Origin of the sequence: Acetoanaerobium noterae (genome assembly GCF_900168025.1) — a bacterium.
GTDB classification, from domain to species: domain Bacteria; phylum Bacillota; class Clostridia; order Peptostreptococcales; family Filifactoraceae; genus Acetoanaerobium; species Acetoanaerobium noterae.
In genome coordinates, this window is the sequence record NZ_FUYN01000006.1 from 1 (window position 1) to 57671 (window position 57671).

The 57671-nt window shown below is 34.8% G+C and carries 55 protein-coding genes, 1 rRNA gene and 1 other annotated feature (1 of these 57 running past the window's edge); of the genes, 25 read left to right on the forward strand and 31 right to left on the reverse strand.

Annotated features, from left to right (window positions below):
* Positions 1-111 (reverse strand): 16S ribosomal RNA (locus B5X47_RS13890); the annotation flags it as partial.
* Positions 112-552: 441 nt separating this feature from the next.
* On the opposite strand from B5X47_RS13890, the gene B5X47_RS10715 reads away from it, so the two are divergent.
* The 5 genes from B5X47_RS10715 (at position 553) to B5X47_RS10735 (ending at position 4965) form a co-directional block, all read left to right on the forward strand.
* On the forward strand, positions 553-915 hold the full coding sequence (locus B5X47_RS10715; RefSeq protein ID WP_079590144.1) for a response regulator: 363 nt from the start codon (positions 553-555) through the stop codon (positions 913-915).
* A gap of 3 nt (positions 916-918) precedes the next feature.
* Positions 919-1539 (forward strand): chemotaxis protein CheX, encoded by a 621-nt coding sequence (locus B5X47_RS10720; RefSeq protein WP_079590145.1) that lies wholly within the window; start codon positions 919-921, stop codon positions 1537-1539.
* Between the two features lie 93 nt (positions 1540-1632).
* Positions 1633-2508 (forward strand): GGDEF domain-containing protein, encoded by an 876-nt coding sequence (locus tag B5X47_RS10725; protein WP_159446468.1) that lies wholly within the window; start codon positions 1633-1635, stop codon positions 2506-2508.
* A gap of 264 nt (positions 2509-2772) precedes the next feature.
* Positions 2773-4203 carry a Na+/H+ antiporter NhaC gene (gene nhaC, locus B5X47_RS10730; RefSeq protein ID WP_079590147.1) on the forward strand — a complete coding sequence of 477 codons (1431 nt, stop codon included), beginning with the start codon at positions 2773-2775 and terminating at the stop codon, positions 4201-4203.
* A 90-nt stretch (positions 4204-4293) separates the two neighbouring features.
* Positions 4294-4965 carry a metal-dependent hydrolase gene (locus B5X47_RS10735; RefSeq protein ID WP_079590148.1) on the forward strand — a complete coding sequence of 224 codons (672 nt, stop codon included), beginning with the start codon at positions 4294-4296 and terminating at the stop codon, positions 4963-4965.
* Positions 4966-5125: 160 nt separating this feature from the next.
* On the opposite strand, the gene B5X47_RS10740 is transcribed toward B5X47_RS10735, so the two are convergent.
* The gene (locus tag B5X47_RS10740) at positions 5126-6232 is read right to left on the reverse strand and encodes an AI-2E family transporter (protein ID WP_079590149.1); all 1107 of its coding nucleotides are present in this window, start codon (positions 6230-6232) and stop codon (positions 5126-5128) included.
* Positions 6233-6402: 170 nt separating this feature from the next.
* Between B5X47_RS10740 and B5X47_RS10745 the strand changes: the two genes are divergently transcribed.
* Complete coding sequence (locus B5X47_RS10745; protein WP_079590150.1) at positions 6403-7509, forward strand: MGDG synthase family glycosyltransferase; 1107 nt, start codon at positions 6403-6405, stop codon at positions 7507-7509.
* Between the two features lie 126 nt (positions 7510-7635).
* Here B5X47_RS10745 and B5X47_RS10750 read toward each other — a convergent pair whose 3' ends face one another.
* Complete coding sequence (locus B5X47_RS10750) at positions 7636-7881, reverse strand: hypothetical protein (protein ID WP_143215811.1); 246 nt, start codon at positions 7879-7881, stop codon at positions 7636-7638.
* 237 nt (positions 7882-8118) lie between these two features.
* Between B5X47_RS10750 and pflB the strand changes: the two genes are divergently transcribed.
* The 8 genes from pflB to B5X47_RS10790 all read left to right on the forward strand — a co-directional run bounded on the left by pflB (position 8119) and on the right by B5X47_RS10790 (position 16574).
* Positions 8119-10362, forward strand: coding sequence for a formate C-acetyltransferase (pflB, locus tag B5X47_RS10755; protein ID WP_079590152.1), 2244 nt, complete (start codon positions 8119-8121; stop codon positions 10360-10362).
* Between the two features lie 27 nt (positions 10363-10389).
* The gene (pflA, locus tag B5X47_RS10760) at positions 10390-11148 is read left to right on the forward strand and encodes a pyruvate formate-lyase-activating protein (protein ID WP_079590153.1); all 759 of its coding nucleotides are present in this window, start codon (positions 10390-10392) and stop codon (positions 11146-11148) included.
* Between the two features lie 55 nt (positions 11149-11203).
* Positions 11204-11926 carry a Crp/Fnr family transcriptional regulator gene (locus B5X47_RS10765; protein ID WP_159446469.1) on the forward strand — a complete coding sequence of 241 codons (723 nt, stop codon included), beginning with the start codon at positions 11204-11206 and terminating at the stop codon, positions 11924-11926.
* Positions 11927-12093: 167 nt separating this feature from the next.
* A complete protein-coding gene (gene thrC, locus B5X47_RS10770; RefSeq protein ID WP_079590155.1) occupies positions 12094-13155 on the forward strand; it encodes a threonine synthase in 1062 nt (353 codons plus the stop codon).
* Positions 13155-14051: a homoserine kinase gene (gene thrB / locus B5X47_RS10775; protein ID WP_079590156.1), complete on the forward strand. Its 897-nt coding sequence runs from the start codon at positions 13155-13157 to the stop codon at positions 14049-14051. The genes thrC and thrB overlap by 1 nt, the downstream gene beginning before the upstream one ends.
* Before the next feature lie 73 nt (positions 14052-14124).
* A complete protein-coding gene (locus tag B5X47_RS10780; protein WP_079590157.1) occupies positions 14125-15213 on the forward strand; it encodes a DUF2157 domain-containing protein in 1089 nt (362 codons plus the stop codon).
* Positions 15203-15757: a GDYXXLXY domain-containing protein gene (locus tag B5X47_RS10785; protein ID WP_079590158.1), complete on the forward strand. Its 555-nt coding sequence runs from the start codon at positions 15203-15205 to the stop codon at positions 15755-15757. The genes B5X47_RS10780 and B5X47_RS10785 overlap by 11 nt, the downstream gene beginning before the upstream one ends.
* A gap of 250 nt (positions 15758-16007) precedes the next feature.
* Positions 16008-16574: a biotin transporter BioY gene (locus B5X47_RS10790; protein WP_079590159.1), complete on the forward strand. Its 567-nt coding sequence runs from the start codon at positions 16008-16010 to the stop codon at positions 16572-16574.
* Here the strand turns inward: B5X47_RS10790 and B5X47_RS10795 are convergent.
* Genes B5X47_RS10795 through B5X47_RS10805 form a run of 3 tightly spaced genes read right to left on the reverse strand, consistent with a single transcriptional unit; the run spans position 16571 to position 19038 of the window.
* Positions 16571-17731 (reverse strand): NAD(P)-dependent malic enzyme, encoded by a 1161-nt coding sequence (locus tag B5X47_RS10795; protein ID WP_079590327.1) that lies wholly within the window; start codon positions 17729-17731, stop codon positions 16571-16573. The two genes, B5X47_RS10790 and B5X47_RS10795, sit on opposite strands and share 4 nt — an antisense overlap.
* A 32-nt stretch (positions 17732-17763) precedes the next feature.
* Positions 17764-18567 (reverse strand): glutamate racemase, encoded by an 804-nt coding sequence (gene murI, locus B5X47_RS10800; RefSeq protein ID WP_330395771.1) that lies wholly within the window; start codon positions 18565-18567, stop codon positions 17764-17766.
* A 6-nt stretch (positions 18568-18573) separates the two neighbouring features.
* A complete protein-coding gene (locus B5X47_RS10805) occupies positions 18574-19038 on the reverse strand; it encodes a pyridoxamine 5'-phosphate oxidase family protein (protein WP_013362610.1) in 465 nt (154 codons plus the stop codon).
* A 192-nt stretch (positions 19039-19230) separates the two neighbouring features.
* On the opposite strand from B5X47_RS10805, the gene B5X47_RS10810 reads away from it, so the two are divergent.
* A complete protein-coding gene (locus tag B5X47_RS10810) occupies positions 19231-20061 on the forward strand; it encodes a DegV family protein (RefSeq protein ID WP_079590161.1) in 831 nt (276 codons plus the stop codon).
* 68 nt (positions 20062-20129) lie between these two features.
* A complete protein-coding gene (locus tag B5X47_RS10815) occupies positions 20130-20858 on the forward strand; it encodes a MerR family transcriptional regulator (protein WP_200805111.1) in 729 nt (242 codons plus the stop codon).
* 168 nt (positions 20859-21026) lie between these two features.
* Here the strand turns inward: B5X47_RS10815 and B5X47_RS10820 are convergent, their stop codons facing one another.
* Complete coding sequence (locus tag B5X47_RS10820) at positions 21027-22883, reverse strand: GNAT family N-acetyltransferase (protein ID WP_079590163.1); 1857 nt, start codon at positions 22881-22883, stop codon at positions 21027-21029.
* 176 nt (positions 22884-23059) lie between these two features.
* Between B5X47_RS10820 and B5X47_RS10825 the strand changes: the two genes are divergently transcribed.
* Entirely contained in the window at positions 23060-23323 is a 264-nt protein-coding gene (locus B5X47_RS10825; protein WP_079590164.1) for a glutaredoxin domain-containing protein, read from the forward strand.
* 31 nt (positions 23324-23354) lie between these two features.
* A complete protein-coding gene (locus B5X47_RS10830; RefSeq protein ID WP_079590165.1) occupies positions 23355-24182 on the forward strand; it encodes a pyridoxamine kinase in 828 nt (275 codons plus the stop codon).
* A gap of 77 nt (positions 24183-24259) precedes the next feature.
* Here B5X47_RS10830 and rbsB read toward each other — a convergent pair whose 3' ends face one another.
* From rbsB to B5X47_RS10860, 6 genes are all read right to left on the reverse strand, one after another.
* Entirely contained in the window at positions 24260-25183 is a 924-nt protein-coding gene (gene rbsB, locus B5X47_RS10835) for a ribose ABC transporter substrate-binding protein RbsB (protein ID WP_079590166.1), read from the reverse strand.
* Between the two features lie 23 nt (positions 25184-25206).
* Positions 25207-26139, reverse strand: a complete 933-nt coding sequence (gene rbsC / locus B5X47_RS10840; protein ID WP_079590167.1) for a ribose ABC transporter permease — start codon at positions 26137-26139, stop codon at positions 25207-25209.
* 3 nt (positions 26140-26142) lie between these two features.
* Positions 26143-27630: a sugar ABC transporter ATP-binding protein gene (locus tag B5X47_RS10845; protein ID WP_079590168.1), complete on the reverse strand. Its 1488-nt coding sequence runs from the start codon at positions 27628-27630 to the stop codon at positions 26143-26145.
* Between the two features lies 1 nt (position 27631).
* Complete coding sequence (rbsD, locus tag B5X47_RS10850) at positions 27632-28042, reverse strand: D-ribose pyranase (protein ID WP_079590169.1); 411 nt, start codon at positions 28040-28042, stop codon at positions 27632-27634.
* Positions 28039-28935 (reverse strand): ribokinase, encoded by an 897-nt coding sequence (gene rbsK, locus B5X47_RS10855; RefSeq protein ID WP_079590170.1) that lies wholly within the window; start codon positions 28933-28935, stop codon positions 28039-28041. The genes rbsD and rbsK overlap by 4 nt, the downstream gene beginning before the upstream one ends.
* 85 nt (positions 28936-29020) lie before the next feature.
* Positions 29021-30028 (reverse strand): LacI family DNA-binding transcriptional regulator, encoded by a 1008-nt coding sequence (locus B5X47_RS10860; protein WP_079590171.1) that lies wholly within the window; start codon positions 30026-30028, stop codon positions 29021-29023.
* 336 nt (positions 30029-30364) lie between these two features.
* Between B5X47_RS10860 and B5X47_RS10865 the strand changes: the two genes are divergently transcribed.
* Positions 30365-31381, forward strand: a complete 1017-nt coding sequence (locus B5X47_RS10865) for a diguanylate cyclase (protein ID WP_079590172.1) — start codon at positions 30365-30367, stop codon at positions 31379-31381.
* A gap of 95 nt (positions 31382-31476) precedes the next feature.
* Here the strand turns inward: B5X47_RS10865 and B5X47_RS10870 are convergent, their stop codons facing one another.
* Positions 31477-32097 (reverse strand): DUF3793 family protein, encoded by a 621-nt coding sequence (locus B5X47_RS10870; RefSeq protein ID WP_079590173.1) that lies wholly within the window; start codon positions 32095-32097, stop codon positions 31477-31479.
* Between the two features lie 14 nt (positions 32098-32111).
* Positions 32112-32534, reverse strand: coding sequence for a flavodoxin (locus tag B5X47_RS10875; protein WP_079590174.1), 423 nt, complete (start codon positions 32532-32534; stop codon positions 32112-32114).
* A 279-nt stretch (positions 32535-32813) separates the two neighbouring features.
* On the opposite strand from B5X47_RS10875, the gene B5X47_RS10880 reads away from it, so the two are divergent.
* Entirely contained in the window at positions 32814-33668 is an 855-nt protein-coding gene (locus B5X47_RS10880; protein ID WP_079590175.1) for a DMT family transporter, read from the forward strand.
* Here the strand turns inward: B5X47_RS10880 and B5X47_RS14105 are convergent.
* From B5X47_RS14105 to aspS, 4 genes are all read right to left on the reverse strand, one after another.
* Positions 33660-34475 carry a CPBP family intramembrane glutamic endopeptidase gene (locus B5X47_RS14105; protein ID WP_079590176.1) on the reverse strand — a complete coding sequence of 272 codons (816 nt, stop codon included), beginning with the start codon at positions 34473-34475 and terminating at the stop codon, positions 33660-33662. The genes B5X47_RS10880 and B5X47_RS14105 overlap by 9 nt on opposite strands.
* 61 nt (positions 34476-34536) lie before the next feature.
* The gene (locus tag B5X47_RS10890) at positions 34537-35442 is read right to left on the reverse strand and encodes a helix-turn-helix transcriptional regulator (protein WP_079590177.1); all 906 of its coding nucleotides are present in this window, start codon (positions 35440-35442) and stop codon (positions 34537-34539) included.
* A 15-nt stretch (positions 35443-35457) separates the two neighbouring features.
* Positions 35458-36231: a DUF5714 domain-containing protein gene (locus tag B5X47_RS10895; RefSeq protein WP_408605647.1), complete on the reverse strand. Its 774-nt coding sequence runs from the start codon at positions 36229-36231 to the stop codon at positions 35458-35460.
* Positions 36232-36308: 77 nt separating this feature from the next.
* Positions 36309-37598 (reverse strand): aspartate--tRNA(Asn) ligase, encoded by a 1290-nt coding sequence (gene aspS, locus B5X47_RS10900; protein ID WP_079590179.1) that lies wholly within the window; start codon positions 37596-37598, stop codon positions 36309-36311.
* Between the two features lie 48 nt (positions 37599-37646).
* Positions 37647-37872: a binding site (T-box leader), on the reverse strand.
* Positions 37873-38047: 175 nt separating this feature from the next.
* Between aspS and B5X47_RS10905 the strand changes: the two genes are divergently transcribed.
* Positions 38048-39067: a sulfurtransferase gene (locus B5X47_RS10905; RefSeq protein ID WP_079590180.1), complete on the forward strand. Its 1020-nt coding sequence runs from the start codon at positions 38048-38050 to the stop codon at positions 39065-39067.
* A 69-nt stretch (positions 39068-39136) separates the two neighbouring features.
* On the opposite strand, the gene B5X47_RS10910 is transcribed toward B5X47_RS10905, so the two are convergent.
* Positions 39137-39286 (reverse strand): hypothetical protein, encoded by a 150-nt coding sequence (locus B5X47_RS10910; protein ID WP_200805112.1) that lies wholly within the window; start codon positions 39284-39286, stop codon positions 39137-39139.
* A 263-nt stretch (positions 39287-39549) separates the two neighbouring features.
* On the opposite strand from B5X47_RS10910, the gene B5X47_RS10915 reads away from it, so the two are divergent.
* Complete coding sequence (locus tag B5X47_RS10915) at positions 39550-41778, forward strand: S-layer homology domain-containing protein (protein ID WP_159446470.1); 2229 nt, start codon at positions 39550-39552, stop codon at positions 41776-41778.
* Between the two features lie 39 nt (positions 41779-41817).
* Here B5X47_RS10915 and B5X47_RS10920 read toward each other — a convergent pair whose 3' ends face one another.
* Together B5X47_RS10920 and B5X47_RS10925 are read right to left on the reverse strand one after the other, a co-directional pair.
* On the reverse strand, positions 41818-42249 hold the full coding sequence (locus tag B5X47_RS10920) for a hypothetical protein (protein WP_079590182.1): 432 nt from the start codon (positions 42247-42249) through the stop codon (positions 41818-41820).
* A gap of 29 nt (positions 42250-42278) precedes the next feature.
* Entirely contained in the window at positions 42279-43250 is a 972-nt protein-coding gene (locus B5X47_RS10925) for a CAP domain-containing protein (protein WP_079590183.1), read from the reverse strand.
* Positions 43251-43576: 326 nt separating this feature from the next.
* On the opposite strand from B5X47_RS10925, the gene carA reads away from it, so the two are divergent.
* Positions 43577-44659: a glutamine-hydrolyzing carbamoyl-phosphate synthase small subunit gene (gene carA / locus B5X47_RS10930; protein ID WP_079590184.1), complete on the forward strand. Its 1083-nt coding sequence runs from the start codon at positions 43577-43579 to the stop codon at positions 44657-44659.
* Positions 44660-44675: 16 nt separating this feature from the next.
* Positions 44676-47879 carry a carbamoyl-phosphate synthase large subunit gene (carB, locus tag B5X47_RS10935; RefSeq protein WP_079590185.1) on the forward strand — a complete coding sequence of 1068 codons (3204 nt, stop codon included), beginning with the start codon at positions 44676-44678 and terminating at the stop codon, positions 47877-47879.
* Between the two features lie 129 nt (positions 47880-48008).
* Here carB and B5X47_RS10940 read toward each other — a convergent pair whose 3' ends face one another.
* The 4 genes from B5X47_RS10940 to B5X47_RS10955 all read right to left on the reverse strand — a co-directional run bounded on the left by B5X47_RS10940 (position 48009) and on the right by B5X47_RS10955 (position 51688).
* Complete coding sequence (locus B5X47_RS10940) at positions 48009-48854, reverse strand: SH3 domain-containing protein (RefSeq protein WP_079590186.1); 846 nt, start codon at positions 48852-48854, stop codon at positions 48009-48011.
* 22 nt (positions 48855-48876) lie between these two features.
* Positions 48877-49533 carry a Dph6-related ATP pyrophosphatase gene (locus B5X47_RS10945; protein ID WP_079590187.1) on the reverse strand — a complete coding sequence of 219 codons (657 nt, stop codon included), beginning with the start codon at positions 49531-49533 and terminating at the stop codon, positions 48877-48879.
* Positions 49534-49686: 153 nt separating this feature from the next.
* The gene (locus B5X47_RS10950) at positions 49687-50958 is read right to left on the reverse strand and encodes a sensor histidine kinase (protein WP_079590188.1); all 1272 of its coding nucleotides are present in this window, start codon (positions 50956-50958) and stop codon (positions 49687-49689) included.
* Positions 50959-50962: 4 nt separating this feature from the next.
* The gene (locus tag B5X47_RS10955) at positions 50963-51688 is read right to left on the reverse strand and encodes a LytR/AlgR family response regulator transcription factor (protein WP_079590189.1); all 726 of its coding nucleotides are present in this window, start codon (positions 51686-51688) and stop codon (positions 50963-50965) included.
* Positions 51689-51931: 243 nt separating this feature from the next.
* Here B5X47_RS10955 and B5X47_RS10960 point away from each other — a divergent pair, with 243 nt between their 5' ends.
* On the forward strand, positions 51932-52477 hold the full coding sequence (locus B5X47_RS10960) for a LemA family protein (RefSeq protein WP_079590190.1): 546 nt from the start codon (positions 51932-51934) through the stop codon (positions 52475-52477).
* A gap of 94 nt (positions 52478-52571) precedes the next feature.
* On the opposite strand, the gene B5X47_RS13895 is transcribed toward B5X47_RS10960, so the two are convergent.
* The 5 genes in view from B5X47_RS13895 to B5X47_RS10980 are tightly spaced (at most 56 nt apart) and all read right to left on the reverse strand, a layout consistent with a single transcriptional unit that may run on beyond the window.
* Positions 52572-52694 (reverse strand): EAL domain-containing protein, encoded by a 123-nt coding sequence (locus B5X47_RS13895; protein ID WP_143215813.1) that lies wholly within the window; start codon positions 52692-52694, stop codon positions 52572-52574.
* Between the two features lie 12 nt (positions 52695-52706).
* Positions 52707-53645: a D-aminoacyl-tRNA deacylase gene (locus B5X47_RS10965; RefSeq protein WP_079590191.1), complete on the reverse strand. Its 939-nt coding sequence runs from the start codon at positions 53643-53645 to the stop codon at positions 52707-52709.
* Between the two features lie 56 nt (positions 53646-53701).
* A complete protein-coding gene (dpaL, locus tag B5X47_RS10970) occupies positions 53702-54922 on the reverse strand; it encodes a diaminopropionate ammonia-lyase (RefSeq protein ID WP_079590192.1) in 1221 nt (406 codons plus the stop codon).
* A gap of 30 nt (positions 54923-54952) precedes the next feature.
* Complete coding sequence (locus B5X47_RS10975) at positions 54953-56524, reverse strand: HD domain-containing phosphohydrolase (protein ID WP_079590193.1); 1572 nt, start codon at positions 56522-56524, stop codon at positions 54953-54955.
* Positions 56521-57671 carry the 3' portion of a sensor histidine kinase gene (locus tag B5X47_RS10980; RefSeq protein WP_079590194.1) on the reverse strand. Its footprint extends 955 nt past the window's final position, so the window shows 1151 of its 2106 coding nt (coding positions 956-2106); its start codon lies beyond the right edge, outside the window — the gene reads right to left on this strand; its stop codon occupies positions 56521-56523. Before B5X47_RS10980 ends, B5X47_RS10975 begins: the two co-directional genes overlap by 4 nt.

The following is a 57671-nucleotide window of genomic DNA, read 5'->3' on the forward strand; positions in this document are numbered from 1 at the left end:
CTGGCGATAGCCATTTGAAGTAATCAGTGCTAGATAAATTGCCCGCTCGACTTGCATGTGTTAAGCACGCCGCCAGCGTTCATCCTGAGCCAGGATCAAACTCTCAAATATAATCCTTAGTCTCAGTAAAAATTTACTGACTTGGTTGTTGTTCATAAATGGTGTGGTTTTTAATCGAAATTAAAAACTATTTATGGTTTACTATCCAGTTTTCAAAGTTCATCTATTAATTCGTATTTCCTCTTTCGAGGCTTTTCGTTTTGCCTCTCGCTGAGGACATGTATTAATATATCATGCCCCTAATTAATCGTCAACACTTTTTTAAAAGTTTTTTTAAAAAGATTAATATTTTATAAAATTCCTTTGAAATCGCAGTGTTGTATTCACAATAATAACAGATTTCCTAATAGAATGTCTATAATTTAAAATGATATTATTTAGAAACTATTTTATAATTGTATTATTAAAAACTAGTTTATATGGATATAATTAAATATAACATAATTGATATTTTGAGTTGAAATTAATATTTATAATAAGGATGGTGCATACATGAACATAATAATTGCTGATGACTCTAGTTTTGTAAGAACTATAATAAACAAGATAATTTCAACTGAATTTCCAGATGCTCAAATAAAGCTATGTACAAATGGCAAGGAAGCTTTCGATGCTTATATGGATATTAATCCTGACTGGCTAATAACAGACCTCCTGATGCCAGAGATGTCTGGGCAGCAACTTTTAAGTGCTCTAAATGCTGAGGGTAAAAAGGGAAAGTATATAGTAGTTTCTGCAGATGTTCAAAAAGGTACAAAAGAAGAAGTGGAAGGATATGGAATTGTTACATTTATTAATAAACCGCTTACTCCCGATAAGCTTCAACAGCTTATTAATTTGATTAGGGGTGAATAGGCTATGATTAATGAACTTCAAAAAGACTTACTTAAAGAGTATATAAATGTTTTCATAGGTCAAGCCGCTAATATGCTTTCTGAAATGGCCAACCAAAGAGTACTTCTTTCAGTTCCTGAGGTTGAAATAGTGAATATGGCCGAAGAGGAAGTTTTATCTCATGAGCTCTTTTCTCATGGTCATATAGTTTCTTCTTCTATGAAGTTTGGTAATGATTTTTCAGGAAGAGCTATGCTCATTTTTCCTGCGAAAAAAGCCAAACTGCTAGTGGATGCCTGTATGGGTATGGAATCAGAAGAAATACAAGATGAAGAGTTTCATCTTATAGATACAGATTTTGACGTACTAAAAGAAATAAGCAATGTAATCTTAAACTCAGTCATTGGAGAGTTTAGTAATCTGTTAGACACTACTGTTGAATTTTCTATCCCAGATGTTGAACTACTTTTTGTTTCAGAAAACGAGCAGAAAATGTATTTAAAAAATGATATTTATATGCTTATGCTATATACTAGCTTCCAATTGGCAGAAGCAGAAGTTGAAGGCGTTGTTATAGTCGCCTTGGGAATGAATTCTTTAAATAAACTAATAGATAAAATTAATGAGATTCTAGGTGAGATGTAAATGACAAAGTGTTTTTATGATCTTTTGGATAAACTTAAAATTGGAATTGTTCTTTTGGATAGACGCCACCGAGTGATTTTTTGGAACGATTGGATGAGTAAGAAGACTGAGCTCTCTGCCGACAGTGTGCTTAGCATGCCAATTGAAGACCTTTCCTCAAAATTCGCTTCTTCTAGATATAGTAGTATATTAGATACTATATTCGAAACGGGGCAGTCGCGATTTTTATCCGGTGCAGTTCATGGCACTTTTTTTCAGAATGCAGAATTTCAACCAGATTATGAAACAAAGCAGAATCTACAAATAGAAAAGGTAGATGAGCATACGCTTCTAATTCAGGTTGAAGATTTAAGCGGACACTATATGAAGGTAAAGCAAATGAAGAAATTTATAGAGCACTTGGAAAAGGAAAATGATGAGATTAAGCAGCTCGAGGAGAAATCTAGAAGGATTGCCATGCACGATACCCTTACTGAATTACCAAATCGATTAAGCTTTCTTAATAATCTTGAGCTTAAGCTAAACGAGCTTAAAAATAGTAAGTCTAAAAAAAATCTTGCAGTATTTTTCATAGATTTGGACGACCTTAAGAAAATTAATGATACCTATGGTCATAAAATAGGTGATGAAATATTAAAGGAATTTGCTAACAGAATATCTTTATTGATGAAAAACTGCTATTCAGATTGCTTTATCGCTAGATTGGCTGGCGATGAATTTGTTCTTTTTAGCGAATCAGATTCTGGTATAGAAAAGTTTGAAAATCAAGCAAATCTCATATTAGAACAAATTCATCCTTCTTTTAGCATAAAAAATCATATCCCACTGAGAATCAGAGCATCTATAGGGATTAGTATTTATCCTAATGATGCAGTGACTGTTGACGAGTTGATCGATAAGGCCGATAAAGCTCTTTACAGAGTAAAAACCTCAGGGAAAAATGGATATGAATTTTATAAACAATTATAATTGCAAACCTCAGAAAATAAGCTCAAATTAAAAGAGCTTAAAAATCTGGGGTTTGTTTAGTTGCAAGCTCTGCGTTATGTTAAGTTCTTGTCAAATTTTTCTGTTTATTAAGTGTTAAATTGTTTGAAATTTCTAATTTATTATTGAAATTTGGACTCAATCTTGCTATACTTTACTGTAACAATGTGCCAAAAGCCTATAAGAAACGTTTTCTTTATGCTAAGTTCATTGTAATACAAACATTTTTGCAAGGGAGGAATGAAAATGAAAGAAGGAAAGGTTAAACGAGAGGCCACGTTATTTGAAGCACTTATTCCTATATTAGTACTTATTGGCGTTTTGGTACCATCTATTATGATTTATGGAGAATCTCCACATATTCCAATAGTAATTGCTGCTATGGTTGCGGCTACAGTTGCTATTTTACGTTTGGGATATTCTTGGAGCGAGCTTGAGGACGGCGTACTTAAGACTATAAACATGGGTATGCAAGCTATTCTTATTCTTATGATTATCGGTATGATTATAGGAACGTGGATTCTAAGTGGTGTTGTTCCTACAATGATTTACTATGGATTACAAATCCTATCACCTGGTATTTTCCTTGTTGCAACTGCATTAATCTGTTGCGTTGTATCACTAGCTACTGGTTCTTCATGGACTACTGCTGGTACAGTAGGTATTGCTCTTCTAGGCGTAGGGCAAGGTATGGGAATGCCTGCTCCTGTAGTTGCTGGTGCTATCATCTCTGGAGCATACTTCGGAGACAAAATGTCACCTCTATCAGATACTACTAACCTAGCTCCTGCTATGGCTGGTTCTACATTATTTGATCATATTCGTCATATGGCATTTACTACTGGTCCATCTCTACTTATCGCTCTTGTACTTTACGGAATCATGGGTGCAGGATATGCTGGAAAAGAACTAGACACAGCACAAATTCAAGAAATTCTAACTACTTTATCTTCATCATTCAACATTAACTTTTTACTTCTTGTTCCACCAGTACTAGTTATAGCTATGGTTGTATTTAAAGTTCCAGCTATACCTGGACTTATAGGTGGAGTTGTACTTGGTTGTGTATTTGCTGTATTATTCCAAGGCGCAGATTTTGGAGCTATTCTTTCAGCATCAAACGACGGATTCGTATCAGAAACTGGAGTTGCTCTTATAGATGACCTACTAAGCCGTGGTGGTATGCAAGGTATGATGTGGACAGTTTCACTTATTCTTTGTGCTCTTACATTTGGTGGTATTCTAGAATCAACTGGTATGCTTGGCGTTATTGCTGGAAATATATTAAAGCTTGCTGTAAATACTGGTTCTCTTGTGCTTGCAACAGTTCTTTCTTGTTTCACAGTTAACTTAATAACTGGTGAGCAGTATCTTTCTATAGTTATTCCAGGAAGAATGTACAAAGATGCTTATGCCGAAAGAGGATTAGCACCTGTTAACCTTTCTAGAGCACTTGAGGACTCAGGAACGATTACATCTCCACTTATTCCATGGAATACGTGCGGTGCGTTTATGTATGGTACTTTAGGAGTTCATCCATTCGCTTACGCTCCATATGCATTCCTAAACTTAATAAATCCATTTGTATCTATATTCTATGGATTCACTGGAATTACTATGATTAAGATGACTGAAGAAGAAAAAGCTGCATATGCCGCTTCAAAACTTCACGCATAAATCTAAAATAATATAATTATTTATAGAGCTACCCTAATTAAGGGTGGCTCTTTTACCATGAAAATGGTTTTGCTTTAAGGAGGTATCTCAATGAGACTAACATATTTAGGTCATTCTGCCTTTATTATTAACACTGATAAGCACAACATAATAATAGATCCTTTTGTAAAGGACAATCCTTTGTGCAAGTTAGAGCTTTCAGAGCTTCCTAAAATTCATTACATTCTAGTTACTCATGGTCATTCTGATCATCTCGGTGATACTGTAGAAATTGCAAAGCGTCACAATAGCAAGGTTATTTGTAATTTTGAAATAGCTCAGTATCTAGATAAATACAATATAGACTATCACGCTATGCATATCGGAGGAAGAGTAGCTTTAGATTTTGGAAAAGTAAAAATGACACCAGCTATTCATGGCTCATCAATAACCGAAAGCACTCATATAATCTACGCTGGCGTTGCCTGCGGATTTCTAATTGAGATTGACGGTGTTAAGCTTTACCATGCTGGTGATACAGCTTTAACCTATGATATGAAGCTCCTAGAAAGAGAAGCCATAGACTATGCTATGCTTCCAATAGGAGGGAACTTCACTATGGACTTAGAGGATTCTCTTCACGCCTTAGAACTAATTCGTCCTAAAAAAGCAATTCCAATGCATTACAATACATTTAACCTTATAAAAGAAGATCCTAATAAGTTTAAAAGTCCTTTATGCGAAGTAGTGATTATGAACCCTAACGAGACCTTAGATATCTAATTTTTTCTATTAATGGAGTAATAAATCCTTCTAGTTCTTCAAATAATAGAGCAATAACTCTTCTAAGGTTTTCAGAAAATCTTCCTATATTAAAAATCAAAAGCCTATGAAGATAGTTTAACAACTATTTTCATAGGCTTTCTTAGCTAAATTCATATTTTTAAACTGCTTCTATATTCTTCTTTTTGAGTAGGTTGACTAAAATTTTATCCCAAAGCACAAAGACGGATTTCAGCACTGGAACTCCCATAAGCATACCCATAGGTCCGAAAAAACCTCCGCCTATCATAATGGCTAAAATAATATAAAACGGCGAAACTCCAACTTTATCTCCCAATATTTTAGGTCCTAGTATTATTCCATCAAACTGCTGAAGGCCGAATATAAATAGTGTTACCCAAAGTGCTTGGATTGGACTATAAAACAGTGTTATCACAATTGCTGGAACTGCTCCAATAAAAGGTCCGAAATAAGGTATCATATTAAAGATTCCAACAACTATACTAAGAAGTAATGCAAATCTTACTTTTAGTAATGATAAACCAATGAAGCATAAGATTCCTATTATCGTAGAATCAATAAGCTTTCCTACAAAGAAATTAGTAAAAATACTGTTTACTTCATTTCCAAAATCAATAGTCTTATCTGCATTTTCTCTTCCTAAAAAAGCATAGAGATTTTTCTTTATTCCTCTTATAAACTTTTCCTTGTCAGCTAGCAGATATACAGAAATCACTAAGCCAAGTAGCATCTTTGCAACTCCAGACGTAATTCCTATAATGCTAGCCACTACTCCTGTAAGAGTTAAATTTAAAAAATCAACGGCTCCATTAAATATGGAATCTAAGTTATTAAAAATATAGGTATTTATGCCAAGCTGCTCAAGTAAATCGTAGTCAAGGACCTGCCTACTTATCCACTTTTCAGTAGCTTCAATATAGCTGGGAAGCCTTTCGATTATTTCAGTAATATTTTTCACAATGACAGGTGTAACTATGGTAATTGCTAAAGTAAGTATCCCAACAAAAAGGATATAAACTATGATTAAGGAAATCGGTCTTGTTATTCGATTATCCAATTTTTCAAGCGCTACCATCAAGGGATTTAAGATATAGGCTGTAGCAAATGCCCAGAAAAAAGGCGACAATATAGCCCAAAGTACAGCGAGTTGACCCAAGAAATACTTATGATTGTCTACTATCTTGTACATTAAAAAAGCGACCAGCAAGATGAAAAATATATTTAAGTTATCTTTCTTAAAAAGCAATCCTATCCCTCCTAAAAATCCTATATTAACTAGTATTTCTATATTATACGACAGAAAAAATATTTTACTACTGTTTTATTTTAAATTTAATCAATTTATAATTTTTAAATCCATCTATTCCTAGTATAATGATTATATTGTGATATTCGATAGTTAAAAAGGAGAATAATATGACTAGAAAAGTATTGATTCTTTCAGCATCTACAGGTGGTGGTCACAACCGAGCTGCCAGAGCTGTCCAAGAAGAGGCGGAGAAGCTGGGTCTAGAGTGTAAAATAGTAGATTCGCTTAAGTTTGTCAGCAAAATGGTAGATACTGTTATTTCAAAAGGCTATGAGACATCTGCTCTTTACACTCCAAAAGCCTATGGGGGAATGTACAGAATATCAGATACAAAGGTTATGCGTAAGGGAATGGATAAAAATCTACTTCTTAAATTTATAACTAAAAGGCTTTGGAAGTTGATTCAGCAGGAGCAACCAGACTATATAGTGGGAACTCACCCTTTTCCTGTTATGGCTGTATCAAAATTAAAGGAGTATGGCTACACAGTGCTTCCACTTTACTCTATTATAACTGATTATACTATTCATAGTGCTCACATTGCAAAAGAAGTAAATGCATATATAGTAGCCGATGAATACATGAAATCTCTGCTTGAAAAAGAAGGTGTTTCTTCTGAAATAGTATATCCTTATGGAATACCTATAGAAAAAAGATTTCTAGACGTTATAGATGCTTCATCGACTCGAAAAGAGTTTGATTTGAAAGATAAGTTTACTCTTATGTTGATGGGAGGAAGCTTTGGCGCGGGAAATATAATAGATGTGCTTTCCGATTTGTTAAAAATAAAAGATGATATTCAGATTATAATTGTCTGCGGCAGAAACAGTAGCTTATACTCCAAGGTAGAACGTTATCTTCAGACAAACAATAAAACCAAGGACATTTTACTTTTGGGCTTCACAGACAAAATGAACGCTCTAATGTCAGTAAGCAACTGCATAGTCACTAAGCCTGGTGGTCTTACAACTACAGAATGCATACTCAAAGAGCTTCCTATGATAATACCTTTTTTTATACCTGGACAGGAAAAGGACAATCTGGATTTTCTGCTTAACAATGGCCTAGCAATTAGACCAACTGGAACCTTTCCTCTAGATGTAGTAGTAAAGACACTCTATGATTATCCCGAAAAGTTAGAGAGAATAAAGATTTCAATGAGAATGGAAAAAAAAGAAGGGTCTGCTGAAAAAATAGCTTCATTATTTAAGTAGAAGCTATTTTTACATTTATGTAAAATTACTAATAAATCGCTAAATTATAGTAAAATATTAAACATAAAATTAAAGCCGAGCAGATTATATGCTCGGCATTTTTTTGGTAATGTGTTTTTTCACTCATTAAAACTCATACTCATCATACCCTGGCTCATACGGGTCCTCTTCATAATCATACTGAAAATCCTTTTGATGATTTTTAAATGCTTTAAGAGGTTTTTGCTTAAACTCATTCTTCTTTTTAGCTGAAAGCATCTTTTCCAAGTGGTCTTCGAATTCATCTACTTTCTTTTTTGATTTGGCGCTTAAACTCTTGTTTCTCTTTTCCTTTAAAGCACTATAAGTTTCAAAATCAACACTATTTTTCATTTTTTGCCCCCAAAAATCCTTTCTAAGTATAAATATATACATTTATAATTTCCCCTTTATTATAAAAGAATAATCTGATAAATTCAATAATTTTTGCTATGTTTTCAACGTATTTTCTACTTAAATTTATATTTTCAAAAACTGTGATTTGAATCACTGCATTTAATTTAAAAAATGAATATAATCTATCATTATCATAATGTTTATTTTAGATATATAACTCAAGGAGATGATTATATGGAAAATTGGCAAGGGTTTAACAAAGGAAATTGGACTGAAAAGGTAGATGTAAGAAACTTTATTCAGCTTAACTATACTCCATACACTGGAGATGAAAGCTTTTTAGCTGATTCAACATCAAAGACAAAGCAGCTTTGGAATAAAGCAGAAGCAATGATTAAAGAAGAAATACAAACAGGTAAAGTTGATATAGATACTGATAGATTCTCAAGTATAGCTGGATACGAGCCTGGATATCTCGATAAAAACAACGAGCTTGTAGTGGGATATCAAACTGATGCTCCTTTAAAAAGAATAGTAAATCCTTATGGTGGCTATAGAATGGTACATGATTCATTAGAGGCTTATGGCTTTGAAATGAATAAAGAGTTAGAAAGCTCATTCAATGCTTTTAGAAAAACACATAACCAAGGTGTATTTGATGCTTATACTGATGAAATGAAGGCTGCTAGAAGTGTTGGACTACTTACTGGACTTCCTGACGCTTATGGAAGAGGCCGTATCATAGGAGACTATAGAAGAGTAGCACTTTATGGAATAGATTTTCTAAAAGCAGAAAAAATCAAGGACAGACAAAATCTAAAAGGTCATGCCTGCGCTGCTACTATCCAGCTAAGAGAGGATCTTTCTGAGCAAATCAGAGCTCTAGATGATATCAAGGCTATGGCAGCAGCTTATGGCTACGATATTTCAAAACCTGCTAAAAATGCTCAGGAAGCAGTTCAGTTCTTATACTTTGGATATCTTGCAGCAATCAAAGAAAATAATGGAGCTGCTATGTCTCTAGGAAGAAACACAGCATTTTTAGATATCTATATAGAAAGAGATATGAAAGCTGGCATCTTAACAGAAATGCAGGCTCAAGAATTAATGGATCAATTTGTTATAAAGCTAAGAATGGTAAGACATCTACGTACTCCTGACTATAACGATTTATTTGCTGGAGATCCTAACTGGATAACAGAATCAATCGGCGGAATGGGAGAAGACAATAGAACTCTAGTTACTAAAACTGCTTACAGATTCCTTCATACTCTTACTACATTAACTCCTGCTCCAGAGCCAAATATGACAGTGCTTTGGTCAGAAAATCTTCCAGAAGCTTTCAAAAAATATTGCTCAAGAATGTCAATCGAAACAGGTTCTATTCAGTACGAAAACGACGATATCATGAAGCCTATCTATGGAGATGACTATGCAATAGCTTGCTGTGTGTCTGCCATGAGAGTAGGAAAAGAAATGCAGTTCTTTGGAGCTAGAACTAATCTAGGAAAAGCTCTTTTATATGCTATAAATGGTGGAGTAGATGAGCTTAAAAAAGCTAAAAACGGTCGTCCAATCAAGCTGATAGAAGGTATTAATGCAATTACAGACGATGTACTAAACTATGATGAAGTAAAAGAAAACCTAGATAAAGTAATGGAATACCTAGCCGAGCTTTATGTAGATACAATGAATACTATCCATTATATGCATGACAAATATGCTTATGAAAAAGGCCAAATGGCTCTTCATGACAGCAAGGTGCATAGATATATGGCCTTTGGCGTTGCTGGAATTTCAATAGTTGCTGACTCTTTAAGCGCTATCAAATACGCTAAAGTTAAGCCTATCAGAGATGAGCACGGAATTGCAATTGATTTCGAAATCGAAGGCGATTTCCCTAAATACGGAAATGACGATGATAGAGTAGACCAAATAGCTGTAGATGTAGTTACAAAATTCAGTAATGAGCTAAAGAAAACTCCAACCTACAGAGATGCTGAGCATACCTTATCAGTGCTTACTATAACTTCAAATGTAGTATACGGAAAGAAAACAGGTTCTACTCCAGACGGACGTAAAGCTGGAGAGCCATTTGCACCAGGAGCAAACCCAATGCACGGAAGAGATGAAAACGGGGCTCTTGCATCACTTAACTCTGTTGCAAAATTGCCTTACTGCGAAGTATGCCAAGATGGTATTTCAAATACTTTCTCAATCATCCCTTCAGCACTTGGAAAACAAGAATCTGAAAGAATAAACAACCTAGTTGGAATTATGGATGGATATTTTGCGCAAAAAGCCTTCCACTTAAATGTAAACGTACTAGACAGAAGCTTATTAATAGATGCTATGGAAAATCCAGACAAATACCCTACACTTACAATTCGTGTATCTGGATATGCCGTGCATTTTAACAGACTTACTAATGAGCAAAAGCTTGAGGTTATCAACAGAACTTTTCACAAGAGTGCTTAATTTTTACTTTCGAAAGGAGATATTATAATGCAGGGCAGACTACATTCAATAGAAACTATGGGGCTAGTAGATGGCCCCGGCATTAGAACAATATTTTTTCTGCAAGGCTGTCCTCTTCGCTGTGCCTATTGTCACAATCCAGACAGCCAGAACATGTTTTCTCAAAAACATATATCTCCTGAAGAAGTACTAAAAACCGCTTCAAAATATAAAACCTACTACAACAGAACTGGCGGTGGCGTAACCTTTTCTGGTGGAGAGCCTCTGCTTCAAGGTGAATTTTTAGTAGAAACCTTAAAGCTTTTAAAGGAAAATGGCTTTAATACAGCTATAGATACTAGTGGTTATGGAGATTCAAAATATTACGATGAGATATTAAAATACACTGATGTGGTTCTACTTGATATCAAGCATTTTGACTCTCCTGGCTATAAAGCCCTAACTGGCAAATCTATGAATGGTTTTTATGAGTTTGCTTCTAAGCTAGACAGTTTTAAAGGAAAGGTATGGATTCGCCATGTAATGGTTCCTGGCCTAACAGATAACGAAGCTGCTATAAATAAATTATTTCATGAAATTGCCCCTTTAGCTCATATCATAGAAAAAATAGAAGTTCTTCCCTATCATAAAATGGGACTCGAAAAATATGAACAGCTTGGAATGACTTATACAATGACTGACGTAGAAGAGATGAACGAAGACAAAGCTAAATACTATGAGAATCTTTTAAATAGTATGTTACTTGAAGAAAAAGAAGAAGTCCTTGCCCGCAAAAATATTATTTAGTATACTACAATATAAAGTTTGAACTTTAAACTAAATATTATTAAAGTAGGTGATTGTGATAGGCCATTGTTCTATTGGCAATACGCCATGCGAGGTATGCAAAGGCAAGGCATGTATCAAGAAAACTCCTTTGTTATCCAGTCTAAATAGACTCGAAATAGAAAAAATCTCTGAAGGAGTAGTTTTTAAAGATTATAAAGCTGGAGAAACAGTATTTTCTATAGGCGAAAAAGCTGATAAGCTATATATTGTATGCTCTGGAAGAATGAAAATTTACAAATATCTATCAGATGGACATGAACAGATTCTATATATATATTCTCCTGGTGATTTTATAGGGGCTTTTAACCTTTTAAAGGAAGACGAGTTTGAATTTAGTGCAGAGGCTCTAGAGGACATGACTATTAGCTGTCTATCAAAGGATACCTTTGATCAGATAATCTTAAAAAATCCTACTATTACTCTGAAGATACTGGAAAAATCCTATGAGAGAATTAAAGCTGCTGAAAGATTGGTTGAAAGACTTTCTGTTAGTAGTGCTGATGCAAAGGTAGCTGGACTATTATTAAATCTTATAAACGATTTTGGTTCTAAAAATGAAAAAGGCATAATGCTTAACCTTTCTATAAACAGAGAAGAAATGGGAAGCTATGCTGGAATATCAAGAGAAACTATGACTAGAAAGCTCAAGCTATTTAAGGAGTTAGGCTATATAGATTTCATAGGAAACAAAAAAATACTCATACTAAATGAACAAGCCCTAAGAGACCTACTATAAACAAGCCATATGGCTTGTTTATTTTTTTTGTCTAGACACATCTCTTGTTTATGTTATAATATTCCCATTAGTATTTTACTAGCTTACTATTGTATTCCATGCAAATACATTTTATCGGTAAAATTCTAAAATTATAACTACGGAATATAATCAAGGGGGATATCGCAATGTATAAGGGCTTAATTGATAACTACAGAGAATTTTTTAATTTTAATAAAGAAACGGTTCCTGTGACCTTAAATGAAGGCAGGACGCCACTGATTCGAGCAAATAATCTAGAAACCCTTCTAGGTATAGATATAGAGCTTTATTTTAAATTCGAAGGACTTAATCCAACGGGCTCTTTTAAAGATCGTGGAATGACAAGTGCAGTTACAAAAGCTGTAGAAGACAATAGCAAGGCTGTAATTTGTGCTTCAACTGGAAACACATCTGCATCAGCTGCAGCCTATGCTGCTAGAGCAGGATTAAAATCCTATGTCATTATTCCAGATGGAAAAATAGCTAAAGGCAAGCTAGCTCAAGCTGTAGCTTACGGCGCTACTATACTTGCAATAGATGGAAATTTTGATGTGGCGCTAGATATGGTTAAGGAAATTTCAAGCAAGCATCCTATAACTATGGTAAATTCACTTAATCCTCATCGTATAGAAGGCCAAAAAACTGCTGCCTTTGAACTCTGCGATGATTTAAAAGTAGCTCCAGATTATTTATTTATTCCAGTTGGAAATGCAGGTAATATCACAGCTTACTGGAAAGGCTTTAATGAATATCATAAAGCTGGAAAAATTTCAAAGCTACCTCAGCTTATGGGCTTTCAAGCATACAACAGTGCTCCGCTAGTGCTTGGCCATCCAGTTTCAAATCCAGAAACTGTTGCTACAGCTATAAGAATAGGCAATCCAGCAAGCAAAGATAAAGCTCTTGCCGCTATAAAAGAGTCAAACGGAAATATAGATAGAATTAAGGATGAGGATATTTTAAAAGCTCAGTTTTTACTTTCTACATCAGAAGGAATATTTGCTGAGCCAGCTTCATGTATATCTCTAGCTGGTCTTATTAAAGCTAAGGAAGAGGGCCGTGTAAACCAAGGCTCAAAAGTAGTCTGCGTATTAACTGGAAACGGTCTAAAGGACAGTGACATCATACTAGACAACCCTTATGAATACGCCACCTTAAAATCTGATTACAAGGTCATCGAGGATTATATTTTAAGGGGGAATAAGTAATGTTTAAAGTAAAAGTACCTGCAACAAGTGCAAATATGGGACCAGGCTTTGACTGTATAGGGATAGCTCTGGATTTATACAATGAAGTAGAGGTTTATGAATCAGATAAACCACTTCATTTCATTTGGGAATGCGAGGAAGAGGAAGTTCCCGAAAAAGAAAACTTCATTTATACAAGCATGATGGATGTATTTAAGGAGCATGATTTTCCTATTCCAAATGTAAAGGTCATAGCTAGAAAATGCAATATACCGATGGTAAGAGGGCTAGGAAGCAGTTCTGCTGCTATAGTAGCTGGACTAACTCTTGCCTATGCTCTTATGGGAAAAGACTTTGACAAGGATTTACTAGCTTATAAAGCCTGGGTAATAGAGGGACATCCAGATAATGTAGTTCCTTGCTTTTTAGGTGGTATGACTATTTCTGTAATGGATGAAGGAAAGCCCTACACTACTCATGTTCCTATAGAAGACAGGGTGAAATTTATGGCTGTTATTCCTCCTTACAAAACAGAAACCAAGCAAAGCAGAGAAGTTCTCCCTAAAGACTACACAAGAGCAGATTGCATCCAGAATGTGTCTAGGGCTTCTATGATGATTAATGCATTTAACTTAAAGGACTATCATCTGCTTAGAACGGCTTTTGGCGACAGGATTCATCAGCCTTATCGCCTGCCTCTTTTAAAAGATGCTGCTTATGTATTTGAGCTTTTCAAAGAAAATGGTGCAATAGGAGAATTTATGAGTGGTTCAGGCTCTACACTAATGGGAGTATTTTTAGATGATTGCCAAGATAGAAAGCTTGTAATAGAAGAAAAGTTAAAGGCTATCGATCCTTTATTTAGAGTAGAATTACTAAATGTGGATAGATCTGGAGTAGTGCTTTCTAAGATTTAAATCAAATTTCAGTTGAATAGGTTTCAAATTCTCCTAAACGAGGTATCATTTTAATGAGGAAGAAGGTGAAACTATGGACACTGAAAAACGCAAGCTATCAAAATCTCACTACAATTTTTTATCATCTGAGCTTAAATATTTGAATAATAAGCAAATACTAACTGAATCTCAGGTTCAAAGCTCTCTAGATATGTATGAAGCTCATTCACCCTATAGCTTTACTAGAGTTATCTTAAGTATAGCCTCAGTGCTGATTGGACTAGGTATTTTAACGTTTATCGCTAGTAACTGGGAAGATTTAACTGCATGGTTTAAATTTATTTTAGTACTAATTTTTCTAGCTTTATCTAGCTTTGCTTCACTTGCAACTGAAGAGAGCTATCCTAAAACCTCCAGAAGCTTACTATATTTGACTGTTCTTATATTTGGAGGAGGAATATTTTTAATTCAGCAGATATTCAACTTAACCTTCCAAAGTACAGCTGAGCTTCTAATTTGGGGACTTGCTATACTTCCTATAGCTATAGTCTACAAAGATTTGGTTATACTAGTTGCATCTCAAATGCTTATATTTTCATTTTTAGTAACCTATGATATGCCTATTTTTGCTTTGATTTTACTCTTTGGTATATATTTCGCTTTATACCACAAGCTAAATTATGCTCACGGCGAAAATTTCCTATCTAGCTTAGCTTTTGTTATATCAGCGCTTGGCTTCTTGATGAAGCTAAACATAGTCTTAGAAGTAGATGAGCATTTAATATTTGCAAGCTTCTTTATATTAGGCTTAGTCATGGTATATCTTAAAGACATCAAACCATATGCTGTAGCTGTAATAAATTCAATCGGAGTGCTTGTAATTTTAGTTTCTGGAATATTTTTAACTATAGATTCGACCTATTATCTTTTAAAGCCAAACGATGAAATGATAGCTCTAGGCTTTGCATTTTTCTACAGTTTACTTTTGTTATATTGGCTCAAAAAAGGCAAAATTTACTCCATCCTACTAATATGCAGTATTATTCTTAGATATTATTTTGACCTTACTTTAAAATTTGCATCTAAGTCCCTCGTTTTTATAGTAGCTGGCTTAATCTTAGGAGCTTTTGGCTTCTGGTTTGAAAAGCAGCGCAGAGAGGGGGTATCTAAAGATGACTATTAAAAATTTAGATAAAAAGAAACTCCTTGCTCTTGGACTTTTGTTTTTGATATTAATAGGATTTGGCTCTATTCATCTAGTAGCTGAAAATTATGGAAAATCCTTATATCTTGAAACTGTTCCTTACGACCCAGTTGATTTGTTTCGAGGAGATTATGTAAATTTGCAATATGAAATTGAAAATCTCGATATGGATTTAGTTGACAAATCCATGTATGAAAAGGTAAATGAATCTGGAAATATCTATTATAAAATACACGATGATGCTGGATATCTAATATATGAAGAAGATTCTAATCCTCTTAAGGCTATCTCCCTTGTCCCTGATAGACCTAGTGGTTCAAATTATATTAAAGCAAAGCTTTTCTATATAGATGAATATGCTAAGAAGGCAAGACTGAGCATAGGATTAAATAGATTTTATGTGCCTGAGGGAACTGGAACTGAGCTTGAGAATTTATCAAGACAAGGTAGACTAGTTGTAGAAATTAAGAAGCTAGGACCTTTCTATACACTAAAAGATATTTCAAAGCTAGAAGAAAAATAGAATAAATGATATTTTAAAATATACTCTCAAAATTGATATTGTAATCTAAATTACTTATCTATTTTGAGAGTTTTTTTAGTAAGTACTCTAGTAAAATCAAAATACTTTATATAAATTACTACTTCTTATTTTAATTGTAAACCTATTTATTTTATAGGTTGACTATGTATTGTTAATCTCTTATAATTAAAGCAGAATTATTTAGATGCTATTATATTTATTAAAATTTTATTGCTTAAAGGAGACTACTATGAAAAATGTCAGAGAATTAGTGTTGGTATCGTTATTTGCAGCAATCACTTGCATACTATCTATTGTATCTATTCCGCTTCCTTTTACTCCAGTCCCTATAACTCTACAGCTTCTTGCAGTTACTATGTCTAGTGCTGTTCTAGGGAAAAGACTTGGATTTTATTCGCAAGCTGTTTATACGCTTTTAGGCGCTGTTGGCCTTCCTGTATTTGCAGGTGGCAAAGCTGGTTTTTCTGTACTGCTTGGACCTACAGGTGGATACATATTTGGTTTTATGGCGAGTGCCTTTGTCATAGGATGGCTAATTGAAATCTTTGCATCAAAACAACAAAACCCAAAGGCTGAGTATCTGGCTATACTTTTTAGTATGGTAGCAGGACTTCTCGTTATCTATACCTTTGGCGTAATTCAGCTTATGTTAGTTGCTAAGCTTTCTTTAATCCAAGGTTTACTAGGAGGAGTTACCCCATTCATACTTGCCGATATAATCAAAATCGCTTTGGGTTCTTCTGTTGCATATTCAGTTAGAAAATCTCTTATAAAATCATCACTTATACTTAGCTAGATTCTAGCTACACCAGTTTTTATTGCCGCCTCTGCTACAGCTTTTGCTACCTGCTTTGCTACCTCTTTATCAAGAGCGTCTGGAATTACATATTCAGGACTTAGCTTATCTTCAGGTATTATATTAGCTATGGCATAGGCTGCTGCTATTTTCATCTCTTCATTAATATCACTTGCTCTCACATCTAGAGCACCTCTAAAAATCCCTGGAAATGCAAGTACATTATTAATTTGATTAGCAAAATCTGAGCGGCCAGTTCCTACTACTTTAGCTCCTGCTGATATCGCAATATCAGGCATAATTTCTGGGACCGGGTTTGCCATTGCAAATATAATTGAATCCTTTGCCATAGATTTAACCATAGGCTCATTTACCATATCTGCCGCAGATACTCCTATAAATACATCCGCATCCTTCATTGCATCTTCTAAAGTCCCTGTAATCTGATGAGGGTTAGTTATTTTGCATAGCTCATCTTTTAAGAAGTTTCCTCTTGTATCCATGTTTTTATGTAATATTCCTTTTGTATCACAAATAATTATATTTGTAGCTCCTAAGCCAAGTAGCATCTTTACTATAGCACTTCCTGCCGCTCCTGCTCCATTTACTGCTATTTTAAGCTCGCTCATGGATTTATTTACTAGCTTTAGAGCATTAATTAGCCCTGCGCAAACTACGATAGCCGTTCCATGCTGATCATCATGAAATACTGGTATATCTAGTTCTTTTCTCAGCCTTTCCTCTATTTCTATACATCTAGGGGCAGAAATATCCTCTAGATTTATTCCTCCAAATGTTGGAGCTATCATTTTTACTGCTTTAATTATCTCCTCAGTGTCTGTAGAGCTGAGGCAAATGGGAAAAGCATCTACATCTGCAAAAGCTTTGAATAGTATTGCTTTGCCTTCCATAACAGGTAGCCCTGCCTCAGGACCGATATCTCCAAGACCAAGCACTGCTGTTCCATCAGTAACAACTGCTACAAGATTCCCCTTTGAAGTATATTTGTAAACATCTGATTTGTTTTGATTTATTTTTCTGCATGGTTCAGCAACTCCAGGTGTATAAGCTATGCTTAAATCATCCCTAGATTCAAGCTTCACCTTGCTTGCTATACTTATCTTCCCTTTGCTCTTTTCATGTAGCTCTAGTGCCATTTTGTTATAATCCTTCAATCTTATATCCCCTTTCAAATGTTTATCTCTTTTAGTCTTCTAAATAATATTTGGTATCTTTCTAAATCCTTGCCTTCTTTAGCAATAACTCCTGAATTGTAAAATTCAACCTTGCCGCTGCCTTGATTGAGGCTTTTTTTAGTTCTAAGAATGTTTTGAAGATGCCTTATTGTCCCTTCGTTACCATCTATTATACTTATTTCTTTGGTCACAAGCTTTTGTATCATATCCTTAAAAAATATAAAGTGAGTGCACCCTAAAACCAATGTCTGGTAATCCTTTAAATTAATCTCCTTAAACTGATTCTCAAGATATTTAGTTATTCTTGTCTCATCAAAATCAAGTCTTTCCGCAAACTGAACCAATTCTTGAAGCTCCAGTAAATCCACTATACTTTCGCTATCTAAAGCACTTATGAGATTATGCAGCTTTTCTTCCTTTAAAGTAAGCTTAGTAGCTGTAACAAGCACCTTTTTGTTTTCTATATCAGTATACCTGACTGCTGGTTTTACTGCAGGCTCCATACCTATTATAGGGATATCATACTTTTTTCTTAAATCCTCTATTGCTACGCTAGTAGCCGTATTGCAAGCAACTACTATAGCCTTGACATTCTTGCTTACTATAAAATCCATAGCTTTAAAAACAAGCTCTCTTACCTCAGCTTTAGTTTTAATTCCATAGGGTTGATTTTCAGTATCCGCATAATATATATAGTCTTCAAGAGGCATCATTTCAAGAGCTTTGTGAAGCACCGTAAGTCCACCTATCCCAGAATCAAAAAAACCAATTTTATATCTCTCTTCCTTATTGCTCATTTTCATCTACCTTCTAGCTTTTCCAGTAATTTTTTCTATATCTATTTTTACTACAGTTGTCTTATGCTTATCATTGGCTATATATTTCATCCCTGAATCCATAAAATCAGGTGAATATTTTTTTATCAGGCACTCAAGAGCATGTAGCTTTTCCTCTTGCTCAATTATGCTAGCTCTTCCAAATACTATTACGCTCTCATATTCAGTTGAAAATTTTGAAGGCAGTACATTCGTATCTCCAACTACGCAAAATGAAACTTTTGAAGAAAAATTTATATTATCTAATTTATGTCCCTCGGTAGCCCCATGAATATAGATGCTCGAGTCCTCAAAAGCATAGCTTACGGGTACTACATATGGATATCCATCTTCCCCTATGGTAGCAAGGCTTCCATATTCAGCTTTTGTCAAAATCTCTTTCGCTTCCTCTATAGCTAGCTGTCTATCACTTCTTCTCATTTCTCTTTGCATAATTCACACCTCTTTCTTTTTTCAAATCACTATATTATATTATACATGGTCTAATGATGAATTCAAAGAATTTCGCATATCTATCTAAATAAATAGCTTGACCAGTCGATACTATATTATGTAAAATTTCTATTATAGACTAAGAAAATAGTCCTAGTCTAGGTAACCATAATAATATTAAGTGAGGTAAAAATGAAAATAGTTGCAGATAGTAGTTGTGATTTAACCGCTGAGCTAAAAAAAGAGCTCGATGTCACTTTAGTTCCGCTTACCATAAGAGTAGGAGAAAAAAATTTTAGGGACGACGAAACCCTAAACCTTGATGAAATGATGAGAGCTATAAAAGCTCACGATAAAGCAGCTCAATCTGCTTGCCCTTCCCCTCAGGATTTTATTGATGCCTTTGGTGAAGCTAAATCTGTATTTGTAGTAACTATGACAGCCGCTCTAAGTGGGACTTACAATTCTGCAATGAAAGCAAAAGAATTATTCCAAGAAGAAACTGAAAACAGCTTTGTACATATTTTTAACTCAAAAGGCTCGTCAGTCAAAGAAACTATGATAGCCGTTAAGCTAAAAGAGCTTATCGATATGAAGCTTACAGAATCAGATATAGTAGAAAAAACTGAACATTATATCGAAAACATGAAATATATATTCCAGCTAGGAAGTCTTGATACTATGATAAAAAACGGCAGGGTATCTAAGCTAAAAGGTATGATTGCAAATGTCCTAAATATCCGTCCTATACTATGCTCTAGTCCTGAAGGCGAAGTTGAGCTTATCGAAAATGTGAGAAGTGAGAAAAAATCTCTTCGTAGACTTGTAGAATTAATCGGAGAAATGGGCGACAATTTTGAAGATAAAATTCTGGGAATATCACATTGTTATGCCAGTGAAAAAGCAGAATATCTAAAGAAAGAAATAGAATCACGCTACCCTTTCAAAAAAGTATTTATAGTCCCTATGGCTGGGCTTAGCAGTCTTTACACGAATGAAGGAGGCATCACAATAGCCTTTTAATTTTATAATAAATATACTTGACTCTCACCTTACGTTATCCTTTATAGTGAAATCAAGGAGGCGATATAGTGCTTAAAATAAAAGAATTGTCTGAGCTTGTAGGTATAAGTGTGCGCACACTTCATCATTATGACAGCATAGGACTTTTATGTCCCGAAAAAACTGAAGCCGGCTACAGAATATATTCTGATAAAGATATCGACTGCCTCCAGCAGATATTGTTTTTTAAAGAATTAGGTTTTTCCCTTAAAGAAATAAAAAATATTATTTCAGATCCTAGTTTTAATAAGGAAGAAGCCTTGCTTACTCACAAAAAAATGTTGCTTGATAAACAAGCTCATATAAGTAAGCTAGTAGAAACAATTGATAAAACTATTAGGTATCAAAAAGGAGAGATAGCAATGACAGATAAAGAAAAATTCGAGGGCTTTGATTTTTCTCAAGGCGATTTGTACGAAAAGGAAGCTAGGGAAAAATGGGGCGATAAAGCAGTAGATGACTCAAAAGCCAAAATTAAAGGTAACGAAGCAGAGCTAGGTGAGAAAATGAACGCTATATATAGAAATCTAGCATCTCTAAGACATCTGTCTCCAGAGTCAAACGAAGCTCAAGCTGCCATAGAGCAGTGGTTTTATTTTCTCAATGATATGGGTTCATACTCACTAGAGGCTTTGGAAGGACTAGGCGAAATGTATGTAGCTGATGAGAGGTTCACAAAAAATATCGATAAATTCGGAGAAGGTCTTGCACTTTTTATGAGAGATGCTATGAAAATTTATTCTCATAAAAAGAAATAAACCTATTAATGAAATAAAAGATTGCAAATTACGACAGAAAACTTTGAAATTTAAATGATCTTGATTAACCATAATTATTAAAGGGCAGCTATATAGCCACCCTTTAATTTTTTTGCAGTAGAATTTTAGATTCAAAAAATTTAATAATCTATCCCTCAATTGAGAGAATTAATTCTTTAGTATTATCTCATTACCTTCTATTACGATTTTATTTATAGCGTTTATATCCACTGGCTCCATAAATGTCCACACATAAGTAGCTTTTGTTTTGCTAGACATATTTGATCCGCCATTTAAAAAAATCTCGCTTCCTGACTTGTCAAAAACCTTTAAATTTACATATCCATTATTAGGATTTTTACCGTTGAGATTAAGCTCAATAGATATAGGAGAAATAGAAAGAGATTCAACTATAGATTCTTCATCATCTATTTTAATTTTTTCATCAAGCTTAATTTTCTTGTTTGTAACTTTATAATTTGCATTAAATGGTATCTTCCATACTCCTTGAGTTTTGTTTAGCTCTTTAGAATACCATCCCGATAAATCATACTGTTTTAGCTCTTCTGGTGTAGAAATATCATATACATAATAACCATAAGAGCTATCTTGATTCGAGGCGCTTTCAAAAATATTGTAGATAGGGTTTATATCAGTCTGACTCGAGCCCTTACCCTGTACTTTTTGTGATAAGGTAGGCCCGAAGGATTGTCTTTGATTAATAAATCTTGTCACGATATGGAGCTTTCCATCTACAAAAGCAATATTATCTATAAATACTCCATCCAAATCCTCAAACATTTGCCTATCTAAACCTCGTGGCTGAAGCTTATGGCTAGGTATGTTATTCTCATATTCTGTCTGGTACATATCATCTTTATTTTCTTTAGCCCATTTTATTTCCTCTGAGTTGTCGACTATAGTCTGCTTGTAATTTGCAGTGCTCTCAGTATATAGCTTATATAAATCTAGCTTACTTTTAGATAGATTATCTAAAGATACTGGATTTAGTTCTTCTATTATATTTTCGATTACTATTTCTCCAGTTTCACCAGCAATTTTATCATTTTCTGACATTACTACAAACAACCGAGGTTTTTTTCCAAAATCCTCATTCTCACTGTTAACAACTCTCCACGACATACCACTTCCACTGTTTTCTACTCCAATATTTTGATTAAACCAAACGAATTTAGGTCTATTTATTTTTATTTGAAATTGTTCAAAGGCTATATTATTTCCTTTAAACGCTCTCCCATTTGTATTTTCAAAATCAATTACAAAATAGGCGTTTTTTTCATCTCCAGCCATTGAAACTAAGGTGGCTTTTATACCATTTAGCTGAGCACTTCGCTGAGGATGTGTACTGCTTTCCTCCAAATACTGGCTTTTATTATCAAACAAATCCTTAAAGGCTTCATTTTTATCTAATGCATATACAGAGGTCGTAAGCACAGCCATCGTTAACAATCCAGTTATAATTGACTTTTTATTAAAGATATTTACTTTCCTGTACTTAGCAGTTGATATACTATATCTATCTCTTGTTTCCATGGATTTTTCGTCATAAAATTGCTCTATCCATACAGCATCACAGGCTTTTGCAATTTGCTTGGATGCCAGGTTATCCTCTCTTATAGTTATAACAACTTCATCAAACCCACGCTTACTCGCTTCTATAAGTACTAGCTTTAGAATTTGCTTGCCATAGCCTCTTCCTCTATATCTAGGTGCAATATCATAGCCTATGTGACCTGCTTCAAAAACTTCCTCATGCCTCACCCTAGCTACCCCTACTACTTCATCCTCATCCACTAGCCAAAATGTAGACGTCGCAACCCAGTCTCCGATATTGATGCCCTTTGATGCCTCGTCTAAAGAGCTTAAATATAAATCAAAATCCTCAAGTGCTTTTTCATATATTCCAAAATAGTGACTGTCATTTACTTCCTTGTATGAATTTACATAGGTTTTAAAAGTACTTTCATATATTTTATTAGGCGGTGCTAGAAATATTTTTCCCATATTTATCCCCCTTTGGATTCATATATCTTTAAGTATAGTTTAGATTATTTGGTAATAAATTACAAAACTAAAACAAATAATCCTCTCATACTCTCCTTGTTTGGTTTTAAGACCTTGCTTGTTAAAGAGAAATATTTATGTGATAATAGAAAAAATACTAAATTCAGGAGGAAATCATGAAGAAAATTATTGTATTTGGAAGTAAGCATTGCCCAGATTGTCAGCCTATGCAGGATTATTTAAAGGAAAATAATATAGATTTTATATACCTTGATATCACTGAAAATATGTTCTATCTAAAAACCTTTCTAAAGCTTAGAGATACAAGAGAAGAATTTGCTGAGATAAAAGCTAAAGGACTAGTTGGAATTCCTTGCGTAAATGTAAATGATGGAGAAGCACTTTATTTTGAAAAGCCTTCTATAGAGTCGTTAGTATAAGAAAATTTCATATAAGCTCAAGGAGAAAAAGATGAAAAGCAAAAATATTCTACTTATTAATGACCTTCCAGGCTATGGTAAGGTAGCGCTTTCAGCTATGCTCCCTATATTGTCTAAGATGGGTTATAGTCTTTATAATCTTCCTACTGCACTGGTGTCCAATACTCTTGATTATGGGAAGTTTGAAATTTTAGATACTACTTCTTATATGGAAAATACCATTAAAGTTTGGAATGAATTAGAGTTTCAATTTGACTGTATATCTACTGGATTTATTCTATCTAGTAAGCAAGTAGATATAATAACTAGTTATATTAAGTCGCAAAACAACCCAAATCTTCTTGTTGTAGTTGATCCTATTATGGGTGACGATGGAAAGCTCTACAATGGAATAACTCAAGAAACTGTTGCTCATATGAAAGAGCTCTCTAGCTACGCTGATATTTTGATTCCAAACTACACAGAAGCAGCTTTTATAGCAGGTTTATTTACAGATAAACCCAGCTTAACAAAATCTGAGATTAATGCTTTAATCGATAAGCTTGTATCCCAAGGTTCAAAATCTGTAGTAATAACAAGTATTATTGAAAAAGATTCAAACAATCACTTCGTTTGTGGCTATGATGACAAATCAAAAACTTACTTTTATCTGCCTTATGACTATATTCCAGTGAGATTTCCTGGAACTGGCGATATATTTTCTGCTGTAATGGTAGGAGAACTTTTAAAAGAAACCTCATTAGAGCTAAGCGTTAAAAAAGCAATGGATATAGTCGCTAGGCTGATAGAAAAGAATAAAAATAGCCAAGATAAGTTCAAAGGAATATTTATAGAAAAAGATTTAGACAGTATTTTATAAATCGCAAAAAAAATGACAGGATAGCTTCCTGTCATTTTTTATTTAAGGTGTCTTAACAATGCATTAGAAGGTATAAATTATTCTGTTACTAGTTGTAAGTCAACTGGAACAAAGTCTTCTACGCTTTCACCATCTAGTATTTTCTTAGCAGTTTCAACGCCTAGCTCTCCGATTAATGAAGGCTGCTGAGCTACTGTAGCACTCATTTTACCTTCTTTAACAGCTGCAACAGCATCGTCTGTAGCATCAAATCCAACAATTATTATCTCTCTTCCAGATGCTTCGATTGCTTTTTGAGCTCCTAATGCCATTTCATCATTGTGAGCAAAAACTGCATCTATTTCTGGTTGAGCTTGAAGAATGTTTTCCATAACTGATAGACCTTGAGTTCTGTCAAAATCAGCAACTTGCTTAGCAACTACTTCGATTTCAGTTCCCGCTATAGCATCGTTAAAGCCTTGTCCACGATCTCTAGCTGCAGAGGTTCCTGCGATTCCTTCTAATTCTACTACTTTACCTTTTCCACCAAGAAGTGAAACAATGTGCTCTCCAGCCATAACTCCACCTGCTACGTTATCAGAAGCGATATGTGATACAACTTCGCCTTGATTAGCTCCACGGTCAAGTGTAACTACTGGAACATTTTTGTTGTTTGCTGCGATTATAGCATTTCCTACAGCATCTGAGTCTGTCGGGTTGATTAAGATAAGAGAAACGCCTTGAGTTAATAAATCTTCAACGTTAGCAAGTTCTTGCGCTGGGTCGTTTTGAGAATCAAGCACTACAAGCTCCATACCCATATCCTTAGCTTTTTGCTCTGCTCCTTCTTTTAATGAAACAAAGAAAGGATTGTTAAGAGTAGATACTACCAAACCAATTTTTGCTGCTCCTGCTGCTTCTTCTGCAGCTGGTTCCTCTGTTGCTGCAGGCTGACTTTGGCAAGCTGTAAGGTTAAAAACTAAAGCTGCCAGTAACACAAATGATAAAACTAACTTTTTCATTGTTACCCTCCTCTTAAAATATACTATTTGTTTTTTCTATCTAACAACACTGCGAGTAAAATAACGGACCCTTTAGCAAGCATTTGGAAATACGAGCTTACATCCATTAAGTTTAACGCATTGTTTAAGACCCCTATAATAAGTGCTCCTATCATTGTTCCAACAATAGTTCCAGTTCCTCCAGCTAATGAAGTACCACCTAGTACTACTGCTGCAATAGCATCTAGCTCATATCCGCTTCCTGCTGTAGGCTGAGCCGAAGATAGTCTTGATGTTATTATGATTCCTGCAAGAGCTGCCATCATACCACTTATTGCATATACAAATATCTTAACTTTGTCTGTACTTATTCCTGATAGCTTAGTTGCTTCTTCATTACCACCTAGGGCATATACGTATCTTCCAATTTTCGTCTGAGTCAAAACAAATAAAGCTACTAAAAAAGTTACAATGATTACTATTATAGGAACTGGTATGCCAAGCACATACCCATTTCCAAACCAAGCAAATAGCTTAGAATTTGCTTCAAAACCTGTGCCTATTGGCTTTCCATCAGTAAACACCAATGTAGCTCCACGTAACATGGTCATGGTTGCAAGGGTTACTATAAATGGCTGTAGCTTTCCTTTAGATATAAGCACTCCATTTAAAGCACCAACCACTAATCCAACTATCAAAGCTACAGGTATTGCTATAATAGAATCTACTCCACTTGCTAGCATCATAGCTGCAACTGCTCCAGAAAATCCTAAAATCGAGCCTACGGATAAATCTATTCCTCCTGTTAGTATTACAAAGGTCATACCTGTTGCAATAACAGCATTAATTGAGGTTTGTCTTAGAATGTTGAGTATATTCGAAGTTGTCATAAATCTGCTATTTATAAATGCTACTATAACTGAAAACACTATAAGTCCAATCAAGGACTGAAACTTAGATATATCTATTTTTTTCATAAATCACACTCCTGCTCCTATAGCTAGTCTCATAATTTCATTAGAGTTAGCTTTGTCTCTGCTGAGTACCCCAGCAATTTTACCTTCGCTCATGACCATAATTCTATCGCACACACCCAGTAGCTCAGGTATCTCAGAAGAAATCATAAGGATTCCCAGTCCATTTCTTTTAAATTCATTCATGAGTTCATAAATTTCTTTTTTTGCGCCTACATCTACTCCTCTAGTAGGCTCATCCATAATAAGTATCTTTGGCTGAGTTGATAGAGATTTCGCAATAGATACTTTCTGCTGGTTTCCTCCGCTGAGTAGCTTTACGCTCTGGTCTAAGGATGGAGTTTTTATTCTCATAGCATCCTTATAGTGAAGAACACTTTCTTTTTCCTGTTTTTTGTTTATAAGCTGACCTTTTGAAAAGCGTCCTAGAGATGAAATAGTGACATTCTTTGCAACTGACATGCCTAAAACTAGCCCTTCTTTTTTTCTATCCTCAGAAACATACACTATGCCTTGGCTTAGTGCTTGTTTTTCGTTTTTGGCTTCAAACTTTACACCATCTAGCATAATATCTTTTATTTCACATTTGATGCTTCCATATATGGATTTTGCAAGCTCGGTTCTGCCTGCCCCCATAAGTCCTGCAACACCTAATATTTCACCTTTCTTAACCACAAAGCTAATATCAGATACAAATTCATTTTTAATATTTTTAACTTCCATCAAGGTTTCATCGCTCAGTGGAGCTATATATGGATATTGTTCTTCTAGCTTTCTTCCTACCATTTTTTCAATGAGGATGGTTTCATCCATCTCAGATACTGGCATCTCATCTATAAACTGTCCATCTCTCAAAATAGTAATATCATCACAAATCTGAAATATCTCAGGAAGACGATGAGAAATATAAACTACACTCTTACCTTCACTAACTAGTTCTTTTATAACTTTGAACAAACTCTCTGCCTCAGAATCCGTAAGTGCATCTGTTGGCTCGTCCATAATTATTATTTGTGCATCGAAAGATAGAGCTTTGGCTATTTCAACCATCTGCTTTTGTCCTATGCTCAGTGAACCAACTTTGGTCTTTGGATTAATATCCATGCCTAGCTTATCTAAGAGCCTTCTGGATTCATCATGAAGATTCTTCCATGATATTCTTCCTCCACTTGATGGATATCTTCCCATAAATATATTTTCTGCAACAGACATTTCCTCTATCAAGTTAAGCTCTTGGTGAATTATCGCTATACCTTTTTGCATGGCATCCTTTGGGTTTGCTACTTCCAAGGGAGCATTATTATAATAAAGCTCTCCTGAAGTTTTTTTATAGACTCCTGATAAAATCTTCATAAGAGTAGATTTTCCTGCTCCGTTTTCACCCAGAAGTGCCATAACCTTTCCTTTGTAGACATTTAGATTTACATTATCCAAAGCCTTTACCCCAGGAAATTCCTTTGTTATATTTTCCATTCTCAGTATTACTTCTCTCATGTTATTCACCTTCAAAATTCACTCCAGATTGCAGGATAATGTTTGCATAAGGGGTACATTCTCCTGTTCTTACTATTGCTTTACTGCTAGAGCTGAGCTTTTTAAAATACTCATGTGACACAAACTCTATCTCTATTTTTTTATCATTTAGAATTTCTTTTATTTTTTTAAGCACTTCAGGGTTATTCTCTTTTATTTCCTCAGCCAAAATCACTTTTTCCATCACCATGTTTGAAGCTATAAGTGCTAGAGTAGCATCAAAGGAAGGTAATCCTTTTTCTAATGCCAAATCTATTCTCTTTACAGCAGCTGGAATAGGAAGCCCTGCATCTGCAATAACTAATTGATCCGTATGTCCCATAGCTGCCAGTACAGAAATTATTTCTGAGTTTAGTAATCTACCTCTTATCATATTAGACCCCTTTCCTTTAAATCCTCTAGTGTAGGCAGTGAGCTTTGTGCCCCTAATTTTGTAACTGTATAGGCTGCAACCTTTGTTGCAAATTCCATTGCTTCATTAATAAGAACTCCCTTTGATATCTCGCATACAAGAGCTCCCATATAGCTGTCCCCTGCCGCTGTGGTGTCTATTGCATCAACCTTAAGAGCTGGCACATAGTATTTCGAAGCTTTATCATAATACCAAGAACCTTTAGTCCCAAGAGTAACCACTAGTTCTTTAACTTTTAGCTTATCATAGCCCTTATCAAGTGATTCTTCAGCTTCAAATGCTATACCTGAAAGAGATTCAAACTCTGTTTCATTTACAACTAGCAAATCTACATCTTTTAGCAAGTCTTCATCTAAATGAGTAGCTGGAGACGGGTTAAGTACAGTGTATATATTTCTTGCTTTAGCTTGCTTTATTATTTCAGCTACAGTATCAAGTGGTATCTCTAGCTGAAGCACTACAATATCTATATCATCAAACCAAGATGGCTTAATCATATCTGGTTTTAGTAGACCATTTGTTCCTGCTATTACCACTATTGAATTGTCTGCTGACTCATTTACCATAATAAGGGCTGTCCCTGTAGGCGCTTTGTCAGTTTTCATCACTTTATCCGTAACGCCCATTTGCTTTAGGTTATCTAGAAGCTGGCTTGCAAAATCATCTGTTCCCACCATTCCAATCATGGTGACATCAGCGCCTAGCTTACCCATAGCTACAGCTTGATTTGCTCCTTTTCCTCCTGCAATAAGCTCCAGTCCATTTCCTACTACAGTTTCGCCTACTTTTGGAGTATGATGGACCTTTGTCACTTGATCCATGTTTAGGCTACCTATTACCAATATTTTTTTCATACAAAATTTCTCCTCACAAGTTATTCGAAGCGTTTTCCTTTAGCTCAAAGCAAGGTAAACGTTTAACTATTATAGACAAAGAGAATCATAGAGTCGATTCTCTTATAATTAATTCCGTTTCCAATACTACTTCATCATCAGGTTTTGATGGATTTTTAATAAAGTTAATAAGTAGCTCAGCTGCTTTATATCCCATCTTGTAGTTGGGTTGATTCACAGTCGATAAGCTAGGTGTTACCACGCTAGCTATATATATATTGTCAAATCCCATAATTCCTATATCTTCTGGGATTCTAAATCCTAGTTCTTTTATTGCTTTCATTGCACCTATCGCTATTAAATCGTTACCACAAAACACGCTGTCAAAATCAATTTTTTTGTCCATTATTTTTTTTATACCCTCATATCCCCATTCTACATCATAGGTTCCTTCAAGATATAAATCTGGATCAAAATCTATATTATGATACTTAAGAGCATTTTTATATCCCTCAAAGCGTTGAATCGATGGAGTTGAGTTCATAGAACCAGACAAGTGAAGAATTTTTTTATATCCTTTTTCAATCATATAGGACACCGCTTCAAAAGCACCCTTGGTATTATCTACTAAAATCTTGCCCTGTGTTTTAAAATCCTTCATATCTCTATCAACTGTGATTATTGGTATTCCAATCTTCATATAGTTTCTTGCAGATTCCTCTCTCACACTAGAGGTCGAAGAGGTGATAATAATGCCATCTACCATTTTTTCTTGGAGCATGTATATATAGGTTGATTCTTTTTTTAAGTTGTTATCTGAGTTACATAAAACTACATGATAGCCTGCTTGGTTCGCGTAATCCTCTACTCCTCTTGCTACCTCAGGAAAAAAAGGATTCGTTATATCTGGAATTACAAGTCCTATAGTATAGGTATTTTTTGTAATCATAGATGAGGCTATTCTATTTGGCACGTAATTTAATTCATTTATAGTTTCTAAAACTCTCTGTCTTGTCGCTGGAGTAATATTATGGTCCTTTCCATTTACCACCTTTGAAACTGTAGCAATAGATACCCCTGCAGCATTAGCGATTTCTTTAATTGTAACTTTCATAAATCACATCCGTATAAGTTCTTTTGGTTAAACGTTTTCCTAAATTATATCACAAAATTTATTCAAGTCAATAATGGATTTTTTTGCACGCTAGTTTCTAAATTCTAGGTTTTGAAAAATAATAATAAGGAAATTTAAAATCTTTAATAAAGTATTTATAAGTATTTGTAGGTATTTATAATTAAAAAATGCTACAATTGAAATATCAAAATATTTCGAAATTAAAAAATTGGATGTGCTATCCACTATGTCTCGGGTATTAATTCCAACAAGCTTTTATTCTAAAATATAATAATAAAGATAATCACTATAGAGACCAATATTACAGGAGGCAATATGAGTGTTAAAAATGAAGTCATTAACATATGCAATGATTATTTTGAAACATATCTGAAAGAGAGAAATTTTGAAAAACTGCTCCAATTCTTAAGCCAAGATTTCAAGGGGATTGGAACTGGGGAGGATGAGTTTTCTAAAGATAGCTACAATTCTATGAGGCTTTTCAAGAGGGATATTGAGCAAGCTCCTAGCGAAGTCCGGTACGAGTTTCAAGAGTTCGAAGTAGACGTAATAAGCACTTTATCAGCCATCGTGTTTTGTATCGTGGACTTTGAGACTGAGCTCTTCGGGCATGAGGTTAAACTAGGTGACCTACGGATGAGCATTTTGTTTTCAAGGGAAAGCGAGGCTGATACATTCAAAATCAGGCATCAGCATGTGTCCTTTCCTGCAAAAGAACAAGGGGTTGATGAGTCCTACCCTCTTAAGCAAATGGAAGAAAGAAACAGGATTTTGGAAATAATGGTTAATGAAAAGACCCAAGAGCTAGAAAAACTTCTTGAGCAAACCATGGTACTAGCCATAACAGATAAATTAACAGGTCTTTATAATAGGTTGGAAATAGATAAAAGGCTAGATGAAGCAATCGCAGGGTTCAAAAGATATGATACAGCTTTTTCTGTATTAATAGTTGACGTAGATAATTTTAAGAGAGTGAACGATGTGTATGGACATCAAAAAGGAGATTGGTGTTTACAGAAAACTGCTGAAATATTAAAGGAAAGAATGCGAAAAACTGATGTTTTGGGACGCTGGGGCGGAGAAGAATTTATTGTAATTTGTCCTAATACTCATTTGGCTGAGTCTGTTCTTTTAGGAGAATCCATTAGAAAAGCCATCGAGGAAGAGTCGTTCGATATAGAAGGCAATTATACTGTTAGCATAGGAATTTCTTCCGTCCAAAAGGATGACGAAGCAAACTGCATTATTAAACGAGCTGACGAAAACCTCTACCTAGCTAAAAGCAAAGGAAGAAATAGAGTAGAGCCTAGTATTTCCCCTATAACAAATTAGAGTATTTATCTATTTCAAAAAACTGCACTTGCAATCAAAGCTTCCTACTAAGTCCTAGTAATGAAAATTTTGATGCAAGTGCACTTATATTAAATCTATGAAGCTAATAGCAGTTGAGTAGGCATATAGCCCTTTACTAGAGTTTCGATAACCCATTTTCTAGCGTTATCATACTCCTCGAACAAGCTCAGGGCCTGTTTTTCATTAGAATAAACTCTCCAGTAGCCCACAGCGCAGCATTTTATTGTATCTCTTGAAGCAAAAGCTATGACATCTGATAAGGGATATCCTAAAAATATACCTATCTCATCAGGACAATTATTTCGATTCCTTTCTCTCAAAAAGCTTAGTCCCTCTTCTACCGAAGCATAATTGTCATACCCACAGCTTAAAAGATAGGATTTAACATCATTATTAAATAAAATATTTTCTAATTGCTCACGTTTATAAATAAGTATAGAAACACAGTCTTTATTTGACTTTACTTCAAAAAACTCCAGTGAAATCAGATTTTTTAGCGTTTCTTTATATTTATCCCATATATCTTTTAGTTTGAGCTTTCCATTATTATTCAGACAAATCAGTGAGGATGGTTTGGAGCTGAATAGTGTAGGAGCGGCATGATAGCATATTTTGTACATTAAATACTCTAAATCACCGTAGACATTTAATGCTTCTTTAATCAGAACTATATCTGGTCTAGTAATTGTCTGCATAGCCTAATCCAGTCCTATCTCAATAGTTTTCCAAGATCTTTGCACTGCTCAAGTGCATCAGCATCTGGAGTTTCGTTTATGATTAGTCCATCAGCAAGCAGGTTTGATCCACAAGAGTTCATACGAGCTTCCCAGTCTCTCATCCATTCACCATCACCCCAGCCGTAAGAGCCAAATAAAACTATAGGCTTTCCACTTACAACGCCTTTTATAGATTCAATGAAAGGTTCCATTTCCCCTTCTTCTAATACCTCTGCACCCATAGACGGGCATCCAAGTGCTACTGCATCAGCATGAGCTACTGTGTCTACTGATGCTTTGCTTACATCAATCAATTCAACTACTGAGCCTCCTGAGCTTGCTCCATCTGCTACAGCCTTTGCCATCATTTCTGTATTTCCAGTGCCTGACCAGTAGATAACTTTTATTTTTTTCATTGATAAGCTCCTTTCAAAAATGTCTCACTATGTAAATTTAATATTAACATCAATAAACGAAAATTATTTATTATTGATAATAATTATCGTTTAAATAAATTTTAACATTCTTGATAGTAGTTGTCAATGGAATTAGATTATCATATGCTGAATTCATAATTTAATATTGAGAAAATTAGCTTGTTTAAGCTGATTTTAAGCTTTATAATCAGGGAGGATAGTTATTATTTTTCGTAAAACTAAAAAGCTAAATCAATTTAAATTCAAGGAGACATAACAGTGGAAACTAAACGAAATACTGCAATAAAATATATGATTATAGCTTCTGTGCTTTGGAGTATAGGTGGTATTTTTATTAAGCTTATAAATTGGAATCCTATGGCTATCGCAGGCTCTAGGAGCGCTATAGCCGCTCTAGTAATGATGATGTATCTAAAAAAATTCAAATTTAAAATAAATAAGTCTATGTTAATTTGTGCCTGTTCCTATTCCTTGTTAGTTATATTGTTTGTATCTGCTAACAAGCTTACGACATCTGCAAATGCCATCTTACTTCAATTTACCTCGCCCGTATGGGTGGCTCTTCTTTCTAGAGCTATTCTTAAGCAAAAGATTTCCAGAATTGATGGTATAACTATTATCTTTGTAATACTGGGTATGATTATGTTTTTTATTGATGAGCTAGAAATGAGCTACCTTCTTGGCAATATATTAGCTATCCTAAGTGGAATAGTAATGGCCGGAATGATTCTTTTATTTCAGCAGCAAAAAGAAAATTCCCTAGTAGAGATAACTCTTTTAGGAAATGTAATTACTGCAATAGTAGGTATTCCTTTTTATTTTATATCCTCTCCAGGAATGGAAAGTGTTCTTCCTTTATTTATACTAGGCGTATTCCAGCTAGGCATACCCTACCTTCTATATGTGCTTGCTATACCGAATGTCACTGCTATTGACGCAGTACTCATTCCTGTACTTGAGCCCCTTCTCAATCCTCTATGGGTATTTATCTTTGCAAAGGAATCCCCAACGCTTTTCAGCCTTTTAGGTGGGGGATTGGTTTTGCTAAGTGTTACAGTAAGAGGAATTATAATGTCAAAAAAACTAGCTCAAATAGACTCTCCTTCACTTTAAAAGTGAAGGAGTTTTTTTACTTATTATATACATAACTATTATTAGTGTAGTAGTCATTGGTAATATGCTTGCTGATATTACGCTGACAGAAATAAACGGCATAATAAGATTATAGCTCACAGTGAAAAGAGTATGTGAAATTGTAACTGCTAATATGCTTTGGTTAGAGGCTTTGAATAGCCATCCGAAAATAATACTCCATAGAACCAGCGTAGGAATATAAGTGGATAGAAAAAATATAAACTGGTTAGGATCTTTAAAGCTAGAAAAATATAATATAGGTAAGTGCCAAATCGCCCAAATCAAACCTATAATAATGCTTCCTTTATATATAGATAGTCTCGTGGAAATGTCTCTAAATAAAAAGCCTCTCCACCCAAGCTCCTCTGTAAAAGAGAATATGAATGCAGGTATTAAATTCATTATTAAAAGCGCTGGGCTAATAATGAACTCTGATTTGCTTATAAAAATAGAGTATCCTATCGACGGGATGAGCCAAATCAAAGGAAAGCTTATTGATACTAAAACCAGCTTAAAGCTTGACATAGCAGATTTAGAACCTACTTCTAATCCTTTGCTTTTTTTATTAAAAAATTTAAAGCCTAGATTTTTTCTAAATAAAATCGAGCATATTACAGCTGATAATCCTGGCCCTAATTGCCCTAAATACCAAAGCAATAGCAGTGGATTGTCCTGAGATGCTGAGCTTATACCTGACCCTATAAATATGAGCCATGCTGTCCAAGAGAAAATGAATGTCAGTAAAATAAAACATAAATCTTCAAATTTAAATATATTGTTTTTCATTTTATCTCCTCCATTCTATCGGTGTAGCTTAAGAATATCAGGAAAGATAATTAAAAACTTTTCAAATCTTGCTGTTTTTCTTAACTGGCAATAAACAGCTAAGCTCTAGATTATTATTTTTAGCATCAATTTCGAATATATTTATTCCTTGTCTGTCGTCTAAATAGTATCCTCTGCTATCAATCCAATACATATACATGAATTCTGAAACCCAGGTCAAATATTTAATCCCATCTGAAAAGTCTGTCATGTCCTGAAATTTCATTTTCAGGACAGCTTTTGATACTTCGAAGGCTTCTACTTTTTTATATTTCATATCGATAATTTTTGAAAGCATCTGCTCTGATACTATGATACCTATGTCATAATCCATTTCATTTTGATTTTTGAACCAATTAAAATCATTAGAGCAGAGGACAAATTTCATGGTATCTGGAGTTATATGATGTGCATCAAGACTTTGCTCTAGTGTCCTTAGGCTCTTTTCTACTCTAAGGTCAAGACTCCCTCCTCTAATTCCGCTTACATCCTCATATACAATATAAAAGGAATCAGAAAAAGACATTTTTAATGAAAATTCTATTTCCAAGGCTTTGAAGGTATCTCTTATCTGGTCTTCTATGTTCTTGTCAGCTAAAAGAGTGTCTTTTGCAAATTTTGGCGAGATATTAAAAACCTTACTAAAAGCTCTAGAAAAATTAGCGGGTGATGAAAATCCCAATTTTTCTGCTAGTTTGGTTATTTTTAGATTTTTATCTCTAAATAATAAACCAGCTGAAAGCATGAGCCTGTTGTTTAGATGAAATTCTCTAAAAGGCATCCCTTTTTCTAATAGAAAAATTCTATGAAAATAAAAAGGAGAATATGAAACTGCTTTAGACACTTCACTCAAGCTTATATTCTTATATACATGAGTAATCGCATATAATATTGCTTCATGAGTTTTATCTCTGCATCTTTTTTTCATATTCTCTCTTCACCTTTATATATTATAGTATCTGCATTTTTCTTTTCTACAGCCATGTGGATGTCTATGGCTGTCCATGCAGGTATAATTATAGCTTGTATCTAAGGTTCCTCCTAGGTATTCCTGCGAATATCTACAGGCTGTTTCTAAAGCAGTATACACAAAATTTTTACAGCAACAAGGACCAGCTTGCTTAGATATATCCTCTATGACTTTTGATACTACGAACATTGTTTTTGAAGTTTCTGTATCTTTTGGACAGGCCGCTCCTAAAATCACACTGTATACGCTACCTATAGCCGGTGCTATGCCACAGATTCCAGTAAGTCCGCAATAAGCTCCTATAGCTTGTTTTTTGGTTCTATTTAATGCCTCTTTAATGTCTTCATCTGTTATTCTTATAGTTTTTTCATTTCTAATTGCTGCTATTAATGCTCCTGCGGCTACCCATGCATGCTCACAGCCGAGCATAGGAAGCTTTGTTTTATCAATTATTTCATTAGCTATCACAAATGGATTTATCCCTTCTGAACAAATACTCATATCATAAATTAAATCAAAAGTATCTTCTCCATGACAGCTATCACATATATAGTGTCCATTAGGACAACTCACATAGCCTAACTCAGTTTTATTACATTTCATACATGTAAATTCTTGTCCGCTTTGAAAATAATCTAGCGTTGCTTTGCATACAAGGCAGTTTTCACTGCTTGTGTCGGTCTGCACCCCTGCAGTTTCTGTAGCTGGTCCTCAGCAGCCCCCTACATGACTAGTTTTATCTATCATTTACCTCACTCCCATTTATTTATATCTACCCTTATATAAGCTTACCATAAATCTAATTTTTATCCCAATCTATAAATTTACGGCGTAAGCCTCATTTTATCTCTAGGAAAAGCTGAAGCATATCTTACATTGTCAAATCCTAGGAGCATTGAAGTGATTCTCTCTAAGCCAATTGCAAACCCTCCATGAGGCGGCATTCCATATTTAAATATATAAAGGTAATCCTTAAACTGTTCCTTGGACAATCCTCGTTTTACTATATTTTCTAAAAGCTGATTATAGTTGTGAATCCTCTGACCTCCAGTTGTTATCTCAAGTCCTCTAAATAATAGGTCAAAGCTTCTGGTTTCGCCTTCACCATAAGGCATAGTGTACATTGGTCTTTTGCTTTGAGGATAATGTGTTATAAATACAAAATCTGAATTAAACTCTCTCTTTATATACTCTGAAATTAACTTTTCTCCCTTAGGGCTTAAATCCGTCTGTAAGTCATTTAGGTTATACTTTTCATTTAGTATAGCAATTGCTTCAGACAGTTTCATTTTAGGTATTTGATATGGAACCTTTGGTAGCTGTGCACCAAGGAGCTCAAGCTCTCTGCTGCATTTACTTTCTACTTCTTTCATCATAAAATCTAATAATCTATTTTCAAGCTCCATAATCTCATACTCGTCTTGGATAAATCCAAACTCTACATCAAGGCTTACATATTCATTGAGATGTCTTTTTGTGTCGTGGCTTTCAGCTCTATACACATGTCCAATCTCAAATACCCTCTCAAATCCTGCTCCCACCATCATCTGTTTATAAAATTGTGGACTCTGAGCCAAATATGCCTTAGTCTCGAAATAATTTAGCTCAAATAAATTGCTTCCTCCTTCTGTTCCTTGAGCTACAATCTTGGGTGTAAAAATTTGAGTAAAATCATTTTTAATTAAAAACTCAGAAAAAGCTTGAGCTAAAACAGCTTTCACCTTAAGCACTGCTCCTAATTTAGGATTTCTAAGTGAAAGCGCCCTATTATTTAGCATCACATCCAAGCTTATATCCATATTTTCCTTGTTTATTTCAATTGGCAAATCTTCATTTGCAGGAGATAGCATGTCGATAGAAATAACCTGAATCTCCAAGCTTTCTGATTTACCTTGAGCTAATTTTACTTTTCCCTTAATCTTTATTACGGCTTCTAGCTTTAAATCTTTTATGTCAATAGTTTTTGTATCTATAACGCATTGGACTAGGCCAGATTTATCCCTTAAAATAATAAAGGCTATTTTCCCAAGCTTTCTTAATCTATGAATCCATCCACTTACAACCACCTCTTGATTTAAATAGCTACTTAGCTCTGCTATCATAATTCTTTTCATAATGCATTCCCCTCACTTTTCTATAAATAACAAAAGCCCACTTCTTAATTAAGAAGCGAGCTTATCTCACGGTACCATTCTTATTAACTGCCATATAGCTAGCAGTTATCTCTTATTTCTATAACGGGAACTCCGGATTCATCTACTTGCTGGGCCCAGCTTTTGAATCATCAACTCAAGGATGTCTTTCAATATGCTTCATCTTCTTGGGCTCTCACCATCCCCAATTCGCTGAAAGATTCCAGATATCTACTCTTCCTTTCACAGTTTTTACTATATTTTTACGAAGTATACTCCTTTGAAATTTACTTGTCAAGTAGTTTACATTTTTTTACTATAGATAAACTTAATAGATATTGCCGTTTCTATAATAATTTTCAATTTGACCTATATTGTTAAATAACGTAATATTATCGTCGACAATGAATACTAAAAAAGGAGATAAAATCATGAAAAAGAAGTTAGTTACTTTATTTTTAAGCGGACTTTTAGTAATGTCTTTAGCTACTGGATGCTCTGCAAAACCAGCTGAGCAAGGTACGCAGGAACAAGCAGCTCCTGAAGCTGAACAAACTATAGCTTCAGTTGAGAAAACTAAGGTATATGTTACACCAGAATGGGTAAAAAGCGTCATCGATAAAAACCAGCCTGAATCTGAAAATTACATAATTTTAGAAGCTGCCTGGGGTACAGAAAAAGATAGCCCAGACTATTTAAAAGCTCATCTTCCAGGTGCTATTCACCTTAACACAGATGAAATAGAAGAACCTGAATATTGGAATATTAGAAATGCTGAAGAAATAACAGCTGTAATGTCAAAATATGGAATTACTAAGGATACTACTGTTATAGTTTATGGCCCTGACTCAGGAACTGAAAGAGTTGCCTTTGTAATGCTATGGGCAGGCGTTGAAAACGTTAAGGTTCTAGATGGTGGCCTTGCTGCTTGGACTGAGGCAGGTTACGAAACAGAAGAAGGCAATATACTTCCAACTGCTACAACAGAAGATTTTGGAGTACAAATTCCAGCTCACCCTGAGTATGTTATAGCTATGCCAAAAGATGCTAGCGAAGCAATGAAAGCTAACGATAAGTTCAGACTTGTAAGTATAAGAAGCCTAGATGAATTCACTGGAAAAATTAGCGGCTACAGCTATATAGAAAAAACTGGAGAGCCAGAAGGTGCTCTTTGGGGACATGACGAATTCGATTATTATAACGAAGATGGAACTATAGCTGATTTTGATAAAGCTGTACAGATGTGGAGCGAGCAAGGTATCACTAAAGAAAATGAAATTGCATTTTATTGTGGTACAGGCTGGAGAGCTTGTGTTCCATGGCTAATGGCTTATGAAAATGGTTGGACTAACGTAAAATTATACGACGGTGGATGGTTTGCATGGCAAATGGATGAAACAAATCCAGTTCAAAAAATCACACCAGAAGAAGCTGCTGCAAGATATAACTAGGTATATTAATTACCCCAGATATTACATTCTCTAACTTGAGATATATCTGGGGTAATTTTTTCATAAATATTATTTTTCTGCCATTATCATAAACATTAGTGTCGATGCATAGTTAATTTGTTCTTCCTCATCCCATACAACTTTTCCAATATTTTGTTCTATCATAATTTTCGAATATCCGTTATTTATAAGCACAGCGGCATCCCACTGAGGTCTCATTGTTTTACTAAGTGGTAAATTTCTTGATATTTATTCCACCCTTATATAACGCTCTATTCCATTCTTTATATGCTGTAAATGTTATTTATTCTTTATAAAACCATTGAGGTGTCATGGGTAATGTTTATACTATAAAAAGTGTCTGGAAAATGTTAAAATTTAGAAATAACTACTTGAATTTTCCGTAAGATAGCAAAGATATGAAATTTTAATAAAAAATGTTTTTTAGATTAAGTTCAAAATGTGATGAGAGGATGATGAGGATGAAACAAATCGCAAGGATAATTATTTTTTTTCTTTTGATAACAACCATGATTGTACCACCGAATACAAGTTATGCTATAGGTGAATTCACTTTGCCACCACGAACAGTTAACTATGATTCTGCGACATCTGGCGGAACGTTGACTTTTGAATTTCAAGTCAGTCCAATTTATTATGACAATGTGGTGTACTGGGTAGTCACTCCCGACACAGTTACATTAAATGCAGCAGAAATTCAAGCAGAATCTTCTGGAAGCACTTATCCTGGAGGTAGTATTGGGTATACCACTTCATTGCAAAAAGCTACTGAAAATGACATAAGCTCTGGGAGAAGCTATAAACTTCACTATGTAATTTCTAACTATGGTTCACTGCTACCTGCGTCACAAGGAGAACTATCATTTGACGCTATGTCTTTTGTAAATGAAACTCCAGTGCACAATCCTAGTGGAACAGGCGATTTTAGTATAGATGTAAGTGCCGATACACAAGGAACGATTTATGCTGCGTTATATCTACTAGGCTCATCTCCTACAAAAGATGATATTATAGATAGTCAAGGAACTGCATTGGCTTATGATTACAAGATTATCACAACACCAGAGGAAAAAGTGACATTAGATTTTACTTATAGTGGGTTAATGCTGAACCACGAATACTCAGTTTATATTGTAAGAATGGATTCAAATGGAAACTATTACTTTTCTGATTCGCCATCGGTTTCTCCATTACAATTACCAAAGGTTGAATTTACAAATGCAGTATATAGCAACGATACATTATCAGATTTAACAGACGATTACATTAGCATTATTTTTGATGAAGCGCTGACAAACCCTGGAAATATCGATGATTATTTTATTCAAGTAGGCACAGGTCAAGGAGAACAGTTTGAACCTTATAATTTCTCCTTTATTCCAGGAATCGACTACACGTTTAAAAGTTATGATCCAAAAACCTATACAGTTCACTTAGGTGTAACGTCAACAGGATTAGAAAAATTGAAAAGCTTATCATTGAATTCATCTAGTGTTATGCAAGTTAGAGCTAATGCAGTAAGTACTATTAGACCAAGAGTGCCTGACAATGTGTGGGTAGATATTTCTCCATTTGATTTAACAGTTATTAACAGGCAAAATAAATCAAAACTCATAACAGCAGTTTATGATGAGTTTGAGACTCTAGATGTAAATGATGATGGTATCTTACTAGGATTTGATTCATCTGATGTAACTGAAATCGGCAGTACCACAGATTATGAAGTAGCTATAGATACTCATTCTAGCAATGGTTTTGTTTCAGCAGATTCCGTTTTAACAGCAAGTGACTATACCGTAACACCTCAAAATGGTGGTGTAAGATTAAACTTTACAGCAACAGGTTTAACTAAATTGCCAACATCAGGACTATCATTTTGGCGTGTAACTATTGTCAATCCTAATAATTTAACACCGAATGTAGATCCAGATGGTAAAGTGGTTACTTTTTCAAGAAACATTATGCCTTCCCCTCCTCCTAATAGCGGAAATGGTTCTTCTAGCGGTAACTCATCTAATAAAGATGACAAGGATGATAGAAAGCCTATTAAAGCTCCAGTAGTCGAAATTACAACTCCTCAAGTAGAAGAAGAATTTTCTCAACAAATTAGTGACCAAAATGGTACTAATTCTCCAGTATTTACAGATACTGAAAATCACTGGGCAAAATCAGATATAGATTTTGTAATACAAAGAGGTCTTTTTAGCGGAACAGGAGATGGAAAATTCTCTCCAAATATGCCGATGACCAGAGGAATGTTTGTAACCGTTCTAGGAAAGCTAGCAAAAGTAGACTTAACTAGATTTACATCTAGCTCATTTAAAGATGTAAATTCAGATGCTTACTACCTGCCATATATCCAGTGGGCAAATACCTCTGGAATAGTAAATGGAATATCTTCAGAAGAGTTTGCGCCGGATATGGAGATTTCTAGAGAGCAAATGGCAGTTATGCTTCTAAACTATATTAAGGCAATGAATATAGACCTAGCTAAGCTAAATGAAGAAAATCAATTTTCTGATACAGATGAAATGAGCATATGGGCAAAAGAAGCTGTAAAGGCTATCCAAATGTCAGGCATACTATCAGGAAAACCAGACAATAAATTCGACCCGAAAGGAATAGCAACAAGAGCAGAAGTGAGCTCTATGCTTAGAAGATTTATAGAGCTAATCGAAGGAAGAAACTAAATGTTAAAAAGACTCTATAAAGTAGAGTCTTTTTAACATTTAATAGTTTTTTTCGCTTATTGTTATATATAAACAGCTTTTCATAGTCTGCAAAAACACCGTCAATAATAAGCCTATATTTATATAGTAATATGAGCGAATCTGCTCCGTAGAATAAATCAAGCTAAATCCAATGTAAATAATAGATACTGCCATTTGAAGAGCAAATATTTTCATCCAAATTGCATCTTTATTTTCCGATTTTAATTTTACAAATAGCTTAATACCAACTATCAGAGCAATTATTGCTACAACAGCAATGGCTCCTAGTTCATAGGTCGCAATAGGATAGTTTGCTTCCCATTTCTGATTGGTATAAACTACATGTCTCATCATGCCCATTTTTCTAGTTGAAAAATATTGTACCAAAAAAACAATTGCTAGTATTATTAGCTGTAAAAAGCTGAGAATATGGTTAACGATTTTATTCAATTAAATTCGTCCTTTCAACTAGATATTTTTTATTTTGGTTCAGAAAATAGCTGTACCCATATAAATCTTCCTGGCTGGTACTCCACTATTCCAATACCTATATCCTCATAGTTATCCCTAAGTATGTTGGCCCTATGACCACTAGAATTCATCCAGTCGTCTACTACCTCAGAAGGACTACTCTGTCCTTTGGCTATGTTTTCTCCCATAGAAACTGCAGTATACCCTAAATCTTTAGCTACTGATGAAAAATCTCCATATGTTGGTGAGGTATGGGCAAAATAATTGTCCTCAAACATATCCTTAGCTCTAAACTGAGCTATTTCTTCTAATTTAGTGCTGCTACTTAACTCTTCTAAGCCTAGGCTAGCTCTTTTTTTATTAACAAGCGATATAACCTGATCCTTGTATGAATCTAGTGTGGCATTTACAACTGTACCAGATTGAAATTCTCCATACTCACTAGAAAAATTTAGCTGGGACATACCTGTTTCCTCTACAAATGATTTTTTAGAATTAATAACTACTAGTTTATTGGCTGAATCCCATACGAGCGAAATATCCATGAGAATACACAGCTCTCTTAGCTTGAAATAAGTTCTCCCATCAATGACATAGGCAGTTAGCTTAACTCTATTATTATCTTTGTATAAAGCAAAGCTACTTAATTCTCCTTTAGCTCCAACTAATGTATTTTCAGCTAGTGGTTTAGCTCCTGAATATGATGCTGAGGATTTTATATTTACAGCTTTTTTCTCAGCGTCCCATACCACATCAAACTGCTTTGGACTTTTATTTAAAAGCCATGCCATATCTATTAATTTGACATAGTTATGTCCGCTTATATTATAGGTTTTTAAAGCTATGGATTTACCATCAATATTTAGCTTTGACTCAGTGACTAAAGCTGTAACTGGAGTAGCCCCATAAACATTTCCTGCTATAGGCGCTAAAGCAATCATCAAAATCATAATAACTATAAATAAATTAATTTTTTTCATGTTTTTCTCCTAACTTAATAAACACCCTGTAAAATCGTGATAAACTTAACTCCTATCATATCAGTTTCATCAAAATTTGTTAAGAGATGTCCTTATATTGAAAATATATTGTTGACATTTCGTAACAATTCAATTATTATAACTTTTAATTATTACGCTTTAAATTGGTCCTGTGAGGCCAGAAAGAGGTATGTATGCAAAAACAAGGGATAATTATGCCTACGCATATCTTGAGGGAAGTATGGCTCACATCTAAAAAAGTGAGATACTTCCTTTTTTGATACACAGCTTCGAAGTAGTAATACACAAAGAACAAGGAGGTAAATATGAAAGCAAAGTTAATTTTAGAAAATGGACAGGTATTTGAAGGCAGAGCATTCGGTCATATTGCCACCTGTGTGGGCGAAGTTGTGTTCAACACAGGTATGACAGGCTACCAAGAAATACTTACGGATCCATCTTATTATGGGCAGATGGTTACTATGACTTATCCTCTGATTGGCAACTACGGCATAAATCTCGAAGACAACGAGTCACAAACAGCCAAGGTAAGAGGATTTATCGTAAGAGAAAGATGTGATGACTCAAGCAATTTCAGAGCTGAAATCGAGCTTGATAAATATTTGAAGCAACAAAATATCATCGGTATCGATGGCATAGACACTCGCTCTCTTACAAAAATTCTTAGAAATAGCGGCACTATGAAAGGTATTATAACTGCTGAAGAGTTATCAGCTGAAGATATTCAGAACTACTTTGAAAGCTTTGACAATACCTACGCTGTATACGAGGTATCTGTAAAGGAAAAAGAGATTCTTCCTCCTCTTATTTCTGATATGGACCCTAAGGATATTGTTTCAATTTCAGTAATGGATTTTGGTGTAAAAAGAAATATTCTTACCAATCTTCGAAAAAGAGGCTGTCAAATAACACTCTATCCTGCTGATACTAAGGCAGAAACTCTTCTTTCTGATAACAGTGATTTAGTTTTTCTTACAAATGGGCCTGGTGACCCTGAGGATTTAACTGAAATAGTTAATGAAGTCAAAAAAATCATAGGCAAAAAACCAGTAGCTGGTATCTGTCTAGGTCATCAGCTTATCGCTCTTGCGATGGGCGGAAGTACTGAAAAGCTAAAATTCGGCCATAGAGGCTGCAACCATCCTGTGAAGGATATCAGAAAAAATAAGGTGTATATTACATCCCAAAATCATGGATATCACGTTTCTAAACTTCCTGAGGATTTTGAGATAACACATATCAGCCTTAATGATGAATCTGTAGAAGGCATGAAACACAAAACTCTACCTGTTTTTTCCGTGCAGTTTCACCCAGAAGCTTCACCTGGTCCAGTAGAGAGCAGTTATCTCTTTGATGAATTCATTGAGCTTGCAAAAATAAAATTGTAAAAGTAGGAGGAAGACTATGCCCATAAATAAATCCATTAAAAAAGTACTTGTTATCGGCTCTGGCCCTATTGTAATCGGTCAAGCAGCAGAATTTGATTATTCTGGAACTCAAGCCTGCCAAGCTTTAAAGGAAGAGGGAATAGAGGTAGTATTAATCAATTCAAACCCTGCAACCATAATGACAGATGCTGAAGCTGCAGATAAAATATATATTGAGCCTATCACCTTAGATTATGTGAAGAAAATAATCGAATTAGAAAAACCTGACAGTCTGCTTCCCGGAATGGGCGGACAAACAGCTCTGAATATGGCACTTGAGCTTCATGATCAAGGTATACTAGATAGCTACAACATAAAAATTATTGGAACTAGCATAGATGGTATAAAGCAAGGCGAAGACAGATATCTTTTTAAAGAGCTCATGAATCGCATAGGCGAGCCTATGATTCAGTCAGAAATATTTACAGAGCTAGAAGCTGGTATCACCTATGCTAGTCAAATAGGCTACCCTGTGATAGTAAGACCTGCATATACGCTTGGCGGAACTGGGGGAGGAATAGCTGAAACTGAAGACCAGCTAAGATTAATTATGAAATCAGGACTTTCTTACAGCCCTGTAGGTCAGGTTCTTATAGAAAAAAGTATAAAGGGCTGGAAAGAAATAGAGTACGAGGTAATGAGAGATGCTAACGGAAATAAAATTTCTGTATGTAATATGGAAAACTTTGATCCTGTAGGTATTCACACTGGGGATAGCATAGTAGTCGCTCCTAGTCAAACTCTCTCAGACAAAGATTACCAAATGCTTAGAACCTCATCACTTAAAATAATAGAAGCTATAGGCATAGAGGGTGGCTGTAATGTCCAGTTTGCCCTTAACCCAGACAGCTTTGAATATGCTGTAATAGAAATAAATCCTAGAGTGAGCCGTTCATCAGCGCTTGCTTCTAAAGCCACTGGCTATCCTATTGCAAAGGTAGCTGCGAAAATAGCACTTGGATACAGTCTGGATGAAATTAAAAATGCTGTGACTGGAGTAACCTATGCTTGCTTTGAGCCTAGTCTAGATTATGTAGTTGTGAAAATACCAAAATGGCCTTTTGAAAAATTTGCTAAAGGTGAGCGCAGTCTAGGCACCAAGATGATGGCAACTGGAGAAATTATGGCTATAGGCAGTAATTTTGAGGCAGCCTTTTTAAAGGGCATCCGCTCACTAGAGCTAGGTCAATATCATCTAAAGCACAAAAGCTATATGAACCATTCTATCGATGCTCTAAAAGAGCTTGTGATTCATCCAGATGATGAGCGTATTTTTGCACTAGCTGAGCTTATAAGAAGAGAATATAAACTGGATATGATTTCACAGATTACAGGCATTGACCCGTGGTTTTTAAAAAAGCTCCAAAACCTTATAGCTCTAGAAACTCAGCTTGAGAGCTTATCCTTAGAAGACATTGATGAAACTATGCTGAGAATGCTAAAGAAAAAAGGTTTTTCAGATATGGGCATAGCAAAGCTTACAGGCTCAACAGTTGCCTCTGTATATGATAAAAGAATTCAGCTAGGTGTAAAGCCTGTATTTCATATGGCTGATACCTGCGCAGGAGAATTTGAAGCTATCTCCCCATACTATTATTCTAGCTATGAAAGCTACGATGAAGTCAGTGTAAGTGACAACAAAAAAGTAGTAGTTCTCGGCTCTGGTCCTATACGTATAGGCCAAGGTATAGAATTCGACTATGCTTGTGTACACTGTGTGAAGGTCCTTAGAAAAATGGGTATTGAAACCATAATTATAAACAGTAACCCCGAAACGGTGAGCACTGATTTTTCTATAGCGGATAAGCTTTATTTCGAACCTCTAAGCGAAGAGGATGTACTAAGCGTCATAGATAAAGAAAAGCCTGATGGAGTAATCCTGCAATTTGGAGGACAAACTGCTATTAAGCTGGCGGATTTTATAAGTTCAAAAGGCATACCTATATATGGAACCAGCGCTTCTCAAATAGATCTTTCAGAGGACAGAGAAAAATTCGATGAGTTTTTAGAAAGCCTTGATATCAAGCGTCCTAAAGGAAAGGCAATATTTAACCTAGAAGATGGAATTAAAACAGCAAATGAGCTAGGATATCCTCTGCTTGTAAGACCTAGCTACGTGCTAGGAGGTCAGGGTATGAAAATCTGCTATGCTGAGTCTGAGCTTACAGAGTATCTATCAAATGCCTTTAAAAAGGATGATAAAAATCCTGTGCTTATAGACCAGTATATTGTTGGAAAAGAGCTTGAGGTCGATGCCATATGCGATGGAGATTCAGTTCTGCTTCCAGGTATAATGGAGCATATAGAGCGAGCTGGCATACACTCAGGAGACAGCATGACTGTTTATCCCCCTCAAAATGTGAGCTCTCATATAATAGAGCAAATCACAGAGGTGACTCGTAAAATAGCTCTTGCTTTAAATGTCAAAGGCCTAATAAACATCCAGTATATAGCTTATGAAGAACAGCTCTATGTAATAGAAGTAAACCCTAGAGCTTCAAGAACTGTACCATATATATCAAAGGTTAGTAACGTCCCTATTGTCGAGCTTGCAACACGTGTATCGATGGGTGAAAGACTTTTAGATTTAGGCTACGGCGAAGGGTTATATAAATTGCCGCAAATTATAGCTGTAAAAGTTCCAGTTTTTTCTACTCACAAGCTTCCAGATGTGGAGATTTCTCTAGGGCCTGAAATGAAATCCACAGGAGAGGTTCTTGGAATAGGAAAAACCTATGCGGAAGCTCTTTATAAAGGATTTATAGCAGCAAAAAATGCTCCATCAAAACCAAACCCAACTCTACTTCTTACACTAAATGATCAGGAAAAGCTTCTGCTAAAAAAAGAAGACTGCCCTTCTCAGTTTAATTATTTAGCTACTGAAGGCACCTGTAAGATACTAAGAGAATTAGGCATACCTGCTAAGCTAGTAAAAAAACTAGGCTCTGGTCAGCCTGATGTAATGGACATGATTATAGCAGGAGAAATCGACCTCATAGTCAATGCTCCTACTCTAGGCGATGACTCAAGCAGAGATGGTTTTCTAATGAGACGTGCCGCTATAGAAAGAAATATCCCTGTGTATACGTCTATGGATACCTTCAGAGCTTGGAGCTATGCCCAACAAAGCATTTCTGGCGCTGATGTTACAGATATATACGATTTAAAAAAATATAGCTAAAAATAATAAAAATCTACTCATAAATACAAGCAAATTTCTTCTGTAACATAAATATTAGTTTATTATCAAAAAAGACTCAGCTAGATTCAAGTTTTAGAATCTTTCTGAGTCTATATTTTATTTGAAATATTAGTCCGCATAGTTAAGTCCTGAGAAAACCTCAGCTGCAGGAAGATTTAATTCTCTAATCGTATCAAAGCCATCTACTGCAACCCATCCCTCTTGTCCATCTGTTGTTTGAATCATACACCATTCATGGTTATCTGTGTAAGAAATAATAACCTCTTCATCTGGCAATAGTTTTAGCACTTTTGTTTCGTCTTCTGGAGATTTCTGAAGCTCTATTTCTTTAAGAACTGTAACCTTTGCATCCATTTCATAAAGAGTTTTTTTCTTATTTAGAAGATAGTGGTGCTTTGAAAGTCCATATTCATCTTCATAAAACCAAGTATGTAATATTTCCCCTCTAGTTTTGGTAATTACCTTTCCCATTCCCTCTATCTTCATATCTCCGACCATGCCCTCGCCGTACTGATGCATAGGTCCATAAAAACCTGATATATATCCTATATTTATAATTTTCTCTCCATTATAATAGTAGAATCTAGTCGCCTCGTCATTGCTTGGTCCATACTCGCTGATTGCAATCTCCTTGATACCATCTTTGTAATCTATGTCCACTATATTAAAGTCTGGCTCTATATTATTACCTCTTACATCTATCTTTGCATCACCTATCTCTAGACTATACTTATAGGTTTCGGAGCTTTTTAGAGTCAAGATTATTTTTTCATCGACTTTGTCTTCATTTAAATCCGCATATTTTACTATCTGACTGTCCATATGAACTTCTTGTTCTTCTTGGCTATCTGGGCGTAGCTTGGTGCTTACATCATCTTTGTTTATAGGCGTACACGATATCACCCCAAGACTTATAAAAAATACAGCGATTATTGCAATCAGATTTTTATACACCAAGCTCACCTCCTTCTTAAATTTATATCAAGACATCAATCTTAGCCCATTTGCCTTCTATATCCTTTACTTCTTTAGAAAAATTTAGGTTTAGTGGGGTTTTAAAAAGTGGCCCATCGTAAACTACAGTATGGTACTCTCCGTTTTCTCCACATACGTCAGCCCCTGTTTTTTCGATTTCTTCAAGTAGTTCATGACTGAGGTCTCTTCCTAAAAATTCTGGGCTCATCATAGTTTTATTTACTACTACTATCCTTGCTTTGAATCCAAGGTCTATAAATTCCTTCACCAGTTTTTCCCTATCTTCCTGCCATAGTGGAAGAACTGCTGTCATCTGAGCTTTTTCACAAACTGTCTCTTCCCATTTTCTATGTTCATCTAAATCAATGTCTCCAAATATTCCGTACTTTATGTCTTGGCTTTTAAACGCTTCTAAATTTCTTACAAATACAGCCTCATAATCTTCAAATTTAGCTCGCCCTATTGTAGATTCTAGGTCTAATGCATTAACTTGAGCCTTTATTATATCTTCATTTAATCTATGTGCAGAGCTGACATCATTTTCTATACTAAACATAGTAAAAAGCATCTTTGGCTTATAGCCTTGATTCATGGCTCTATAAAGAGCTAAGCAAGAATCCTTTCCTCCGCTCCACGACACAAAACAATTTTTATTCATAATATCACTCTTTTCTTATCTATGCATTTATGACAATAAAACATCTCACCCATTAATGTCACAACATATTTCTCTACATTAATAATACTCGAAAAATGGTTTTTAATACAACTATTAATAAAGTGTACATTCTATTTTAATCAATTTGATGATTTATGCAGATGCCTGAAATATAAACCACTCATCTTTTACTAAAAATTGAAATACTCCTCCATGCTTTTCAACTATATGAGCCATTGCTTTTGTCCCAAGTCCATGGCCTTCGTGTTTTGATACAGGCAAGCCTTGATAAAAGTTCGGGGAAGAATGATAAGTGTTTCGAATATCAATACACAGCTTATTGTTTTTAGAATACATACGTAGCTTTATATAGCGATTACTTACATCCTCTATATTCTCGCAGGCATGCACAGCATTTTCAAGTGCATTCGATATTAAAGAACAAAGCTCAGTATCACTAAAAGTAAGCGTGTCAGGTAGCTTTGCCTCTATAGAAAGCTGAATCTGTGATTGCTTTGCTTTAGTGTCATAGGAGGACAAAATCAAATTGACTGTTTCATTATCACAAAAACGTATGGGGGTAATTGCATCCATATCTGACTGAGCAGTTTTTAGATATGCCTGTATTTTCTCTAAAGAACCTTTTGATGCAAGCCCTTGTAAAAGATTAAAATGATGTCGCATATCGTGTCTATATGTAGCTGCATTTTGCTGAATCTGCTTAAGAGATGCAAATTCTGTCTGCGCCTGTTTAAACTGGATTTCTAGCATTTCCCTTTCTCGTTCTGTCTTTGCTTGCTTTAAAATTTCGTCATAGTAAATTAGTACAAACATAAAATAAAATGCTGAGGTAATAAATGGCATGAAATGCATAGTCGAACGTGTTTCACTATAAATATAATTAAGATTAAATGTCGCAAAATAGTCAAATATATAATAAAAAGCTGGCATAGAACCAAAAAGTAAACACGATTTAGTCGAACGATTCATAAGATGACGAACGGATTTTGCTACATATTTTTCTAATAAATAGTACATAACTATCGTAGTAACAATATACCCTATATGGTCCATAGAAGCATTTTCAAAATTTTTACCAATAACAGCTCCAATCCAACGTGGCGGTTGGCAGCACAAAAAAGATAGAAACATATTGGTCAGAGATATAAGCCAAGGTTTTTTTAGATAAATTACAATAAAAACTACAACTGGTAGATGTGAAATTATAGGGTATATCTTTAAAATCATTTCCATTCCCAAGATTTTTAAGCCTATAATTTGAAAAAGAAATAAAGCTACTGTAAAACTCCCAAACACTAGATAATTTTTTCGTGTACGAGGCATTCCTGCAAAGTTCACAGCAACAGCGCTTCCGAAAAGTAGAGCTATAAAATAGCGAGAGAACTGAATAAAAGTTTCTATCATATTTTTATTCTCCCTCCATTTGGTAATTTAGATACTGCTGCTTCATATCTTTTGCTTTACCTTGTGCTACAGGTATTGTTTCATGGTTTTGTAAAGTCACCTTAGTATTTTCAATTGTATCCACATACTGCATGTTTACAATATATGACCTATGAGTCTTCATAAAGCAAGAAAATTCCATGAGCTTATCGCAAGCCGCTGAAAAAGATTCTGTGCATTCTATTATTTTACCTGAACTTAAATGATATAACACGTTTCTGCCTATTACTTCAGCAAAAACTAAGCTAGAAATCAATATCTTTTGGATGCCTTCATTGCTCTTAACAATAATCATATCCTCTTCATTTTTTATATTAATATGATCTAAAACATCATCAAATGTAAAAAACAACTTTTCTTTTGATACTGGCTTTAGCACATAATTTACTGCTTTTACCAAATAGCTGTCTAAAGCAAATTCTGGAGACGATGTGAAAAATATTATAGGTGCAATTTTATCAAATCTGCGTATTTCCTTTGCTACATCAATTCCCATAAGTCCTGGCATGATGATATCCAAACAATATATATCAAAGACTTTACCTTTCTCAAGCGCTGAAATTAGCTCAAATCCATTTGAAAAAGCTGTGTATTCACAGCTAATATTTTTTGATACTATGTATAAATTTATAAGCTGAATCATATTAGACAGCTCATCAATATTGTCGTCACATACTGCCATATGTAGCATGTTTATCCTCCATAATTTTTATCATTATTTTTCCAAGGTAAGTTTAACATAAAAATTAAGTTCTAAAAACATGTTTCATGTCGAAAAAAAACTGTTTCATGCATAATACGGTGTATATTAAAAATTTGTGATAATTTATAAATAGCAATATACGCTCCTCAAATTAACGTAATTGAGAATTGTTAATAGATTTCATAAGCATTTTTTATACATAATAATAACTTCTAAAGGAGACTCCCTTTTATGATGCCCACTTTCATTTCTAGCATAGCAATTATTGTATTAGTCGCTCTATGGGCTATATCTGTCCAGCGCAAATTGGTTGTACTCGATGAGAACATCTGCAATGCAATGAATCAAATAGGAGTACAGCTATCAAGTCGCTTCGACGCCTTAATTTCTCTTTTGTTTTTAACAAAAGATTATGCTAGGCACGAAAGCGAAACTCTCATTGAAACCATTACCTCTAGAAGAGCAGTTATCACAGGAAAATCTACTCCTGATGATTTGCTACGACAAGAAAAAATAATTCTAGAAGCTTTATGCAGAATAACTATGATGACAAAAGAATATAAAGAATTAAATAATAATCAGACCTATATTAAAGCTATGGATGCAATACAGGTCTTCGATAATATGATACGCACAAGCAAACTTATTTATAATGACAGTGTTTCTAAGTTAAACAATGAAGTTCGTATATTTCCTACTTCAATAATTGCTATAATACTAGACTTTAGAAAAAGAGAGTATCTGATTGAGCAAACCACATCAAGCAATAAAAAATAATATATCCTAATTCATAATCTAAACTATTATCTATCAATCAAAAAAACTGTACAGTCAAAACGCTGTGCAGTTTTTTGTTTTATAGGTGTTTTCTTTATTCTTGCAAATATAAATCTATCATCGGAATCTCTGAAGGCTTCGCAAAATAATACCCCTGCACTAGTTCAATTCCAATTTCCAAGAGAATATCTAGCCCTTCTTTTGTTTCTACTGACATCACCTCTTTTTATTATTGCTGGTAAAGCACCGTTGATTCTGGAGATTTAAGAGCCTTTCTTTTTATAACTGGAATAGAAAGAATTTCAGCTATAATCTCAACATGATCCTTTATTTCTCTCTTTAGTTTTTCATGTATCACTATGCCATCTATCGAGCCATGGATAGAATCAATGCACTTCATAAGATAATCTCTAGCATCCTCTCCCATATACATTTCATTTTCCAGCCATCTGCTAGGAAGAATATGTGTCAGCGAAACTGGGTGAGATTTATGAAGCACTGCATTTGTTATGGTATCTTCAAAATGGACTCCTCCCATATAAAGTACAGTAGGCGCTTTTTCTTCAGACGCAAACGCATCCATAAGCGCATAGGCTATTACACTCGCCGCCACAGGATTGTTGTAACTTTCAGAGGTGCTTCCTATCTCTATATCTAAAAATGGTAGCTTGCTTTCTTCTATCCACTCACTTTTTCCGTCATACACTATGCCCGACCAGTGAGTTGCTTCTGTTGTCACCTTAAATTCCTCTAGATTTAGTCTTTCTCTATGATGCTCTAAAGCTCTAGCTAAATTTGTAGATGGTACAGGATTACTACGACTATATCTAGCAGATGCCAAATCTCCAACTGTATGAATGCACAGCACTTTATCAGGAGCATTTTGACCACCATGCCAATTTACCATCGCAGCTATATCAAAGTCTTCAAAGTATTCATTTATAAGTGGCAGGTAACTGCTATAGTCTGCGCAGATAACTACTTTAGTCTTTACGAAATAGAATTCATTTGAAGCTTCATCTATATATTTTAAAACCTTATATCCATCTACCTCTATGTCTGTTTCTGTCAGTTCAAAAGTTTCCATAATTTTTCCTAATACTTTCGGCGCTACCTCATCTTTACTTTCATCTATACAAAAGAAATACACTGCTTTTTTTGAAGCCATAACCTAAGTCCCCCTTCTATTGAACCTCTCATGACTGAGTCACGAGTGTACGGTCACTATTTATCAAAATCCAGCTCAGTAGTTTCATTAATACATTTAATATAGTTTTCAGGGTCAGTATCCCCTTCAGTGCTAAAAAATAGCACTGAGGAATCTTCATTTATCTCAAGCATTTTTTTAATTTCATCTAGCTCTTTATATTTGCTAATAAGGCTAAGCAGTCCTACTCCTACAGCCCCAGATTCCCCAGAGATAATCATTTCATCCCCATCCATAGGATGAGCTAAAGCTTTCATCCCTTCCACTGTTACATAATCTGGGCACGACACATAAGCATGGGCAAAATCTCTAAGTATCTGCCAAGTTACAGTATTCGGCTCTCCACAAGCAAGCCCAGCCATTATAGTGCTTAAATCTCCACCTACATTTACAGGCTCTCCAGTTGCTTTTTCTGCTGATTTATATATACAGTCTGCGGCATCTGGCTCTACAATAATGGCTTTTGGAAGCTTAGCTTCGTATTTATTTGCAAAATAACCTAGTACAGCTCCAGCCATTGAGCCAACTCCTGCCTGTAAAAATATATGGGTAGGTACAGGAAGGTTTTTATCTAGTATCTGCTCATTTGCTTCATAAGCCATCGTCGTATACCCTTGAGTAATCCAATTTGGTATTTCTTCATAGCCTTCAAAAGCTGTATCTTGGACAAATATCCAGCCGTTTTCATCTGCCATCTTACATGCAAGCCTAACTGCATCATCGTAATTAAACTCAGTTATACTGGCATCTGAACCATGAGAAAGTATGGCGTCTAGTCTGAACTTTGAGGACCCCTTTGGCATATATACTACTGACTTACACCCTAGCATCTGAGCTGTCCACGCTACAGCTCGTCCATGATTACCATCAGTTGCAGTTACAAATACTAGGTCAGCTATTTTAGCTTTCACTTCCTCTGATTTAAAGTAATTAAAATCAGCTTCATCTATAGAAACTCCTAATCTATCGCAAAGCACTCTAGCCATAGCATAAGTTGCTCCCAATGCCTTGAATGCATTCATAGAAAATCTCTTAGATTCATCCTTTACATATATATTCTTAACTCCTAATTCTTTAGCTAGCTTATCAAGAACTACTAAAGGCGTAGGTTCATAGCCAGTAAGTGAGCTATGAAGCCTTCTGACTGGTTTTGTAGCTTCATCATTTAAAAATGCTGGATAATCCTTAGTTTTTGGCGATGCACTTACAGCTTTAATCCCTTTTACTGACAATTTCAATCAAATCTCCTCCAGTTATACAGTAGTTTATTAATCTATATCCAATATGCCTTCTATATTGCTAATAAATATATCCACTAGTTCTGGATCAAAATGCTTTCCTTTTTGATTTCTTATATAGTCTAGGGCTTCTTCAGTGGAAAAAGCATCCTTGTACACCCTTTTGTGAGTCATAGCATCAAATACATCTATAATCGAAAGCATCCTAGCCTCTAAAAGAATTTCCTCTTGCTTAAGCCCATTTGGATACCCTGAGCCGTCGTATTTTTCGTGGTGATTCAGTGCTAAATTTGCTGATATTTTAAGCATATCTAAATCAGATTTTTCAAAGATTTTATAGCCTACACTAGGATGAGTTTTAATAATTTCAAACTCCTCTTCAGTTAATTTTCCAGGTTTTTTTAGGATACTATCTGGTATAGCAATCTTGCCTATATCGTGCATCATGCTTGCCATTTTTAGAATTTCAGCTTCAGAGTGTGAGAAATTTAGAAGCAAAGCAAAATTGTACATCATTTCTGATATCCTTTTTACATGTCCTGAAGTCTCTTCAAAATGATTTTCAACCACTTCTCCAAAGGTTATTATTATTTCTTTTTGAGTATTTACTATTGTGTTGTTGAGAATATAGTTATCAAGCGCTACAGAGTAATTAGTCAAAAACAAATGAATCAAATCAAAATCATAGATATCATTATTGCCTTCTATATAGATGTAGTTATTAAAGCTGTTTTTAGCATTATTTTTTATTATAAAGCCTGAGTCTACAAATATAATTTTTTCATCAGGCGTATCACTGTATTTGATTTTATCGACCACTTCTTTAAGCTCTGATACTAAGTCTATATCTTTTCCTATATAGCTTTTAAACTTTCCAGTTGCCGCTACAATTGTAGCTTTTTTATTTTTTTCTATAGTTACAAAGCCGCCTTCTTTATCTACATCATCTCTTATATATACCATCTCAGGATTGCTCTTTTGAAAATTGGAAAGCTGGACTAAAATACTGGTTAAAAATTCATTTAGGCTATTGTGCTCAAATAAGTTTGCACTTGTCTTAATTATTTTCTTCAGTCCATTTTTATGGGTGTTGATTTGGTATAAATCTCTATAGTTTCTAAGAGCTGAATATAGAGTGGTGTAAAGCCTTTTTGCTGTCATCTCTGTTTTAAGCCTATAGTCATTTATGTCATAATCTCTTATGACAGTTTCTTCTGGAGCTTGTCCTGGCTGTCCAGTTCTAAGTACTATTCTAGTCATCTTGTTATCTAGTCTTCCTCTTAGTACCTCCACTACATTAAGTCCAGAATGATTGTCCTCCATGACTACATCTAGAAAAAGTACAGCTGTATCTGGATTTTCCTCTAAAGCCCTTATGGTCTCTTCTCCAGTGTAAGTATCTATAAATTCCAGACCTTTTCCTTCAAATTCAAAATCCTTGAGCATCATTTTTGTTATGACATGAATTTCATCATAATCATCAGCAATCATTATTTTATAGTTTTCTTTGGTTTTTAGCTTTGGCTTTGAATCTTCTGATAAAAAATCCAACTTGATGTTGTCTAAATTCAGCTTTTTCTTCATACTCTCACAGTCCTTCATCTTTTGATTTCTATAATAAATTCTGTCCCCATATCAATCTCACTTTTGCAGCTTATCCTTCCATTTAGTTTTGCAGTTACAAGGTTATATACTATATTCATCCCTAGTCCACTGCCGCCCTTGCCTCTATTTGTAGTATAAAAAGGTTCAAAAACCCGCTTTTTGACTTCTTCATTCATACCTAAGCCATTGTCTTTATAGTTTATGATGAGATTTTCACCCTCTGGCACTACTGATATATTTATCTGCCCAGACTTCATATTCCTAAACCCATGAATCAAGGAATTCATGATAAGGTTTGTAAATACTTGAGAAATTGCTCCTGAATAGTTGTTGATAACTAAATCATCAGGACAATCGATTTTAAAGTCTACATTTTTATTTTTATATTCGTGTTTTAAGCTGAGCAGTATAGAATCTATATATTCCCTAAAATTAAACCTGCTTTTTTCTTCTATAGATTGGTTTACTGCTATTTCCTTAAAGCTTTTTACTAGCTCTGCCGCTCTATATAAATTGGAATTTAAAATAGCTGTAGTCTCATCTATCGATTCAATATAAGAAACTAATCCAGATTTCGAAATACTTCCCTCAAGTAGCTCTTTTTTAAAGCTTTCATTATTTGCTTCCATAAGCGAAGATGCAGATACTGCTACTCCAAGAGGAGTATTGATTTCGTGGGCTACACCAGATACTAGCTCTCCCAGTGAGGCTAGTCTTTCCTTTTCCATCAGCTCTTCCATCACTGCCTTTAAATTTTCAGTTTTTTCGTCTATGATTAAATTCATTCTTTGAGTTTCTGTTTTATGAAGCTCTTCTATTTCATTTTGCTTTTCAACTAGCTTTCCTATATAACTCTTTATATTGTCTACCATTAGATTAAAGCCCTTAATCATTTCATGTACTTCTTTAATATGTCCTCTTTTTTGTTTTATCTCTACATCCCAGTTACCAGAGGTTATTTCATTATATCCACTCGCTACCATCAAAAGAGGCTGAGTAACTTTATTTAGAATATAAATCCCTGCTATAGTTCCAAGAATAAGCATAATCATTATCATAGCAAGGCTTAAATTATATCTAGACTGAATAGAACCCATTAAATCATTCTCAGGGATTACTACTGCTATTCTCCATCTAAGTCCGT

What these genes read in the sequence shown, in the direction of transcription:
- B5X47_RS10715 (WP_079590144.1), top strand. Translation starts at nt 553, where the DNA reads ATGAACATAATAATTGCTGATGACTCTAGTTTTGTAAGAACTATAATA.
- B5X47_RS10720 (WP_079590145.1), top strand. Translation starts at nt 919, where the DNA reads ATGATTAATGAACTTCAAAAAGACTTACTTAAAGAGTATATAAATGTT.
- B5X47_RS10725 (WP_159446468.1), top strand. Translation starts at nt 1,633, where the DNA reads ATGAGTAAGAAGACTGAGCTCTCTGCCGACAGTGTGCTTAGCATGCCA.
- nhaC (WP_079590147.1), top strand. Translation starts at nt 2,773, where the DNA reads ATGAAAGAAGGAAAGGTTAAACGAGAGGCCACGTTATTTGAAGCACTT.
- B5X47_RS10735 (WP_079590148.1), top strand. Translation starts at nt 4,294, where the DNA reads ATGAGACTAACATATTTAGGTCATTCTGCCTTTATTATTAACACTGAT.
- B5X47_RS10745 (WP_079590150.1), top strand. Translation starts at nt 6,403, where the DNA reads ATGACTAGAAAAGTATTGATTCTTTCAGCATCTACAGGTGGTGGTCAC.
- B5X47_RS10750 (WP_143215811.1), bottom strand. Translation starts at nt 7,881, where the DNA reads ATGAAAAATAGTGTTGATTTTGAAACTTATAGTGCTTTAAAGGAAAAG.
- pflB (WP_079590152.1), top strand. Translation starts at nt 8,119, where the DNA reads ATGGAAAATTGGCAAGGGTTTAACAAAGGAAATTGGACTGAAAAGGTA.
- pflA (WP_079590153.1), top strand. Translation starts at nt 10,390, where the DNA reads ATGCAGGGCAGACTACATTCAATAGAAACTATGGGGCTAGTAGATGGC.
- thrC (WP_079590155.1), top strand. Translation starts at nt 12,094, where the DNA reads ATGTATAAGGGCTTAATTGATAACTACAGAGAATTTTTTAATTTTAAT.
- thrB (WP_079590156.1), top strand. Translation starts at nt 13,155, where the DNA reads ATGTTTAAAGTAAAAGTACCTGCAACAAGTGCAAATATGGGACCAGGC.
- B5X47_RS10780 (WP_079590157.1), top strand. Translation starts at nt 14,125, where the DNA reads ATGGACACTGAAAAACGCAAGCTATCAAAATCTCACTACAATTTTTTA.
- B5X47_RS10785 (WP_079590158.1), top strand. Translation starts at nt 15,203, where the DNA reads ATGACTATTAAAAATTTAGATAAAAAGAAACTCCTTGCTCTTGGACTT.
- B5X47_RS10790 (WP_079590159.1), top strand. Translation starts at nt 16,008, where the DNA reads ATGAAAAATGTCAGAGAATTAGTGTTGGTATCGTTATTTGCAGCAATC.
- B5X47_RS10795 (WP_079590327.1), bottom strand. Translation starts at nt 17,731, where the DNA reads ATGGCACTAGAGCTACATGAAAAGAGCAAAGGGAAGATAAGTATAGCA.
- murI (WP_330395771.1), bottom strand. Translation starts at nt 18,567, where the DNA reads ATGAGCAATAAGGAAGAGAGATATAAAATTGGTTTTTTTGATTCTGGG.
- B5X47_RS10805 (WP_013362610.1), bottom strand. Translation starts at nt 19,038, where the DNA reads ATGCAAAGAGAAATGAGAAGAAGTGATAGACAGCTAGCTATAGAGGAA.
- B5X47_RS10810 (WP_079590161.1), top strand. Translation starts at nt 19,231, where the DNA reads ATGAAAATAGTTGCAGATAGTAGTTGTGATTTAACCGCTGAGCTAAAA.
- B5X47_RS10820 (WP_079590163.1), bottom strand. Translation starts at nt 22,883, where the DNA reads ATGGGAAAAATATTTCTAGCACCGCCTAATAAAATATATGAAAGTACT.
- B5X47_RS10825 (WP_079590164.1), top strand. Translation starts at nt 23,060, where the DNA reads ATGAAGAAAATTATTGTATTTGGAAGTAAGCATTGCCCAGATTGTCAG.
- B5X47_RS10830 (WP_079590165.1), top strand. Translation starts at nt 23,355, where the DNA reads ATGAAAAGCAAAAATATTCTACTTATTAATGACCTTCCAGGCTATGGT.
- rbsB (WP_079590166.1), bottom strand. Translation starts at nt 25,183, where the DNA reads ATGAAAAAGTTAGTTTTATCATTTGTGTTACTGGCAGCTTTAGTTTTT.
- rbsC (WP_079590167.1), bottom strand. Translation starts at nt 26,139, where the DNA reads ATGAAAAAAATAGATATATCTAAGTTTCAGTCCTTGATTGGACTTATA.
- B5X47_RS10845 (WP_079590168.1), bottom strand. Translation starts at nt 27,630, where the DNA reads ATGAGAGAAGTAATACTGAGAATGGAAAATATAACAAAGGAATTTCCT.
- rbsD (WP_079590169.1), bottom strand. Translation starts at nt 28,042, where the DNA reads ATGATAAGAGGTAGATTACTAAACTCAGAAATAATTTCTGTACTGGCA.
- rbsK (WP_079590170.1), bottom strand. Translation starts at nt 28,935, where the DNA reads ATGAAAAAAATATTGGTAATAGGTAGCCTAAACATGGATCAAGTGACA.
- B5X47_RS10860 (WP_079590171.1), bottom strand. Translation starts at nt 30,028, where the DNA reads ATGAAAGTTACAATTAAAGAAATCGCTAATGCTGCAGGGGTATCTATT.
- B5X47_RS10865 (WP_079590172.1), top strand. Translation starts at nt 30,365, where the DNA reads ATGAGTGTTAAAAATGAAGTCATTAACATATGCAATGATTATTTTGAA.
- B5X47_RS10870 (WP_079590173.1), bottom strand. Translation starts at nt 32,097, where the DNA reads ATGCAGACAATTACTAGACCAGATATAGTTCTGATTAAAGAAGCATTA.
- B5X47_RS10875 (WP_079590174.1), bottom strand. Translation starts at nt 32,534, where the DNA reads ATGAAAAAAATAAAAGTTATCTACTGGTCAGGCACTGGAAATACAGAA.
- B5X47_RS14105 (WP_079590176.1), bottom strand. Translation starts at nt 34,475, where the DNA reads ATGAAAAACAATATATTTAAATTTGAAGATTTATGTTTTATTTTACTG.
- B5X47_RS10890 (WP_079590177.1), bottom strand. Translation starts at nt 35,442, where the DNA reads ATGAAAAAAAGATGCAGAGATAAAACTCATGAAGCAATATTATATGCG.
- aspS (WP_079590179.1), bottom strand. Translation starts at nt 37,598, where the DNA reads ATGAAAAGAATTATGATAGCAGAGCTAAGTAGCTATTTAAATCAAGAG.
- B5X47_RS10905 (WP_079590180.1), top strand. Translation starts at nt 38,048, where the DNA reads ATGAAAAAGAAGTTAGTTACTTTATTTTTAAGCGGACTTTTAGTAATG.
- B5X47_RS10910 (WP_200805112.1), bottom strand. Translation starts at nt 39,286, where the DNA reads ATGAGACCTCAGTGGGATGCCGCTGTGCTTATAAATAACGGATATTCG.
- B5X47_RS10915 (WP_159446470.1), top strand. Translation starts at nt 39,550, where the DNA reads ATGAAACAAATCGCAAGGATAATTATTTTTTTTCTTTTGATAACAACC.
- B5X47_RS10925 (WP_079590183.1), bottom strand. Translation starts at nt 43,250, where the DNA reads ATGAAAAAAATTAATTTATTTATAGTTATTATGATTTTGATGATTGCT.
- carA (WP_079590184.1), top strand. Translation starts at nt 43,577, where the DNA reads ATGAAAGCAAAGTTAATTTTAGAAAATGGACAGGTATTTGAAGGCAGA.
- carB (WP_079590185.1), top strand. Translation starts at nt 44,676, where the DNA reads ATGCCCATAAATAAATCCATTAAAAAAGTACTTGTTATCGGCTCTGGC.
- B5X47_RS10945 (WP_079590187.1), bottom strand. Translation starts at nt 49,533, where the DNA reads ATGAATAAAAATTGTTTTGTGTCGTGGAGCGGAGGAAAGGATTCTTGC.
- B5X47_RS10950 (WP_079590188.1), bottom strand. Translation starts at nt 50,958, where the DNA reads ATGATAGAAACTTTTATTCAGTTCTCTCGCTATTTTATAGCTCTACTT.
- B5X47_RS10955 (WP_079590189.1), bottom strand. Translation starts at nt 51,688, where the DNA reads ATGCTACATATGGCAGTATGTGACGACAATATTGATGAGCTGTCTAAT.
- B5X47_RS10960 (WP_079590190.1), top strand. Translation starts at nt 51,932, where the DNA reads ATGATGCCCACTTTCATTTCTAGCATAGCAATTATTGTATTAGTCGCT.
- B5X47_RS13895 (WP_143215813.1), bottom strand. Translation starts at nt 52,694, where the DNA reads ATGTCAGTAGAAACAAAAGAAGGGCTAGATATTCTCTTGGAAATTGGA.
- B5X47_RS10965 (WP_079590191.1), bottom strand. Translation starts at nt 53,645, where the DNA reads ATGGCTTCAAAAAAAGCAGTGTATTTCTTTTGTATAGATGAAAGTAAA.
- B5X47_RS10975 (WP_079590193.1), bottom strand. Translation starts at nt 56,524, where the DNA reads ATGAAGGACTGTGAGAGTATGAAGAAAAAGCTGAATTTAGACAACATC.